Origin of the sequence: Pseudomonas sp. NPDC090201 (genome assembly GCF_044746825.1) — a bacterium.
Classification (GTDB): Bacteria; Pseudomonadota; Gammaproteobacteria; order Pseudomonadales; family Pseudomonadaceae; genus Aquipseudomonas; species Aquipseudomonas putida_AD.
Genome location: NZ_JBIVCX010000003.1, coordinates 1 through 57,671, shown reverse-complemented (window position 1 = coordinate 57,671; position 57,671 = coordinate 1). Strand labels below are relative to the sequence as shown.

At 63.2% G+C, this 57,671-nt stretch carries 48 protein-coding genes and 1 pseudogene (1 of these 49 running past the window's edge); 25 read left to right on the top strand and 24 right to left on the bottom strand.

Annotated features, from left to right (window positions below):
* The 4 genes from ACIPOO_RS10415 to ACIPOO_RS10400 all read right to left on the bottom strand — a co-directional run.
* A protein-coding gene (locus ACIPOO_RS10415) for an ABC transporter permease (protein WP_274133470.1) crosses the window boundary here: on the bottom strand, positions 1-8 show its 5' portion. Its footprint begins 772 nt before the window's first position; 8 of the gene's 780 nt are visible here — the first part of the coding sequence; its start codon is at positions 6-8; the stop codon falls past the left edge of the window.
* Between the two features lie 2 nt (positions 9-10).
* Entirely contained in the window at positions 11-886 is an 876-nt protein-coding gene (locus ACIPOO_RS10410) for an ABC transporter ATP-binding protein (protein ID WP_400606468.1), read from the bottom strand.
* Between the two features lie 274 nt (positions 887-1,160).
* Positions 1,161-2,207 (bottom strand): ABC transporter substrate-binding protein, encoded by a 1,047-nt coding sequence (locus ACIPOO_RS10405; protein ID WP_274133468.1) that lies wholly within the window; start codon positions 2,205-2,207, stop codon positions 1,161-1,163.
* Positions 2,208-2,255: 48 nt separating this feature from the next.
* Positions 2,256-3,278: an aldo/keto reductase gene (locus ACIPOO_RS10400; protein WP_400606464.1), complete on the bottom strand. Its 1,023-nt coding sequence runs from the start codon at positions 3,276-3,278 to the stop codon at positions 2,256-2,258.
* A 476-nt stretch (positions 3,279-3,754) separates the two neighbouring features.
* Between ACIPOO_RS10400 and ACIPOO_RS10395 the strand changes: the two genes are divergently transcribed.
* The 9 genes from ACIPOO_RS10395 to ACIPOO_RS10355 all read left to right on the top strand — a co-directional run bounded on the left by ACIPOO_RS10395 (position 3,755) and on the right by ACIPOO_RS10355 (position 15,424).
* Positions 3,755-4,894: an LLM class flavin-dependent oxidoreductase gene (locus tag ACIPOO_RS10395; protein WP_400606462.1), complete on the top strand. Its 1,140-nt coding sequence runs from the start codon at positions 3,755-3,757 to the stop codon at positions 4,892-4,894.
* Between the two features lie 24 nt (positions 4,895-4,918).
* On the top strand, positions 4,919-6,547 hold the full coding sequence (locus ACIPOO_RS10390) for an ABC transporter substrate-binding protein (RefSeq protein WP_400606459.1): 1,629 nt from the start codon (positions 4,919-4,921) through the stop codon (positions 6,545-6,547).
* Positions 6,540-7,523, top strand: a complete 984-nt coding sequence (locus ACIPOO_RS10385) for an ABC transporter permease (protein WP_400606456.1) — start codon at positions 6,540-6,542, stop codon at positions 7,521-7,523. Before ACIPOO_RS10390 ends, ACIPOO_RS10385 begins: the two co-directional genes overlap by 8 nt.
* Before the next feature lie 225 nt (positions 7,524-7,748).
* Positions 7,749-8,627 carry an ABC transporter permease gene (locus ACIPOO_RS10380; RefSeq protein ID WP_400606453.1) on the top strand — a complete coding sequence of 293 codons (879 nt, stop codon included), beginning with the start codon at positions 7,749-7,751 and terminating at the stop codon, positions 8,625-8,627.
* Complete coding sequence (locus ACIPOO_RS10375) at positions 8,624-10,327, top strand: dipeptide ABC transporter ATP-binding protein (protein WP_400606450.1); 1,704 nt, start codon at positions 8,624-8,626, stop codon at positions 10,325-10,327. The genes ACIPOO_RS10380 and ACIPOO_RS10375 overlap by 4 nt, the downstream gene beginning before the upstream one ends.
* 24 nt (positions 10,328-10,351) lie before the next feature.
* On the top strand, positions 10,352-11,725 hold the full coding sequence (locus ACIPOO_RS10370; RefSeq protein WP_400606448.1) for an LLM class flavin-dependent oxidoreductase: 1,374 nt from the start codon (positions 10,352-10,354) through the stop codon (positions 11,723-11,725).
* 24 nt (positions 11,726-11,749) lie between these two features.
* Entirely contained in the window at positions 11,750-12,982 is a 1,233-nt protein-coding gene (locus ACIPOO_RS10365) for an acyl-CoA dehydrogenase family protein (RefSeq protein WP_400606446.1), read from the top strand.
* Positions 12,983-13,342: 360 nt separating this feature from the next.
* Positions 13,343-14,329 (top strand): sensor histidine kinase, encoded by a 987-nt coding sequence (locus ACIPOO_RS10360; RefSeq protein WP_400606444.1) that lies wholly within the window; start codon positions 13,343-13,345, stop codon positions 14,327-14,329.
* Between the two features lie 120 nt (positions 14,330-14,449).
* The gene (locus tag ACIPOO_RS10355) at positions 14,450-15,424 is read left to right on the top strand and encodes a GlxA family transcriptional regulator (RefSeq protein WP_400606441.1); all 975 of its coding nucleotides are present in this window, start codon (positions 14,450-14,452) and stop codon (positions 15,422-15,424) included.
* A gap of 111 nt (positions 15,425-15,535) precedes the next feature.
* Here ACIPOO_RS10355 and ACIPOO_RS10350 read toward each other — a convergent pair whose 3' ends face one another.
* From ACIPOO_RS10350 to ACIPOO_RS10340, 3 genes and pseudogenes are all read right to left on the bottom strand, one after another.
* Positions 15,536-16,300, bottom strand: coding sequence for a methyl-accepting chemotaxis protein (locus tag ACIPOO_RS10350; protein WP_400607691.1), 765 nt, complete (start codon positions 16,298-16,300; stop codon positions 15,536-15,538).
* Positions 16,301-16,393: 93 nt separating this feature from the next.
* Positions 16,394-17,428: pseudogene (locus ACIPOO_RS10345) on the bottom strand (cache domain-containing protein); the annotation flags it as partial.
* Positions 17,429-17,784: 356 nt separating this feature from the next.
* The gene (locus tag ACIPOO_RS10340) at positions 17,785-18,225 is read right to left on the bottom strand and encodes a VOC family protein (RefSeq protein WP_400606438.1); all 441 of its coding nucleotides are present in this window, start codon (positions 18,223-18,225) and stop codon (positions 17,785-17,787) included.
* Between the two features lie 106 nt (positions 18,226-18,331).
* Here ACIPOO_RS10340 and ACIPOO_RS10335 point away from each other — a divergent pair, with 106 nt between their 5' ends.
* Positions 18,332-19,186, top strand: a complete 855-nt coding sequence (locus tag ACIPOO_RS10335; protein ID WP_400606437.1) for a LysR family transcriptional regulator — start codon at positions 18,332-18,334, stop codon at positions 19,184-19,186.
* 111 nt (positions 19,187-19,297) lie between these two features.
* On the opposite strand, the gene poxB is transcribed toward ACIPOO_RS10335, so the two are convergent.
* Both poxB and yegS read right to left on the bottom strand, forming a co-directional pair.
* Positions 19,298-21,019, bottom strand: coding sequence for a ubiquinone-dependent pyruvate dehydrogenase (gene poxB / locus ACIPOO_RS10330; RefSeq protein ID WP_400606436.1), 1,722 nt, complete (start codon positions 21,017-21,019; stop codon positions 19,298-19,300).
* A gap of 141 nt (positions 21,020-21,160) precedes the next feature.
* Positions 21,161-22,069 carry a lipid kinase YegS gene (yegS, locus tag ACIPOO_RS10325; protein WP_400606434.1) on the bottom strand — a complete coding sequence of 303 codons (909 nt, stop codon included), beginning with the start codon at positions 22,067-22,069 and terminating at the stop codon, positions 21,161-21,163.
* Between the two features lie 551 nt (positions 22,070-22,620).
* Between yegS and ACIPOO_RS10320 the strand changes: the two genes are divergently transcribed.
* The 3 genes from ACIPOO_RS10320 (at position 22,621) to ACIPOO_RS10310 (ending at position 26,782) form a co-directional block, all read left to right on the top strand.
* Positions 22,621-24,075, top strand: a complete 1,455-nt coding sequence (locus ACIPOO_RS10320) for a mannose-1-phosphate guanylyltransferase/mannose-6-phosphate isomerase (protein ID WP_400606432.1) — start codon at positions 22,621-22,623, stop codon at positions 24,073-24,075.
* 176 nt (positions 24,076-24,251) lie between these two features.
* Positions 24,252-25,565 carry a cellulase family glycosylhydrolase gene (locus ACIPOO_RS10315; protein ID WP_400606429.1) on the top strand — a complete coding sequence of 438 codons (1,314 nt, stop codon included), beginning with the start codon at positions 24,252-24,254 and terminating at the stop codon, positions 25,563-25,565.
* Between the two features lie 2 nt (positions 25,566-25,567).
* Positions 25,568-26,782, top strand: a complete 1,215-nt coding sequence (locus tag ACIPOO_RS10310; protein ID WP_400606427.1) for a glycosyltransferase family 4 protein — start codon at positions 25,568-25,570, stop codon at positions 26,780-26,782.
* Positions 26,783-26,803: 21 nt separating this feature from the next.
* Here ACIPOO_RS10310 and ACIPOO_RS10305 read toward each other — a convergent pair whose 3' ends face one another.
* The 8 genes from ACIPOO_RS10305 to moaB all read right to left on the bottom strand — a co-directional run bounded on the left by ACIPOO_RS10305 (position 26,804) and on the right by moaB (position 36,316).
* A complete protein-coding gene (locus ACIPOO_RS10305) occupies positions 26,804-27,730 on the bottom strand; it encodes a LysR family transcriptional regulator (RefSeq protein WP_274133449.1) in 927 nt (308 codons plus the stop codon).
* 188 nt (positions 27,731-27,918) lie between these two features.
* Complete coding sequence (locus tag ACIPOO_RS10300) at positions 27,919-29,109, bottom strand: CaiB/BaiF CoA transferase family protein (protein ID WP_400606425.1); 1,191 nt, start codon at positions 29,107-29,109, stop codon at positions 27,919-27,921.
* Between the two features lie 67 nt (positions 29,110-29,176).
* Positions 29,177-30,589 carry an efflux transporter outer membrane subunit gene (locus ACIPOO_RS10295; RefSeq protein ID WP_400607688.1) on the bottom strand — a complete coding sequence of 471 codons (1,413 nt, stop codon included), beginning with the start codon at positions 30,587-30,589 and terminating at the stop codon, positions 29,177-29,179.
* A 158-nt stretch (positions 30,590-30,747) separates the two neighbouring features.
* A complete protein-coding gene (locus ACIPOO_RS10290) occupies positions 30,748-31,800 on the bottom strand; it encodes an HlyD family secretion protein (RefSeq protein ID WP_400606423.1) in 1,053 nt (350 codons plus the stop codon).
* A 20-nt stretch (positions 31,801-31,820) separates the two neighbouring features.
* Positions 31,821-33,350: an MFS transporter gene (locus ACIPOO_RS10285; RefSeq protein WP_400606420.1), complete on the bottom strand. Its 1,530-nt coding sequence runs from the start codon at positions 33,348-33,350 to the stop codon at positions 31,821-31,823.
* Between the two features lie 182 nt (positions 33,351-33,532).
* Positions 33,533-34,465, bottom strand: a complete 933-nt coding sequence (locus tag ACIPOO_RS10280) for a glycosyltransferase family 2 protein (protein WP_400606418.1) — start codon at positions 34,463-34,465, stop codon at positions 33,533-33,535.
* 90 nt (positions 34,466-34,555) lie between these two features.
* On the bottom strand, positions 34,556-35,770 hold the full coding sequence (gene glp, locus ACIPOO_RS10275) for a gephyrin-like molybdotransferase Glp (RefSeq protein ID WP_400606416.1): 1,215 nt from the start codon (positions 35,768-35,770) through the stop codon (positions 34,556-34,558).
* A 6-nt stretch (positions 35,771-35,776) separates the two neighbouring features.
* On the bottom strand, positions 35,777-36,316 hold the full coding sequence (gene moaB / locus ACIPOO_RS10270) for a molybdenum cofactor biosynthesis protein B (RefSeq protein ID WP_274133443.1): 540 nt from the start codon (positions 36,314-36,316) through the stop codon (positions 35,777-35,779).
* Between the two features lie 91 nt (positions 36,317-36,407).
* Between moaB and mobA the strand changes: the two genes are divergently transcribed.
* Together mobA and ACIPOO_RS10260 are read left to right on the top strand one after the other, a co-directional pair.
* The gene (gene mobA / locus ACIPOO_RS10265; protein WP_400606413.1) at positions 36,408-37,001 is read left to right on the top strand and encodes a molybdenum cofactor guanylyltransferase MobA; all 594 of its coding nucleotides are present in this window, start codon (positions 36,408-36,410) and stop codon (positions 36,999-37,001) included.
* 88 nt (positions 37,002-37,089) lie between these two features.
* Complete coding sequence (locus ACIPOO_RS10260) at positions 37,090-37,314, top strand: YgdI/YgdR family lipoprotein (RefSeq protein ID WP_274133441.1); 225 nt, start codon at positions 37,090-37,092, stop codon at positions 37,312-37,314.
* Positions 37,315-37,571: 257 nt separating this feature from the next.
* On the opposite strand, the gene ACIPOO_RS10255 is transcribed toward ACIPOO_RS10260, so the two are convergent.
* From ACIPOO_RS10255 to ACIPOO_RS10245, 3 genes are read right to left on the bottom strand one after another with little or no spacing between them, the layout of a single operon-like run.
* Positions 37,572-38,864, bottom strand: a complete 1,293-nt coding sequence (locus ACIPOO_RS10255) for an NAD(P)/FAD-dependent oxidoreductase (RefSeq protein ID WP_400606411.1) — start codon at positions 38,862-38,864, stop codon at positions 37,572-37,574.
* A 9-nt stretch (positions 38,865-38,873) separates the two neighbouring features.
* Positions 38,874-39,968, bottom strand: a complete 1,095-nt coding sequence (locus tag ACIPOO_RS10250; RefSeq protein WP_400606409.1) for a polyamine ABC transporter substrate-binding protein — start codon at positions 39,966-39,968, stop codon at positions 38,874-38,876.
* Positions 39,969-40,003: 35 nt separating this feature from the next.
* The gene (locus ACIPOO_RS10245; protein ID WP_400606407.1) at positions 40,004-41,365 is read right to left on the bottom strand and encodes a glutamine synthetase family protein; all 1,362 of its coding nucleotides are present in this window, start codon (positions 41,363-41,365) and stop codon (positions 40,004-40,006) included.
* 226 nt (positions 41,366-41,591) lie between these two features.
* On the opposite strand from ACIPOO_RS10245, the gene ACIPOO_RS10240 reads away from it, so the two are divergent.
* From ACIPOO_RS10240 to ACIPOO_RS10225, 4 genes are all read left to right on the top strand, one after another.
* Positions 41,592-42,473, top strand: coding sequence for a helix-turn-helix domain-containing protein (locus tag ACIPOO_RS10240; RefSeq protein WP_400606405.1), 882 nt, complete (start codon positions 41,592-41,594; stop codon positions 42,471-42,473).
* Positions 42,474-42,858: 385 nt separating this feature from the next.
* Positions 42,859-43,503: a hydrolase gene (locus ACIPOO_RS10235; protein WP_400606403.1), complete on the top strand. Its 645-nt coding sequence runs from the start codon at positions 42,859-42,861 to the stop codon at positions 43,501-43,503.
* Between the two features lie 74 nt (positions 43,504-43,577).
* Positions 43,578-44,597: an alpha/beta hydrolase fold domain-containing protein gene (locus ACIPOO_RS10230; RefSeq protein WP_400606401.1), complete on the top strand. Its 1,020-nt coding sequence runs from the start codon at positions 43,578-43,580 to the stop codon at positions 44,595-44,597.
* Positions 44,598-44,829: 232 nt separating this feature from the next.
* Positions 44,830-45,531, top strand: coding sequence for a YoaK family protein (locus ACIPOO_RS10225; RefSeq protein ID WP_400606399.1), 702 nt, complete (start codon positions 44,830-44,832; stop codon positions 45,529-45,531).
* On the opposite strand, the gene ACIPOO_RS10220 is transcribed toward ACIPOO_RS10225, so the two are convergent.
* Both ACIPOO_RS10220 and ACIPOO_RS10215 read right to left on the bottom strand, forming a co-directional pair.
* Positions 45,520-47,241 (bottom strand): diguanylate cyclase domain-containing protein, encoded by a 1,722-nt coding sequence (locus ACIPOO_RS10220; protein WP_274133433.1) that lies wholly within the window; start codon positions 47,239-47,241, stop codon positions 45,520-45,522. The genes ACIPOO_RS10225 and ACIPOO_RS10220 overlap by 12 nt on opposite strands.
* The gene (locus ACIPOO_RS10215; RefSeq protein WP_400606396.1) at positions 47,238-48,278 is read right to left on the bottom strand and encodes a PotD/PotF family extracellular solute-binding protein; all 1,041 of its coding nucleotides are present in this window, start codon (positions 48,276-48,278) and stop codon (positions 47,238-47,240) included. The genes ACIPOO_RS10220 and ACIPOO_RS10215 overlap by 4 nt, the downstream gene beginning before the upstream one ends.
* Before the next feature lie 175 nt (positions 48,279-48,453).
* On the opposite strand from ACIPOO_RS10215, the gene ACIPOO_RS10210 reads away from it, so the two are divergent.
* Positions 48,454-48,819 (top strand): glyoxalase superfamily protein, encoded by a 366-nt coding sequence (locus ACIPOO_RS10210; RefSeq protein ID WP_400606394.1) that lies wholly within the window; start codon positions 48,454-48,456, stop codon positions 48,817-48,819.
* Positions 48,820-48,887: 68 nt separating this feature from the next.
* Here the strand turns inward: ACIPOO_RS10210 and mrdA are convergent, their stop codons facing one another.
* Positions 48,888-50,822, bottom strand: coding sequence for a penicillin-binding protein 2 (gene mrdA / locus ACIPOO_RS10205; RefSeq protein ID WP_400606391.1), 1,935 nt, complete (start codon positions 50,820-50,822; stop codon positions 48,888-48,890).
* 687 nt (positions 50,823-51,509) lie between these two features.
* On the opposite strand from mrdA, the gene ACIPOO_RS10200 reads away from it, so the two are divergent.
* The 4 genes from ACIPOO_RS10200 to ACIPOO_RS10185 all read left to right on the top strand — a co-directional run bounded on the left by ACIPOO_RS10200 (position 51,510) and on the right by ACIPOO_RS10185 (position 56,090).
* Complete coding sequence (locus tag ACIPOO_RS10200; RefSeq protein WP_274133429.1) at positions 51,510-52,256, top strand: gluconate 2-dehydrogenase subunit 3 family protein; 747 nt, start codon at positions 51,510-51,512, stop codon at positions 52,254-52,256.
* A gap of 6 nt (positions 52,257-52,262) precedes the next feature.
* Entirely contained in the window at positions 52,263-54,026 is a 1,764-nt protein-coding gene (locus ACIPOO_RS10195; protein ID WP_274133428.1) for a GMC family oxidoreductase, read from the top strand.
* Positions 54,023-55,249 (top strand): c-type cytochrome, encoded by a 1,227-nt coding sequence (locus ACIPOO_RS10190; RefSeq protein ID WP_400606388.1) that lies wholly within the window; start codon positions 54,023-54,025, stop codon positions 55,247-55,249. Before ACIPOO_RS10195 ends, ACIPOO_RS10190 begins: the two co-directional genes overlap by 4 nt.
* 232 nt (positions 55,250-55,481) lie before the next feature.
* On the top strand, positions 55,482-56,090 hold the full coding sequence (locus tag ACIPOO_RS10185; RefSeq protein ID WP_400606386.1) for an FMN-dependent NADH-azoreductase: 609 nt from the start codon (positions 55,482-55,484) through the stop codon (positions 56,088-56,090).
* On the opposite strand, the gene ACIPOO_RS10180 is transcribed toward ACIPOO_RS10185, so the two are convergent.
* Positions 56,057-56,443 (bottom strand): winged helix-turn-helix transcriptional regulator, encoded by a 387-nt coding sequence (locus ACIPOO_RS10180; RefSeq protein WP_400607685.1) that lies wholly within the window; start codon positions 56,441-56,443, stop codon positions 56,057-56,059. The genes ACIPOO_RS10185 and ACIPOO_RS10180 overlap by 34 nt on opposite strands.
* 160 nt (positions 56,444-56,603) lie before the next feature.
* Here ACIPOO_RS10180 and ACIPOO_RS10175 point away from each other — a divergent pair, with 160 nt between their 5' ends.
* Positions 56,604-57,461, top strand: coding sequence for an SDR family oxidoreductase (locus ACIPOO_RS10175; protein ID WP_400606384.1), 858 nt, complete (start codon positions 56,604-56,606; stop codon positions 57,459-57,461).
* The last annotated feature ends 210 nt before the right edge of the window (positions 57,462-57,671 follow it).

Sequence of the window (57,671 nt, the reverse complement as noted above, 5' to 3'; positions counted from 1 at the left end):
ATGCTCATGCCTACACTCCGATCCGGTAGCCGCTGCTCAAGGCGATCTGTTGCCAACTGAATTCGCGAGCTTTGCCGGGCAGTTCAAGATCGCTGGCTGGCGCACCGCCCATGGCTTCGCGCAATGACAGCCAGGCGCGCTGGCGCAGATGGACGAAATCGTGGCTGTTGCGCACCTCGGGCAAGCGTGGGCGCGGCAGGTCGATGTCGATGATTTCCCTGATCCGACCGGGGCGCGGGGTCATGACCGCCACCCGGTCGGACAGGAAAATCGCTTCGTCCAGGCTGTGGGTGATGAACACGATGGTCTTCTTGTGCAGGCTCCAGATGCGCAGCAGTTCGTCCTGCAGGGTTTCGCGGGTCTGGGCGTCCAGCGCGGCGAAGGGTTCGTCCATCAGCAGCACGTCGGGCTTGTAGACCAGCGAGCGGGCAATGGCCACGCGCTGGCGCATGCCGCCGGAGAGTTCATGGGGATAGCGCGAGGCGAAGCCGGTCAGGCCCACCAGGTCCAGGTATTCGCGCGCCTGCTCACGCCGTTCGGCCTTGCCGACGCCACGGATTTCCAAGCCCACGGCGATGTTGTCCAGCACTGTGCGCCAGGGCAGCAAGGCATAGCCCTGAAACACCACGCCCTGATTGCGGTTGATGCCTTGCAGCGGTTTGCCGTCGATATTCAGCGTGCCGCCGCTCTTGCGCGCAAGGCCGGCGAGGATGTTCAGGTAAGTGGACTTGCCACAGCCCGACGGGCCGAGGATCGACAGGAACTCGCCTTCGCGCACATCGAGGTCGAAATCCTTGAGCACCTCGACCCGCTCGCTGTTGCCCGCCTCGTCCTGCGCCTGATATTCCATGTGCAGGCCGGATGTTGAAATTTTATGCACTGCCATTGCGTATCCAGATTAATCATTGATTGTATTACGCCCCATCGGCGTTCCACCCGTCCCGTAGCAGCACGGCTTGCTGGCGGGTGCGGTGGGTCAGGTGCAGATAAGTCATCTGACGCACCGCTCCCGCGGGCAAGCCCGGCTGCTACGGAGGTTGAGTGTTGCCACCGTTCGCGTTCCACCCCCGAACCCGTAGCAGCACGGCTTGCCGGCGGGCGTGGTGGGTCAGGTAAAGATGACGCGCCTGACACACCGCTCCCGCCGGCAAGCCGCGCTGCTACGAGGACTGAGTGTTGCCTGCCTTGGCCAACACATTGAACTGGTTGGTGTACACATCCTTCACTGCCACCGCGCCGGGCTTGATCTTTTTCTCGTTCTGCAGGATGTCGATGTAGTACTGAATCGGTGGCTCGGTGACGACCAGGTCGTCGATGTAGGCGTAGCGTTCCACCAGTTCCAGCGGTGTGCCGATGCGCTGGGACACGATCTTGCGCGCCTCGTCGGGGTTGGCGTTGACCCAGTTCGCGGCCTTGGCGATGGCGCTGACGAAATCCTCGGTGGCTTCGGGGTTTTCGCGGATGAACTTGCCGTAGCCGCTGTACGGCGCCATGCCGCCCAGGCCCTTGTCCAGGTCGTAGTCACTCCACAGCTTGCGCAGTTCGGGGTTGTGTTCGGCGCCACCGGATGCCGGCGGATGGATGATCGCGATGTCGATGTTGCGCGTGACCAGCGTCTGCTCGCCCTGGTTGTCTGGCACCACCACCCAGTTGATCTTGTCGACGTCCACCTGATGCTCGCGCAGGTACTTCTTGGTCACGAACTCGGCGCAGGCGCCGAAGCTGTTGAAACCCACGGTTTTGCCTTCCATGTCCTTGGGCGTGAAGATCCCCGAATCGGCGCGCACGAAGTACTTCATATGCGGTGCTTCCTGCAGGGTCTTGCCGCCTGCGGCGACCACCTTGAGGTCCAGGCCGCTGGCAATCGCCGAAATCACCAAAGGCACCATGCGCGACCCGAAATCGATCTCGCCGGTACCCACCAACGGGATGATCTGCGGCGCGGCAATCTTGCCGATGTAGTTGGGACGGGTGCGGGTGCCTTCGAAGTAACCCAGCGAGTCGGCCAGGTACACCAGGTCGAACGAGGGGTTGTCCGGGTATTTGAAGCTGACCACCTGATCGGAGCGCTTCTTGATGATGGCCGGCGCAGCGCTCGCGGTCTTCTCGGACTTGTCGCAGCCCGGCAGCAGCAACCCTGCCGCCCCCGCCGCGCCCAGCAGCGCGACCTGCTTGATGAACGTCCTGCGGCTGTTGTGTTCTTGCATGTTGAAGCTTCCTGAATGAGTGGCAGCCGGAGAACGTCCGGGCGCAGGTCAGACCCGCGACTGGCGGCCGAAGAATGGGTGGCTCGGATCGTTGTAGCCGGGCGTCGAGGAATGCCCGGTGACCACCAGATCATCGATGAAGGCTTCATCCTCGGCGGTGAAGCGGTATTCCAGCGCGGGCAGGTAGTCATCCCATTGCGCCTCGGTGCGCGGGCCGGCAATGGCGGAAGTGATCAGCCGGTTGTTCAGCACCCAGGCCAAGGCGAACTGGCCGCTGCTGATGCCACGCTGCTGGGCATGATCCTTGATGCGCTGCGCAAGGTTGAGCGACTCCGGGCGCCATTCAGTCTGTTGCAGGCGCGGATCGTTGCGCCCGGCGCGGGTGTCCTGTGGCGCAGGCTGGTCGGGCACGTACTTGCCGGTCAATACGCCTCGCGCCAACGGGCTGTAGGAGACCACGCCGATGCCGTAGTAATCGGCGGCAGGCAGGTGCTCGACTTCGATCTGCCGGTTGGCCAGGTTGTACAACGGCTGGCTGGCCGCCGGACGCTCCACGCCCAGCAGGTCGGCGGCGCGGCTGAACTCGGCGAGCTTCCAGCCCCGGTGATTGGACAGGCCATAGCTGCGGATCTTGCCGGCGCGAATCAGGTCGGACAGCGCACGCACGGTTTCCTCGACCGGGGTCTGGGGGTCTTCGCGGTGCAGGTAGAACAGGTCGATATAGTCGGTGTTCAGGCGCTTGAGGCTGGCGTCCACCGACTGAATCACGTTGTTGCGCGAAGCCCCGCGGTTGTTCGGCCCGGCACCACTCGGGTCCGGGTTGACGAACTTGGTCGCCAGCACCCACTGCTGGCGGCGCTGGGCGATGAGATGGCCGACCACTTCTTCGGACGCACCGGCGTTGTAGCCGTTGGCGGTGTCGATGAAGTTGACGCCCTGTTCGAAGGCCTTGTCGGTGATGCGCCGCGCGACGTTCTCGTCGGTCTGGCCACCGAACATCATGGTGCCCAATGTCAACGGCGACACTTTTATTCCGTGACGGCCCAATGAACGGTACTCGATAGCACTCATGGCAACTCCCGCAATTAATTTCAAGGCAACAGAAACAAGAATGGCCGACGCTTGAAGTACGGCCGACTAAAATGTGCGCCGACAATAAAGAGCGGCAGAGGGAGTCGTCAAATAACAAGCTATAACGTTTTAAACTAAAGTTATTCCCGGTTTCAAAATGGTGTCCATCCTCCAGACCGCTCCCGCCGGCAAGCCGTGCTGCTACGGACATCAGCACCCTTGAGAGCGCGCAAGGTATGCGATCCCGTAGCAGCACGGCTTGCCGGCGGGGGCGATCTTGAATACCCCGCCCTCTAACTGTTGCTCCAGCAACACGTGATAAACACAACTTCCCAAACTTGCGCAGCCAAAACACGGCAAACTTTCCGCCCTGGCCGCACGCCCTCGCTTATTTTCAACACACCCCAACTAAAACCAACTAACGGCACACCCCTTGCAATAACACTTCCACGACATTCAACGCCGGAGTGTTTCTCTTGTCCTTATTGCCTTCGCCTCTCGATTATCCCGACAGTCCGTTATCCCGCGCGTTCGCTCAACCTTTGATGCTGGGTTTGTTCCTGCCTGTGCAGTCGGGTGGCTGGAGTCCTTCGGCGTTGCCACGGGGCACGGACTGGACCTTCGACTACAACAAGCAACTGACTCTGCGCGCCGAGGCCCTGGGCTTCGATCTGGTGTTCGCGCTGGCCGAGTGGCTGGGCAAAGGCGGTTATGGCGGCGAGATCGGCTATCACGACAAGTCACTGGACGCCTTCATCACCCAGGCGGCGCTGGCGTCGGTCACCGAGCGCATCCTGCTGATCTCGACCCTCCACGTGCTGTACGGCCCCTGGCACCCGCTGCACCTGGCCAAGTTCGGCGCCACCCTGGACCACATCAGCAACGGCCGCTGGGGCCTTAACCTGGTGACCGGTCACCGTCATCGCGAACACCGGCGCTTTGGCCAAGAACCCATCGAGCACGATCAACGCTACCAGCAGGCGGATGAATTCATTCGCGTGGTCCAGCAGCTGTGGGCCAGCAACGAGAACGTCGATTTCAACGGCGACTATTACCGCCTTCAGGAAGCCTACAGCAGCGTCAAACCCCGCTTCGGCCGCCCGGTGCTGGTCAACGCCACAGGCTCCAGCGCCGGTATCGACTTTGCCGCCCGGCACTCGGACATCGTCTTCACCACCAGCCCCGGCAGCGCCGAAATCGAAGACGCACTGAGCAAGCTGCCCGAGCACCTGCAACGCATCAAGGGCGCCGCCGCAAGCCATGGCCGGCAGATCCGCACCCTGATCAACCCTTTGGTGATCTGCCGCGACAGCGACGCAGAAGCCTGGGAGCACCATGCCGCGATCACTGCTGCGGGCGATCCCGGCGCCCTTGAAGGGCATGTACGCGAAGCCAGCGATGCCCACGCCTGGCGCGGGCACAAGGCCGATCAGCGCTACGTTGGCGGCAACATCCAGCTGGTGGGCAGCCCGGAAACCGTGGTGCGCGACATCCTGCGCCTCAAGCAGGCCGGCATCGACGGCATTCAACTGAGCTTCTTCGACTTCGTTCCGGACCTTGAGCAGTTTGGCGAGCGCGTCTTGCCGCTGCTGCACCAGGCCGGCCTGCGCCTCTGACACCCTTATCAGGATATCCCGTCAATGCCCTTTTCCCGTCGTCAGTTCATCAAAGGCCTGTCCGCCCTGCCCCTGCTGGGCGCCAGCGTGCCGTTTCTGCCCACTGCCCTGGCTGCGGCCACCGAGCAGGCGATCACCGGGCGGCGCATCTTCAACCTGTTGGTCAACCCGGAACCGCCGTCCCTCAGTTCATTCAACACCACTGCGGGCACCACGATCACCGCCAGCAGCAAGGTGCTCGAAGGCCTGCTGGGGTATGACGAAAACCTCGCGCCGCAACCTGCGCTGGCCACTGCGTGGGAAGCGGCGGCGGACGGCCTCAGTTATCGCTTTACCCTGCGCCAGGGCGTGAAATGGCACGACGGCCAGCCGTTCACTTCCGAGGACGTGGCGTTCTCCCTGGACCTTATCAAGCGCTTCCACCCACGGGGCGGCGGCACCTTTGCCAACCTGGCCAGCGTCGAGACACCGGACGCCCACACCGCCATCGTGCGCCTGAGCAAACCTGCGCCGTATCTGATCCGTGCCTTTGCCGCCGGGGAAACGCCGATCCTGCCCAAGCACCTCTATGCCAGCGGCGACCCGCTGAGCAATCCGCACAACAACGCGCCGGTCGGCACCGGGCCGTACCGGTTCAAGCAATGGCAGCGCGGCAGTTTCATCGAGTACGAACGCAACCCCGATTACTGGAACGCCGGCTACCCGGGGGTCGATACCCTGTTCCTCAAGGTGATCCCCGATTCGGCAGCGCGCCTGGCAGCGTTCGAGAACGGCAGCCTCGACGCCGGTGGCCAGAGCCCTGTGCCGCTGAGCGACCTGGCGCGAATCACGGCCAACGGCAAGCTCAAGTTCACCACCCGCGGCTACGCCTACAGCATCACGCCGACCATGCTGGAGTTCAATCTGGACAACCCGCTGCTGGCCCGCCACGAGGTGCGCCAGGCGATTGCCCACGCCATCGACCGCGAAGTGATCAGGAAGGTGGTGTACTACGGCTACGCCGATGTCAGCGTCTCGCCCATCCCGAAGAGCTTTGCCCAGTATCACTACGATGGGCCCGATCCCTATCCTTTCGACATCGCCAAGGCCAATGCCCTGCTCGATCAGGCCGGGCTGCCCAAGAAAGGCACCTCGCGCTTCAGCCTCACCCTCGACCCGCTGCCCTACGGCGACAGCTACGCCCGCACCGCGACCTACATCCGCTCGGCGCTGGCCAGGGTTGGCATCGACGTGCAACTGCGCGCCCAGGATTTCCCGACCTACATCAAGCGCATCTACACCGACCGTGATTTCGACTTCGCCGTGGTCGGCATGGGCACCACCTTTGACCCCACTGTGGGTGTGCAGCGCCTGTTCTGGTCGAAGAACTTTCGCAAGGGCGTGCCGTTTACCAATGGCACCCATTACAACAACCCGGAAGTCGACCGCCTGCTGGAAAGCGCTGCCGTGGAAACGGATGAAACGAGGCGCGGCGAGCTGTTCAAAGCGTTCCAGAAGATTGTCATCGAGGAGTTGCCGAGCATCACCCTGGTCATGCAGCAACAGGTGACCGTGTTCAATGCGCGGGTGTCGGGGTTCGAGGCGGACGGCAACGGGCTGGACGGTAGCCTGGCGGCCGTCAGTATCACCGGCGAGGCGGTTGCCCATGGCTGACCGCCGCCTGCTTCGCCTGACCCGGCGCACCTTGTGGCAGGCGCTGCCGACCGTGCTGGGCATCGTGCTGCTGAACTTCCTGTTGCTGCGGCTGATTCCAGGCGACGCGGTGGATGTGCTGGCCAGTGAGTCCGGCGGCGCAACCGTCGCGACCCTGGCGCAGTGGCGCAGCCATTTCGGTCTGGACCTGAGCCTGGGCGAGCAGTTGCTGGCTTACCTCAGCCATCTGGCGCATTTCGACCTGGGCCTGTCGCCGCGCTTCAACGTGCCGGTCATCCAGCTGATTCTTGACCGCCTACCCAACACCCTGCTGCTGATGGTCAGTTCGCTGGTGCTGGCGTTGGTGGTCGGGATCGCTGCGGGCGCCGTCATGGCCAGCAAGGTCGGGCGCTGGCCTGACCGGGCACTGTCGCTGGCGGTGCTGGTGCTGTATTCGACGCCCGGTTTCTGGATCGGCCTGATGGCGGTGGTGCTGTTTTCGGTGACCCTGGGCTGGCTGCCCAGCGACGGCATCGCCACCCTCGGACTGGACCTTTCCGGAGCGGACTGGTTGCTGGATCGCGTAAAGCACGTGGTCCTGCCGGTGCTGACCCTGTCGTCGTTCTACATCGCACTCTACGCCCGGCTGACCCGCGCCTCGATGCTGGAAGTGCAGCGGCTGGACTTCGTGCGCACGGCGAAGGCCAAGGGGCTGCACCCTGCGCGGGTGGCGATCCGGCACGTGCTGCGCAACGCCCTGCTGCCCGTCACCACCCTGGCGGGCCTGCATTTCGCGGCGCTGCTGGGCGGTGCGGCGGTCACCGAAACCCTGTTCGGCTGGCCCGGCCTTGGCCGCCTGACCCTCGATGCGGTGCTGTCCCGGGATTACAACCTGCTGCTGGGGATCCTGTTGCTGTCTTCGATGCTGGTGGTCGTGGTCAACGTGAGCATGGACCTGCTGCAAGCCTGGCTCGATCCAAGGATTCGGGTGGATTGAATCGGATGCGATGCATTTGCCGAGCGTTTGATTCTGCCGAAGGCGTGGGAGCTGGCTTGCCTGCGATCTGGCGCGCAGCGGCAGTAAAACCTGCGGGCCGGATTAGTCAGGCACACCGCATGCGCAGGGTTTGCTGCCGGTTCCCGGCAGATCGCAGGCAAGCCAGCTCCCACGCCCTCCGGGCAGAAGCGGCGCTTAGCCATTTAGTTGAAAAGTGAGGATTCGATGTCGACGATTGCTTTCCCTGTTCAACGCGCAGGCCGCAGCGAATCGCTGTGGGGTGCGCTGCGGCGTAATCCGGCGGCCCTCAGCGGCGCTGCGATTCTGCTGCTGACCCTGTTCATGGCCCTCACCGCCGGGTATTTCTTTCCCGGCGACCCGCTGGACATGGTCGCCGCTCCACTGCTCTGGCCCGGCAGTGATCCGGCCTATCTCTTGGGTACCGACTCACTGGGCCGCGATGTCGCCGCCGGGATCGCCCACGGAGCGCGGGCATCCCTGCTGATCGCCCTGTACGGCACACTCATCAGCGTGCTGATCGGCGTCACCGTCGGTGCGCTGGCCGGCTATCACGGCGGGCGCCTGGACGACATCCTCACCCGCCTCAGCGAAGTGTTCCAGACCGTGCCCTCGTTCCTGCTGGTGATCGTCATCGTCGCCATCGGCACGCCTACGGTAAACATCATCGCCCTGGCAATTGGCGTGTCTTCCTGGCCGACCATCGCCCGGCTGATCCGCGCCGAATTCCGCACCCTGCGCGAGGCGGATTTCGTCACCGCCGCCCGCAGCCAGGGCTTCAGCAGCCGGACCGTGATCCTCGAAGAAATCCTGCCCAACGCCCTGGCACCGCTGGTGGTCACGGCCTCGATCCTGGTGGCCTCGGCGATCCTGATCGAGGCTGGCCTGGCGTTCCTGGGCATGAGCGATCCCAACACCGCCAGCTGGGGCGGGATGATCGGCAGCGGTCGCGAACAAATCGCCAGCGCCTGGTACCTGACGGCATTGCCCGGCATTGCAATCATCGCCGTAGTGCTGGCGTTCAATTTGCTGGGCGACGGCCTCAACGACGCCTTGAATCCACGCCTGCGACGGTACCTGCCATGAGCCTGCTCGACGTACGCGACCTACGCGTGAATTACCAGGGCATCGAGGCGGTAAAGGGGCTGGATTTCACTCTGGAGTCAGGGGAAACCCTGGCGCTGGTGGGCGAGTCCGGCTGCGGCAAATCCACCACCGCGCTGGCGCTGCTGCGGCTGTTGCCCGAGCACGCGCGCACCAGCGGGCAAGTGCTGTTCGAGGGCCGCGACCTGTTGCAGTTGACGCCACGGCAGATGCGCCAGGTGCAAGGCAGCGGCCTGGGCATGGTGTTTCAGGAGCCGCTGTCGAGCCTGAACCCGGTGCTGACTCTGGGCGAGCAGCTCACAGAAACGCTGCTGACCCACACCGATTTCACCCGCCGCCAGGCGCTCAAGCGCGCCGAAGAACTGTTCGGCCTGGTGCAATTGCCACGTCCGGCGGCGCACCTTGGCGAATACCCGCAGCACCTGTCCGGCGGCCAGCGCCAGCGGGTGATGATCGCCATGGCCATCGCCTGCGAGCCCCGACTGTTGATCGCCGACGAGCCAACTACCGCGCTGGACGTCTGCGTGCAATCGCAGATCCTCGAACTGCTCGACTCCCTGCGCAAGGAATTGCGCATGGGCCTGCTGCTGATTACTCACGATCTGGGCGTGGTGCGCCAACAGGCCGACCGGGTCATCATCATGCACGACGGCCTGGCCCTTGAGCACCGGCCCAACGCCGAACTCTTTACCCGCCCCACCCATCCCTACACCCGGGGCCTGCTCAACGCCTCCCTTGGCCGGGACCACGACCAGCATTACCTGCACAATCGCCTGCCGGAGATCCAGGTCACGCGCCACGGCGGCCAACCCAACCAGTACAAGGTCAGCAGCACGCACTACGGCCCCGGCCATGCGCCGCGTCCCGGCAGCCATGACGGCGCTCCCCTGCTGCAGGTACAGGACCTGAGCCTGGGATACGGCGAGCGGGAAGTCTTGAGCGGGCTGTCGTTCGAGATTCACCCGAGGGAAACCGTGGGCCTGGTGGGCGAATCCGGCTGCGGCAAATCGACCCTGAGCAAGGCGCTGTTGGGCCTGATCGAACCTCGCCGTGGGCAGATCGATTTCGCCGGGCGCGACATCGCCACACTCGACCCTGCCCAGCGTCTGGCGTGGCGCGGCCAGTTGCAGATGGTGTTTCAGGACCCTTATGCCGCGCTCAACCCAAGGCACAGCGTCGAAACCATCCTGGACCGCGTGCAACGCCTGCACGGCCAGGACGATGCGAATCTCAGGCGCCGCGCCCGCGAGCAGATGCTCGATGCCGTGGGCCTGGCGCGCAACAGCCTGGAGCGTTTGCCGCATCAGTTTTCCGGTGGGCAACGCCAGCGCATCGGCATCGCACGGGCGCTGATCGTCAAACCCAAGCTGGTGATCTGCGACGAGCCGGTGTCGGCATTGGATGTATCGACCCAGGCGCAGATTCTCAACCTGCTGGTGGAGCTGCGCGAAGCCTTCGACCTGAGCTACCTGTTCATCTCCCATGACCTGTCGGTGGTGCGCTATTTCTCCGACCGCGTGCTGGTGATGCATGACGCGCGCATCGTCGAGCAAGCCACGCCCCACACGCTCTGGCAGAACCCCCAACACAGCTACACCCAGCGCTTGCTGGCGGCCATTCCCGGCAGCCGCGAGGCCTTTATTCCCCTGAGCCGCAGCCTGTCGTTCGCGGTCGCCTGCTGATGATCGAATACAAGGAGCAACCCTATGAGCAAACGTGCTGACACCCTGAAACTCGGCCTGTTCCTGCGCGCCACCGGACACCACATTGCCGCCTGGCGCGACAGCGGTTCCCAGGCCGACGCCGGCATTCGCCTGAATCACTTCGTGGACCTTGCGCGCAAGGCCGAAGACGCAGGCTTCGACACCCTGTTCCTGGCCGACAGCGTTTCGGTGCGCGGCATCGACGCGCCGACCTTCGACCGGGTGATCGCTCCCAGCCTCAGCTTCGAACCCCTGACCCTGCTCTCGGCGCTGGCCGCCGTGACCTCGCGCATCGGCCTGGTCGCCACTGCCAGCACCAGCTACAGCGAGCCGTTCAATCTGGCGCGGCAGTTCGCTTCGCTGGACCAGATCAGCGGCGGGCGTGTCGGCTGGAACCTGGTCACCAGCAGCGACCCGGACGCGGCGAAGAACTTCGGCACCGCCACCGAAGGCAATCAGGCCGCCCACGCCGACCGCTACAGCCGTGCGCGGGAATTTCATCAGGTGGTCGACAAGCTGTGGGACAGTTGGGAAGACGACACCCTGCTGCTGGATAAAGAAAAAGGCATCTTCCTGGACCGCAGCAAACTGCACCTGACCGATCACCAAGGCGAACACTTCAACGTGCGCGGCCCGCTGAACGTACTGCGCTCGCCACAGGGCAAGCCGGTGCTGGTCCAGGCCGGCGCCTCGGAAGACGGTCGGGCATTGGCCGCGGCCACCGCCGAAGCGATCTTCGCCGCACACCAGAGCCTGGCCGATGCCCAGGCGTTCTACAGCGACATCAAATCCCGCGCCGCAGTGCTGGGCCGCAAGCCCGAACACATCAAGATCCTGCCGGGCGTGACCATTTTCACCGCACCAACTTCCGCCGAGGCCCACGCCAAGCATCAGCGCCTGCAGAACCTGGTGCATCCACAGGTGGGCCTGAGCTTGCTGTCGGGGCTGCTGGGTGGCGTCGATCTATCCCATCTGCCGCTGGACGGTCCCCTGCCCCAGGACCTGCCCGCCACCAATGCCTCCAAGAGCCGCCAGCAGCTGATTCTGCAACTGGCCGCCGAAGGCTTGAGCATCCGCGAGCTGTACCTGCGCCTAGCCGGCGCTCGCGGCCACTGGACGCTGGTCGGCTCGCCCGAAGAGGTGGTGGATCAGTTGCAGGCCTGGTTCGAAGGCTACGGCGCCGATGGCTTCAACATCCTGCCGCCGACCTACCCCGAAGGCCTGGACGATTTCATCGGGCTGATCCTGCCGGAACTCAAGCGTCGCGGCTTGGTGCCCGAGCACGGCCCGACCGGCAACACCCTGCGCGAGCGCCTGGGGCTGCCTTATCCGGCGCACCCGGCGACGCTGCGTCGCACCGACACCGTGGCTATCTGAATTGACCGTAAACCGAAGCAAGGAATGTTTTGCATGACTCATCAAATCGACGCCGCCTGGGGCGCTGGCCCTTCGGCCCGCTATGAAGAACTGGCCGAGCGCTTTCGCCCGCTTTTTGCCACCCTGCGCGAAGGCGCCATCGCCCGCGAACTGGAACGCCGCCTGCCCTTCGAAGAGATTCAACTGCTCAAGGCTTCGGGCTTCACCGCGTTGCGCGTGCCCCAGGAATACGGCGGCGCCGGGGTGACCATCCCCGAGCTGACCAACCTGCTGATCGAACTGGGTGAAGCCGACTCCAATCTGGTGCAGTCGCTACGCGGCCACCTGGGCTTTACCGAAAGCATCCTCAACAGCCCCAACGAAGCCCGCCGTGCGCTGTGGCTGGAGCGCCTTGGCCGGGGAGAAATCGTCGGCCCGGCCATCGGCGAGATCGGCCAGACCACCCAGGCGCAATTGACCTCGCGCCTTTATCTGGACGGCGAACAATGGCGCATCGACGGCAGCAAGTTCTACACCACCGGCAGCCTGTACAGTGACTGGGTTGACGTGGCAGTGAGCGACCACGACGGCGAGCGGGTATTCGTCACCGTGCGCCGCGATGCCGAAGGCGTCGAGGTGGTGGACGACTGGAACGGCTTCGGCCAGACCCTGACCGCCAGCGGCACTGCGCACTTTCACAAGGTGGCGGTGGATCCTCGCCACATCAACAGCGAGGAACGCTTCAGCTACTCGCCAGCGTTTTTCCAGATCATCCATCTGGCGAACCTGGCGGGCATCGGCCGCGCATTGACCGGCGAAGTGGCGGCGGCAGTGGGCAAACGCACCCGCAGCTTCAGCAACGGCAATGCCCCGCGGGTGGCGCAGGATCCGCAGGTGCTGCAAGTGGTCGGCAGCCTGCGCGCGGCCGCCTACGCTGCTGGCGCCATCGTGCTGAAAAACGCCGAAGCCATCGAGCGCGCCTACCAGGCCCGACTGTCGAGTGACAGTGAGGTTCGCCAGCAGGCGGTGGACATTGCCGAGCTTGAAATTGCCCAGTCCCAGACCATCGTCAGCGACCTCATCATCGACGCCAGCTCGCGCCTGTTCGACGCCGTCAGCGCCTCGGCCACCTTGCGTCCGCAAGGCCTGGACCGCTTCTGGCGCAACGCCCGCACCCTGGCTTCGCACAACCCACGCATCTACAAGGACCGCATCGTCGGCGACTTCGCAGTCAACGGCACCCCGCCGCCGGCACAATGGAAAATCGGCATCGCCTGATCATCCGTAGCAGCACGGCTTGCCGGCGATGGCGATTCTGAAGACGCCCCCGCCGGCAAGCCGTGCTGCTACGGACGGATGCGCGACACAAATCTCCAACACACCCCACACCCCGTAGCAGCCGGGCTTGCCCGCGGGAGCGATCTTCCGGGCGCCGACGCCGGCAAGCCGGACTGTTACGGGGCGTGTTCGCATCCAGGCGGTGAAAGGTTTCAGCTATTGGAAGCGATGCTTCATAGGGGAATGTAACGGCCATCAGGGTGCCCGATTCTGCCAATCGCCCCTCAGGCGGTTTTGCCCTCCGGATCACTGCGTATACTCGGTCACGACGACACGAGGCGCTTAGGATACGGGGGCTCGATGCCAGAAAAACTTCTACCTCAGGCCTTTTCGGACACCGACAATCCGGCGGCCCCGGCATGGCTGGACAGCTACGACATGTCCACGCCAGACACGGTGTCCACACCCGCACCCGACGTCCTGCCGATCAGCACGCCTGCACCGGCCTCCACCAAGAAGCAGCGCCTGGCTCGGCTGGAAGTGTGGTCAACACCTGCATTCGGCCACTTTCCCCGTTTACTCAGGCAATTCCCGGCAGCCCCATCTGCCGACACCCAGACCGAAACCAGCACCTCTGCTGCCGAATCAGCCCGCAGCGCCCACCTCAAAGTCATGGGTGAACTGACCGTCTCCATCGCCCACGAAATCAGCCAGCCACTGCTGGCCATCGCCTCCAACACCGCCGCCTGCATACGCTGGCTGCAACGCGACACGCCCAGGCTGGAAGAAGCCATCTGCGGGCTGAACGACATCCGCTCCGAATGCGAACGCGCCGCCAGCATCGTCACCTCCTTGCGCGCCCTTGCCAAACAGACCCCGGCCAAACCCCGGGCGATCAAGATCAACGAGATCATCAAGGAAGTGATTCGCCTCAAGGCCGCCGTGCTGACCTGGCAAGGCGTGACGGTGGAAACCGTGCTGCGCGCCGACAAGACCGTGATCGCCGACCCGGTGCAGATCCAGCAACTGGTGTTCAACCTGATGACCAACGCCCTGGAAGCCATGAGCACCAACACAGGCTCGGCCGGCATCCTGCGCGTGTCATCCTGCGCCCTGCGCGACGGCATTCAGGTGTCCATCGAAGACAATGGCCCCGGCATTCCCGTGCAGGAGCGCAAGAAGATCTTCGGCGCGTTCTACACCACCCGCACCAGCGGCCTGGGGATGGGCCTGACGATTTGCCGGTCGGTGGTGGAAGCCCACGACGGCGCGCTCTACGTCGAAGCCTCGGACCTGGGCGGCGCCTGCTTTCGCTTCAATCTGCCATCAGGCTGCAAGAACCACTGATCCCTCAATTGGATACGCAACTGTACCGAAAATACCCTCAATTGGCCTAAACTGCCGCCTTGGTCAGGTCGTGCGCCCGGCGCCGTTCCAGGTGCGGGCCAGAATGAAGGCGGTTGGTGTATGCAGGTTGCGAGTGCTCAAAAAACGGTGGTGATGGTGCTGTTCAACGACGTGCTGATGCTCGACGTGACAGGCCCCATGGACGTCTTTTCGATCTCGAACCGCTTGCTGCCCAGGGAAAAGCACTACCAGTTGCTGACCGTGGCCGATTGTCAGGGACTGATCCGCAGTTCTTGCGGGCTGAAAGTCCATGCCGACATGACCCTGGAAAACTGCCCGGCCGGCGTCGACCTGTTGCTGGTGCCCGGCGGCCCCGGCGCCTATGGGGTAACCCACCCGGCCCTGAGCGCCTGGCTGCCGGAGGCGGCGCGCAGTGCCAAGCGTTTCGGCGCTATCTGTACGGGGGTGTTTCTGCTGGGCGAAGCGGGATTGATCGACGGTTACCGCTGCACCACTCACTGGAATTATGTCGATCGCCTGGCCCAACGGCATCCCGAAACCCGGGTCGAGACCGAGCAGATTTACGTGGTGGATCGCAACCTGATTACCTCGGGCGGGATCACCGCAGGCATCGACATGGCGCTGGCGGTGGTGGCGGAAGATCACGGCAAGGAGCTGGCGCTTGAGGTGGCGAAGGTGCTGCTGGTGGTGATGAAACGCCAGGGCGGCCAGACGCCCTACAGCCCGCTGCTGGCCGCGGTACAGCGTGACGGTACGGTGATTGCCAGGGTACAGGCCTATGTGGTCGATCACATCGAGGAGCCGTACACCATCCAGCGCATGGCGGAGATTGCTGCCATGAGCCCGCGCAACTTCGCCCGGGCGTTTCAGCGTGAAGTGAATCTGACGCCGATGCAGTACGTCCAGAATGCGCGGATCGACCATGCGCGCAAGTTGCTGGAGGGGTGCGAGTTGCCGCTCAAGGTTGTGGCTGCGCGCTGCGGTTTCGGCAGTGCGCGGCATATGCGCAAGTTGTTCAGCGAGCGGATCGGGTTGTCGCCGAATCAGTATCGGCGGCAATTTGGCGGGGAGTGATATTACGTACCGCAGTATCGCAATTGTTACGTACCAATACCTGTAGGAGCGCGCTTGCCCGCGACGGCGACCTGATGATCGCCGCCGCAGGCAAAGGGTGCTCCGCAGAGGTCAGATCCGGAACGTACCCACCAGATGCTGCAACCGTGCGGTCTGGTGTTCCAGGTGGCTGCAGGCGTCGAGGGTCGATTTGAGGTTGTCGACGCCTTCCTGATTGAGGGTGTTGATCTCGGTGATGTCAACGTTGATCGACTCCACCACGGCGGTCTGTTCTTCGGTCGCGGTGGCCACGGACTGGTTCATGCCGTCGATTTCGCCGATGCGGCGGGTCACGCTGTTCAGGCGTTCGCCGGCCTGGTTGGCGATGGTCACGCTGCTTTCGCTCTGGCGCTGACTTTCGGTCATGTTCGCCACGGCATCACGGGCGCCGACCTGCAGCTCCTCGATCATGCCCTGCACCTGCTGGGCCGAATCCTGGGTGCGGTGGGCCAGGTTGCGCACTTCATCGGCCACCACGGCGAACCCGCGACCGGCTTCCCCTGCGCGGGCGGCTTCGATGGCGGCGTTCAGCGCCAGCAGGTTGGTCTGCTGGGAAATGCCGCTGATGACTTCCAGGATCTGCCCGATGTTGGCGGTCTTGGCGTTCAGCGTTTCGATGTTTACGCACGACTCGCTGATCTTGTCCGACAGCTGATTCATGGCCTTGATGGTCTGGGTCACCACGCCCTGCCCTTCGCTGGCCAGTTGCGAGGCTTCGCTGGAATGCTGCGAGGCCAGTGCGGCGTTCTGGGCGATCTCCTGAGCGGCGGCGCCCAGTTGGTTGATCGCGGCCGCCACACTGCTGGTGCGGCTGGACTGCTGGTCCGAGTTGCCCATGGACGAGTTGGACGCCCCGACTACTCGCGCGGCGACTTCACCCAGTTGGCCTGCGGTGGACGCAACTTCACGGATCGACCCATGGATACGCTCCACGAAGCGGTTGAAGGACACCGCCAGTGCGCCGAATTCGTCTTTGGAGACCACCGACAGTCGCTTGGTCAGGTCGCCCTCGCCGTCGGCGATGTCCTGCATGGCGCGGCCCATCTGGTGCAGTGGCTGCATCAGCACACGAATCAGCAGGCCGAGCAACACGATGATGATCGCGACCACGATCACCATGGCGGTGATGGCCGAGGAGCGGAATTCGCTGAGCATCGAGTAGGCAGCGTCGCGATCCAGTACCAGCGCGACGTACCAGTTGGCCGAAGAAAGCCCCTCAACCTTGGTGAAGGAAATGAACTGCGCCTTGCCACCGGACTCGATCTCGGTCACGCCCGGCGCAATTTTCGGCGCACCATTGGGGTAGGCCTCGCTGACATTCTTGAGCAGCAGCTTGCTGTCCGGGTGGATCAGGATCTTGCCGTCAGCGCTGACAATGTACGCGTAACCGTGGCCGCCGAAGTTCAGCGAGTTGATGGTTTTGGTAATCAGATCCAGCGACATGTCGGCACCGGCTACGCCGATCATCTGGCCCTGCTGGCGTACGGGCGTGGCCAGGGTCACCACCAGCTTGCCCGATGACGCGGCGATGTAAGGCTCGGTAACGATGGTGCCCTGGGCCGCATCCGCCGCCTTGTACCAGCCACGGGCGCGTGGGTCATAGTCGGCTGCGCGGTTACCGGCAGGCACCGAGAACATCAGGCCGTCCTTGCCGCCGAAGTAACTGAGCTGGAAATTGTCCGCATACACCGGCAGGCTCACGGCGCGTTGCAGGTTGGCAGGCGCCGGGCCGTCGGCCGCGATCTGCTGGGCCATGGAATAAAGCAGCTGGGTGCGGCTGTCCAGCCAGGTCTGGATGTTCTGCGTGGTCAGACTTCCGAGCTGTTGCAGTTCGGCGTCGACGTTGTTTTTCAATGTTTCGCGCTGACGATAATCGTTCACCAGAATGAAACAGGTAAACGCAACTACAACTATCAGTGCAGCGGCCAGCAGGATCTTTCTGCTGAAACCCAGACTTTTGATCATACGATTGTGTCCATAACCAAGAATGACAGCGACGGGATGGCGTGCCGATCAGGCGCGCGCTGCGCTTTTTACGGGGTCGCCCGAAGAAAGGGAAGACGCGGCTCGAAATATAGTTCGGCAGCGTGGATGGGGAGTTGAGCGCCGGTCGTCGTTCTTTTTAGTTGGACGGTTTTTTGAATGGATAAAGGCAGTTTTGCGGGGTTTACTTGTGCAGTTATTACAAATCAGGATCCAATTAGTTAGTTAACCCGTAGCAGCACGGCTTCCCGGCGGGAGCGGTACGTCTGACACAGATGAGTCGCCTGACACACCGCTCCTGCCGGCAAGCCGTGCTGCTACGGAATGCGTGTCTCCATCTACTTGGCAAACAACTGCCCGATATCCTTGAACGCCTTGAACTCCAGCGCGTTGCCGCACGGGTCGAACAGGAACATCGTGGCCTGCTCGCCGACCTGGCCCTTGAAACGCACATAGGGTTCGATCACGAACTTCACGCCCTGGCTCTGCAGACGGTCCGCCAGGGCTTCCCACTCCTCCCAGCCCAATACCACGCCGAAATGTGGCACCGGCACGTCATGGCCGTCCACCGCATTGGTGCCGGCGTGGGCCTGGGAGTCGGTTTTGGGGTGCTCGTGGATCACCAATTGGTGGCCGAAGAAATCGAAATCCACCCAATGATCGCTGGAACGTCCTTTCGGCAGGTTGAACACATTGGCGTAGAAATGCCGGGCGGCGGCCAGATCGAATACGGGGATGGCCAGGTGAAACGGCGAGAGCTTCTGGGTGGTGGCGGTCACGGACATTTCCTCTTGATGGGATGCGATCATCTTTGCCCATTGAATCTTTGATTGAAAGATCATAATTTTTGCGTCGAGCCACAATTATTTCGATCAGTGAGTTGCCGTGATTCGTGAACTGAAAACCTTTCTCAGCGTGGAACGGCTGGGCACCTTTGTCGCCGCAGGCAATCAGGTGGGGCTGACGCAATCGGCGGTCAGCGCGCAGATCCGCACCCTGGAAAAAGCCCTGGGCACGCCGCTGTTCGACCGCAGTGGCCGCAGCGCCACGCTCAACGCTGCCGGCCAGCGGGCGCTGCCCATGGCCCGGGAAATCGTCGAACTGTTCGAACGCATGGCAGCGCCCCATGCCGACAGCGGCTATTACGGCGAACTGCTGATCGGGGCCATCGCCACCGTCCAGACCGGACTGCTGCCCGCCGCGCTGGTGGAACTCAACCGCCAGGCGCCGACCGTCGAAGCCAAGGTCGTACCCGGGGTGTCGCAGGTGCTGCTCAACAGTGTGGACGCGGGCGAAATCGATCTGGCCATCCTGATCCGCCCGCCGTTCGCGCTGCCCAAGGAGTTGCACCTGGAGGTGATCGAACGCGAACCGTTCGTGCTGATCTCGCCCAGCCATGTAGAAGGAGAGGATGCGCTGGCGCTGCTGCGCGAACAGCGCTTTGTGCGTTATGACCGGCATTCGTTCGGCGGGCGGCAGGTGACGCGGTTTTTGCGGGAACAGAAAATCGAGACCGTGGCCGGCCTCGAGCTGGATGAAGTGGACGCCATCGTGCGCATGGTCGAGGCCGGCCTTGGGGTGTCGCTGGTGCCGCGCGCGGGCCTGTGGCTTGAGCGGGCGCCCAGTATCCGCATCATCGAACTGGGCGCCCTCACCTTCTACCGCGAACTGGCACTGGTGATGCGCCATGCCAACCGGCAGTTGCCGTTGCAGCGCCTCTTCAGAAGCTGCCTTGGTTAGCCCTCGTAGCAGCACGGCTTGCCGGCGGGGCGGTGTATCTGACACGATGATGTCGATTGACACACCGCTCCCGCCGGCAAGCCGTGCTGCTACGAGTGAACCGCGGTTCAACTATCGGAAATTGGTCTTGGCCAACTCCAGCACCTGATCGGCCTTGCCGTTCATCACCGCTTTCAACATGAACAGGCTGAAGCCTTTGGCTTGGGCCAGCTTGATCTTGGGCGGCAGGCCCAGTTCCTGTTTGGCGGTGACCACATCGATCAGCACTGGCCCCGGATGCTCGAAGGCCTTTTTCAGCGCGTTGGGCAGGTCGGCGCTGTCCTCCACGCGAATCCCCAGGATGCCCGCGCCAATGGCGATATTGGCGAAATTGGTGCTGTGCAGATCAGTGTCGTGGGGCACATAGCCGCTGGCCTGCATCTCCATGGCAACAAAGCCCAGCGAGCTGTTGTTGAACACCACCATCTTGATCGGCAGGTTAAGCTGACGAATGCTCAGCAGATCACCCATCAGCATCGAAATCCCGCCGTCACCGCACAGCGCCACCACCTGACGCTGTGGAAACGCCGCCTTGGCCCCCAAAGCCTGGGGCATGGCGTTGGCCATGGAGCCATGGTTGAACGAGCCGATCAGCGAGCGCTGGCCGTTCATGGTGAGGTAGCGCGCAGCCCATAGCGTCGGCGTGCCGACGTCCACGGTGAAGATCGCATCAGGGTCTGCGTAGGCATCCACCATGCGCGTCAGGTACTGCGGGTGAATCGGCTCACCATGGGCCGACGGCGTGGCCAGTTCGTCCAGCTCTTCGCGGGACTTGGCGTAGTGCGCCAGTGCCTTGTCGAGGAACTTGCGGTCGGTGTGGGCCTTGAGCCGTGGCAGCAGCGCAACAATGGTTTCGGCAATGCCACCGGTCAGCCCCAGGGTCAGCGGCACACGGCGCCCGAGGGCGGCCGGGTCGATGTCGATCTGGATGACCTTGGCTTTCTCGGGATAGAAATTGCGGTAAGGAAAGCTGCTGCCCAGGATCACCAGCGTGTCGCAGTTGAGCATCGCATGATAACCGGAGCTGAAGCCGATAAGCCCGGTCATGCCAACGTCGAAAGGGTTGGCGTACTCGATATACTGCTTGCCGCGCAGGGCGTGCACCACGGGGGCCGAGAGCTTTTCCGCCAGCGCCACCACTTGATCGTGAGCATCGGCGCACCCGGCACCGCACAGCAGCGTCACGGCTTTGGATTTGTCGAGAATTTCCACCAGCTTCAGCAGGTCGGACTCGGCCGGAATTACCCGCGCCGCAGCCGGCTCTACCCAGGCTGGCTTGGCGTCAGGGCCGGGGCTGAGCGCAACATCCCCCGGAATCACGATCACCGCCACACCGCGCTGGCTGATGGCCGCGCGCATGGCCCGCTCCAGTACCCGGGGAAACTGCTCGGCGCTGTTCACCGCTTCGACGAAGTGGCTGCATTCCTTGAACAGGTCCGTGGGGTGGGTTTCCTGAAAGTAATTCAGGCCGATTTCAGAGGATGGAATCTGCGCCGCGATTGCCAGCACCGGAACCCGGCTGCGATGGCAGTCGTACAAGCCATTGATCAAATGCAGGTTGCCCGGCCCGCAACTGCCGGCACACACCGCAAGCTTGCCGGTGGACGCCGCCTCGGCACCTGCGGCGAAGGCTGCGACTTCCTCGTGACGGGTGTGCATCCATTTGATCTTGCCCAGGCGTTCGAGGCTGTCGGTCAGGCCGTTCAGGCTGTCGCCACTCACCCCCCAGATCTTCGAAACGCCTGCGGCGGCGAGGGTTTGGGCGAGGTAATCGGCGAGGGTCGTGCTGGACATGGGGCGGGTTCCTTGTCGAGTCGAAAAATGCGCGCAAGGCAAACGGCTGCAATGCGCGTCGTTTCAAATCGACCTGTAGGGTCCGGCACAGTTCAGTGGTTGTGAAGATGTAAACCGCCCGACCCTCACCGAACTCCCACATCAACCAATGCGCTTGCCCTGCCCCAGCAACGGCGAGTGCGCCGGCAGGTGAATACGCAACGCCCCAGACTTCGCTTCGAATCGCAATTGCTCTCCTCGCAGCGGCTCGCCATCCAGATTGATGTCCAGCCCCTCGGCGGACTTGAGTTCGACCCACGGCAAACGCGCCCGCACGAACATACTGTCCAGCCCCAGCCCGCCCTCCAGCAACCGCTTGAGCGTACCCACCACCTCTTGCGGCGCAGGCAGAATGCTCACGTCCAGCAGCCCGTCATCAGCCAGGGCATTGGGGCACAACGGATGCCCACCGCCCGCCTGGCGACCATTGCCGATCCCCAGCGCCAGCAACTCCCCCTGCCAGTGGAAATCCGGGCCGTTCAACTCCCCATAGGCTGATTTCAACTCGCTGAAACGCGACAACCCGGTAAACAGATACGCCGCGCCCCCCAGCACCTTTTTCAGATCCTCCGAGGTCTTGGCCGTCACCTGGCTGCCAAAACCACCGGTGGCCATATTCAGGAACATATGCCCGTCGACAGTGCCCATATCGACCGTGCGTGCCGGGATATCAAGCAAGTCGAGCGCCGGACCGATCTCCAGCGGAACACCCGCCGAGCGGGCAAAATCATTGGCCGTCCCCAACGGCAGAATCGCCAGGCTTGCTTCGGAGCCTGCCTGGGCCAATGCCTCGGCGATGTCACGCAAGGAGCCATCACCGCCACCGGCGATGATCTGCGTATGCCCTGCTGCCAGTGCCTCCTTGACCAGGCGCTGGGCGTCGCCGCCTTCCCAGGTCAAGCGCACGTCAAGCTCCCAACCGTGTTTGCGCTTGCGCTCCACGGCAGCCCGGACGTCTTCGTTGAGCGCCTGTTTGCCATGAAGAATCAGTAAAGCCCTGCGCTGCGCCATAGTCCCTTCCTCTGTTGGTGCGATTCATTGCGTCAGATGTTGACCTTCGCCTGAGAGGAAAAAGCCCTGCCGTCGGCATTTTTTTTTGCCAGCAGCCTGCAAGGCCAGTGCAATTTCGTCGCGAAGCCCTGCCCCTGCCATGACACGGGCTGTTTCATGAGCTTTACTGCCCGATACCCTCATTCGAGGGTTTGCCGGCCGGCATCAGCACGTCATCCCGTAAAATTTCTGAGAAAAACAGTTTTTTTTCTTACCAGCGGGATTGAAATAAGGGCGCGGAGAGCGCTTAATCGACAAATAATTGGCTAAAACAGGAAACACCCGCAGAAAAGTCATTAAATTGACTTTTACTGAGAAAGCGCTGAGCAAATTGGCCAATCATGGATTCATGGATCGAAGATGTGAGGACGTTTCATGCCACTGCAGCCGGTCGACAGTCTATCGCTGACGCACACAAGCCTTGAGTACATCGAAAACGGTTCCCGCAGATTCGATCTCTACACTCTCCTGCGCACTGTTTCTGCAGTGCCGTTCTCTCGCGAGGCTTACTGATGGGCACCCTGATTCCCTGCATTATCGCCGGCGGTGCCGGCACCCGGCTGTGGCCAGTCTCCCGTGAAGCCATGCCCAAACCGTTCATGCGCCTGCCGGATGGCGAAAGCCTGCTGCAGAAGACCTTCAACCGAGCCAGCAGTCTGGTCGGGGTTGAAAGCGTCCTGACCGTGACCAACCGCGAAGTGTATTTCCGCACCGTGGATGACTACCGGCTGCTGAACAAGCACAAGGTCCATCTGGATTTCATTCTCGAACCCTTCGGACGCAACACTGCACCGGCCATCGCCGCCGCCGCGCTGCATGTGCAGGCTCTGCATGGTGACGATGCGCAGTTGCTGATCCTGCCGGCTGACCATCTGATTCACGACGTCGAGGCGTTCGCCGCTGCGGTCCAGGATGCGCAGAAGCTGGCCGACGAAGGCTGGATGGTGACCTTCGGGCTGATCCCGACCCGCGCTGAAACCGGCTTCGGGTATATCGAAAAGGGTCAGGCACTGAGCGGCAAGGCCTACCAGGTGGCGCGCTTCGTCGAGAAGCCCGATGCCGCCACGGCAGGGGAATACCTCAAGGGCGGCCTGCACCTGTGGAACGCCGGCATGTTCTGCATGCGGGTGGATGTGGTGCTGCGCGAGCTTGAGTTCCATGCCCCGGACGTGCTCACAGCCGTGCGCCATTGCCTGTCCCAGTGCAACAGCAAACAGGGCAGCAACGAGCTGCAGATGGAGCTGGACGCGGCGACCTTCGCGCTGGCACCGGACATTTCCATCGACTACGCCCTCATGGAACGCTCGCAGAAAGTGGCGGTGGTGCCTTGCGAACTGGGCTGGAGCGACATCGGCTCCTGGCAGGCGATCCGCGAACTGGCGCCGGCCGACGAAAACGGCAACCAGTTCAACGGCCAGGTGGTGCTGCACGACGTCACCAACTGCTACATCGACTCCAAGACACGTCTGGTCGGCGGCGTCGGCCTGGACAACCTGGTCATCATCGACACGCCGGATGCGCTGCTGATCGCCGATGCGGCGCGCACCCAGGAGGTGAAAGTCCTGGCTCAGGAACTCAAGCGCCAGGGTCACCCGGCGTACCTGCTGCACAACACCGTGACCCGGCCATGGGGCACGTACACGGTGCTTGAAGAAGGCAAGCGCTTCAAGATCAAGCGCATCGTGGTCAAGCCCCAGGGTTCGCTGTCTCTGCAGATGCACCACCACCGCAGTGAGCACTGGATCGTGGTCAGCGGCATGGCCAGGGTGACCAATGGCGAGCGCGAATTCATGCTCGACACCAACGAGTCGACGTTCATCAAGCCCGGCCACACCCACCGCCTGGTGAACCCTGGCGTGATCGACCTGGTGATGATCGAGGTGCAGAGCGGCGAATACCTCGGAGAAGATGACATCGTGCGGTTCACCGACATCTACGGCCGGGTGCCGGACGCGCCGAAAGTCTGACCCGCATGCGCCAACCGGCAGCCGCGTCCCCTCGCGGCTGCCTCTGTTTTCAGCCACACGAGGCACCACTGCCCTACACCGCTTGACCCGCGCCATATTGGACTTGGCAGTGCAGCCGACATGATTGTCTTACCCGCAAGGGAGTCGTATTCATGCATGACAGGAGTTCCGGACCAATGAAACACGCACGCTCGACCTGCGTGAACGCACTTGGCCTCTGTCTGCTGGTTCTGGCAAGTGCCACGGCACAGGCCGAAACCCTTCTCAAAGCCCAACGTTCGATCACCTGGAAGGATTTCCTGGGGGTCAACGTGCAGTTTCATGAATTCCCCCAGGACATCTATCAGAAGCAGATGACTCGTCTGGATGACCTCGGGCTGAACTGGGTTCGCTGGGGTCTGCGCTGGCCCATGCTCGAACCCGTGCAGGGCCAGTACAACCTGGCGGAACTGGATGCCGCCATGGCCGCAGCCCTGCCGCACCACCTCAATACCGTGGCGTATCTGGCAGGGTCCGCGCCCTTCGACAGCACCGCGCCCCAGGGCGCGAGCAACACCGACCAGTACCCGCCGCGCGACAACAGCCTGTTCGCCGAACGCATGACGGCCCTGGCCCAGCACTACCCGCAGGTCAGCCATTGGCAGGTGTGGAACGAGCCGAACATTGCCTGGTTGCCCCAGGCTGATCCTGCCGCCTACTACGAACTCCTGACCACCACCGCAAAAGCGATCCGCAGCGCCTTGCCGGGCAAACCCGTGGTCACCGCCGGTGTCGCCTATTACGGGCAGATACGCGGCTCCACCAGCTACATGCTGCAGTCGATGGTGGATCAGGGCCTGGCGGACCAGAACATCATTGCCGCCTACCATCCCTATTCCGACTACCCCGAAGGCGACTCGCCCGGCGACCGGGACTTCCTCAAGCGTGCCAAAGGGCTGAACAGAACCCTGCACGAAGCCGGTATCAAAGAGGTATGGGCCACCGAATGGGGCTGGTCGAGTTACACCGGGCCCTCGGAGTTGCAGCCGGTGATAGGCCCCGAGGGTCAGGCCGACTACAGCCTGCGCAGGCTGGCGCTGATGAGCACCCAGGACTACCAGCGCATCTTCCTGTTCAACCTCAGTGACCTGGACCAACGCGCCAGTGCGCGGGAACGCAGCTACGGGCTGCTGGACCTGAACGCCGAACCCAAGCCGGTGTACAACGCCTTGAAAAACTTCCTTCAAGTCACCGGCCCCACCCTCGCACCTGCCGACCTGCCGCCTCCACTGGCCGTGCCGGAAGACCTCTACGCCATCGCCTGGAATCGTCCGGACGGCTCGCACCTGTTGATGGCCTGGAGCGCGAGCAGCGCCCACATGGTCTTTCCGGGCATCAAGAAAGCCGACCTCTACGACCCGCTGAGCGGCAATCACACCCCGTTGGCCGACGCCCGGGGAATCGACGTGGCGTTGAGCCCTTCCCTGCAAATCCTCGCCTGGAGCCGCTAGTCATGCGCATCCTGTGGACGCTGCCCTACCTGCCCTGGCCCACCACCAGCGGCAGCAAGACCCGGCAGTTTCATCTGTTGCGCAGCCTGGCGGCGCGAGGGCACCGCATTACCTTGCTGGTGCATTCGAACACCGAGCTGGACGACGCGACCGATGCAGCCCTTGCGCCCTGGCTTGAGCGCCTGATCGTGATCCCACGGCGACCGCTGCGCAGCCTGCGTTCGCTGTTGACCATGGCCTTCGCCGCGCCGCCTCTGCTGGCCAGCGCCAACGGTTACTCCGACTCACTGGAGCAGCAATTCGAAGCCCTGCTGCAAGAGCCGTGGGACGTGATTCAGGTCGAGCACAGCTACAGCTTCCAGCCCTTCGAGGCACCGCTGCGGCGCTCGGGCAAGCCGTTCATCATGACCGAGCACAACATCGAGTCAGGCATGGGCGCCGCTGGCTATCGCCTGTTCCCGGACTGGGCAGGCCCTTTTACCCGCTTCGACCAATGGCGCTACCGACAGTGGGAAAAACGCGTATTCGCCCAGACCCAGGCGCTGATCGCAGTGACCGAGGACGACGCCAAGAGCCTGACCCGCCTGACGGCCCGCGCCACCAGCGTGGTGGTCAACGGCGTGGACTGCAGTTACTTCGCCAGGGTCAGCCCGGATCGCTACAGCCGCCGCCTGCTGTTCATCGGCGACTATGACTACAGTCCCAACCTGGATGCCGTGCAATGGGCGCTGGATCACATCATGCCCCGCGTCTGGGCGCTGGACCCCATGGTGCGCCTGACCATCGGCGGCCACGGGCTGCCGGAGGAATGGCCCGAGCGCTGGCCTGATCCGCGAATCGACTGGCCAGGCTTCGTGCCTGACCTGCGCTCGGTGCAGAAGGAGGCGGCGCTGTTTTTCGCTCCGCTGCGCGATGTCGGCGGCTCCAGCGTCAAACTGCTCGAGGCGATGGCCGCCGGACTTGCCGTGGTGACCACCGCGCAGGGGTGTTCAGGGCTGAAAGTCGAGAACGGCGTCCATTACCTGAGCTGCGAGGATGCCCATGGCCTGGCCCGGTTACTGGTGGACGCCGTCGAGCAACCGGCGCGGCTGGCGAAGATCGGCGAGGCCGGGCGTGCCTATGTGCGCCAGCACCACGACTGGTCGGTGTCTGCCGCGCAACTGGAAGCTATCTATGCGCGGGTTCATCAAAAGGAGGATGCCCCCGTCCTGGCGTAGCAACGGACGCCGCGCCGACGCCTACAATCCTTTGCCCCCGTACCGCGCCTCGTGGGTGTCACACGCCTGCTTCAACGTCTGTCGCAGCCAGCGGTGAGCCGGGTCCTTGTCGAAGCGCGGGTGCCAGGCCTGGATCACACTCACAGGTTCAAGCTCCAGCGGGATCACCAGGGGCAGCATCCGCAAGCCCAACTGGCGCATGCCCCAGAGCACGGGCTCCGGCAGGGCCAGGATCATGTCCGAGCCTGCGGTGGAGAAGATCGCCGAGTGGAAATTCGGCGTGATGAAAGAGACCCGCCGCGACAACCCCAAGATTTCGAGCGCATCGTCGATCGGCCCTCGCGCGCGCCCCCGGCGGGACACGCTGACGTGGTCGAAAGCGGCAAAGCGTTCCGGGGTCAGCGGCCCGTCGAAGATCGGATGTCCCTCGCGGACAAGGCCGACGAACCCGGTGGTGAACAGGTGCTGCATCTTGATTTCGGGGCCGAAATTTCTGCGCGACGTGACGTGCAGGTCGATCCGGCCTTCACGCAATGCATCGTCGTCGCCCTCGCCCTCCGGCACGAAACGCACCGTGGCCAGCGGTGCCTGCTGACGGGTACTTTCCACCAGCCGCCCGCCGAAACCGCCGAAGAACACGTCGTTGGAGCGCACGTTGAACAGACGCTGGGAGGTGCTCATGTCCACTTCGTCACGGGCCTGGAACAGCTCGGTGGCCTGATTGACCAGGCCGCGTACCTGCGCCTGCATCGCCAGCGCCCGGGGCGTGGGCACCAATCCCCTTCCCGCCCGCACCAGCACCGGATCGCCCAGGGCCTCGCGCACCCGCGCCAGCGTGCGGCTCATCGCCGCCGGGCTCAAGTGCATGCGCCGGGCGGCGCCGACCACGCTGCCCTCCTCGAGCAAGGCATCGAGGGCGATCAACAGGTTCATGTCGGGCATGGGCATTGAAGGTATTCCAGTGTCAGAGCAAGCAAAGTGTAAACCCGTAGCAGCACGGCTTGCCGGCGGGGGCGATTTCAAGGACGCCATCGCGGGCAAGCGCGCTCCTACAAACCTCATCCCGTAGCAGCATGGCTTGCCGGCGGGGCGATTTCAAAGGCGCCGTCGCGGGCGAGCGCGCTCCTGCAAGGGCATCAGATCAACCCGCGTGCGCGCCACTCGGCTCGCTGCTGCGCGTCGATGCCCAGCCCTTCGAGCACCTCGTCGGTGTGCTGGCCCAGGGTCGGGGCCGGGCGGATGACGCCGCCGGGCGTGGTGCCGAGCTTGGGCACGATGCCAGGCAAGGTGACCGGCGTGCCGTCGTCCAACTGGCTGTCAAGCAACATGTCCCGAGCCTTGTAATGGGGGTCGCTGGCAATGTCCGCGGCATCGTAGATCTTGCCGGCCGGAATCCTCGCCGCAGTCAGTTTGGCAAGCACATCATCCAGATCAAGACTGGCCGCCCAGGCGCCGATAGCGGCATCGATCAACTCGACCTGCCTGACCCGCCCATCGTTGTGAGCCAGCGCCGGATCGGCAGCCAGGTCAGGACGTTCGATCAGGGTCATCAGGCGCTGATAGATGCTGTCGCCATTGCCCGCGATCAGCGCGTAGCGGCCATCCCGGCAGCGGTAGGCGTTGGACGGTGCGATACCTGGCAGGCTGCTGCCCGCAGGCTCGCGCACCGCGCCGAACACCGAGTATTCCGGGATCAGGCTTTCCATCATGTTGAACACCGACTCGTACAGCGCGACGTCGATCTCCTGGCCCTCGCCGCCGTTCTGATCGCGATGACGCAAGGCCAGGAGCACGCCGATCACCCCATGCAGCGCCGACAGCGAATCGCCGATGGACACCCCGACCCGCACCGGCGTGCGCCCCGGCTCACCGGACAGATGACGCAGCCCGCCCATGGCCTCGCCCACTACACCGAACCCAGGACGATCACGGTATGGCCCGGTCTGGCCGTAACCCGACACATGCAGCACCACCAGTCTGGGATTCAGGGCATGCAGTTCGTTCCAGCCCAGCCCCCAGCCTTCAAGGGTGCCAGGGCGGAAGTTCTCCACCAGCACATCGGCCTCGGCCAGCAGCTTGCGCACCACGTCCTGGCCTTCCGGCTCGCGCAGATCCAGAGTCACCGAACGCTTGTTGCGCGACGACACCGCCCACCAGACGGAGGTGCCCTCGTGCAGCAGGCGCCACTTGCGCAACGGGTCGCCGGTGCCCGGCGGTTCGACCTTGATCACATCGGCGCCGAACTCACCGAGAATCTTGGCTGCGAAAGGCCCGGCAATCAGTTGCCCCAGCTCGATAACCCGAATCCCTTGCAAAGGCTTTTGCATGACATGCCCTTTGTTCTGCGTGAAAAGTGAGGGCAATTGTCTGCTTTGAAAGGCGTTGTGAAAACGGCTAATTTCGCGCGACGGTCTTCAACGGCTCAAACCCGCCGCCCAGTGACTTGTACAACCCCACCAGCGCCAGAGCCTGGGCAGTGCCGCTGTCCACCCGTTGCTCCTGGCTGCTGAGCAAGGCGCGCTGCACGGTCAGCACGTTGAGAAAATCCACGGCGCCAGCCTTGTACTGCTCGCGGGCAGTCTGCAAGGCGATGCGGTTCTGTTCCACGGCATCGTTCAACCGCGACTGCTGCACCTGGCTTGCGTTGTACAGGCTCATGCTGTCGTCGATTTCCTGCCAGGCGCGCAGCACGGTCTTCTGATAATTCAGCGCCGCTTCCTGCTCCTGGGCCTCGCGCAGATGCAGCATGCCGCGCAGGCGCCCGCCTTCGAAGATCGGTACGCTCAATTGCGGACCGATACCGAATTGCCGCGAGCCCCAACTGCCGAAATCCGACAGTTGCATGGCCTGAAAACCGATATTGCCCGACAGCACGATCTGCGGATAGAAGTCGCCCTCCGCCACTCCGACACTGGCAGCGGCCACATGCATGCGCGCTTCGGCCTGACGGATATCGGGGCGGCGCTGCGCCAGCTCCGAAGGCAGGCCGACAGGAATCACCTCAGGCAACGGCGCCCTGTCCACAGGCCGAATCAGCTCCTCTTGCAGGGTGCGGGGTGTCTGCGCCAGGACCAGGCTCAAGGCATTTATCAGTTGCGCCTGACGCTGTTCAAGCACCGGGATGCGCGCCGCGACGGTCGCCACCTGAGCCGAAGCCTGGGCCACATCCAGATGCGTCGCGACCCCGCTGGCCAGCCGCACGTTGGACAGCTCCAGACTGTTGCGCGCCAGCCCGAGGTTTTCCCGGGTCACGGCCAGGGTCTCCTGCACGCCGCGCAGTTGCAGGTAGTCCTGCGCGGTTTCAGCCTGCACCGCCAGCAGCACCCCTCGGCGATCGCTGTCGGCGACTGCGACGGTTGCATCAGCCGCCTCCACCTCGCGCTTTACCCGGCCCCACAGATCCACTTCCCAGGAGGCGTCCAGGCCGCCATCCCACAGGCTGAAAGCCGTCTTGCCGCTCTTGCCCGAAGGATCGCTCAAGCCCTCGGCGCTGTTACGGGCGCGCTGATAACCCAGGCCACCCGACACGCTGGGCAGTTGTTCACCGGCCACCACCTGCCGCGCGGCGCGGCTCTGCTCCAGTCGGGCACCGGCGATTTTCAGATCAAGGTTGGTTCGAGTCGCCCGGTCGATCAACGAAGCCAACAGCGGATCGTTGAAAACCTCCCACCAGCGCTCCCTGATCTGAACTGGCTGGGGTTTGCTTGCAGCCTGCTCGCCCTGGATCGGCAGCCAGTCCACCTGCACATCGGCCTTGGGTTGCAGGAAGTCATGACCGACCTGACAGGCCGACAGGCTCAGTACCATGGCCACCAGCCCCAGCCACCGACGACCTTGGGTGTAGTCCGTTGTGGGAGCGAGCTTGCTCGCGAAGAGGCCGGTACATCCGGCCCAGATCTGTTGCCTGTCGCCCAGCATTCGCGAGCAAGCTCGCTCCCACAGGTTCGAAGTTGGCTGTCTGTTGCTCATCGGGCGCCCACCTCTTGTGCGCCCGTGCTGCGGGTATCGACAGTGGCGTCCACCGACATCCCCACCCGCAGCCGCGCCAGCAGCGGTTGACCCGGATCGAGCACGATCTTGACCGGCAGGCGCTGCACGACCTTGGTGAAATTGCCGGTGGCGTTGTCCGGCTTGATCGCCGCGAAGGTCACGCCGGTGGCGGGGGCGATGCTTTCCACATGCCCTTTGAGTGCCTCACCGGAGAAGGTATCGACCCGCACATCAGCCGCCTGCCCCGGCGTCACCTGGGTGAGTTGGGTTTCCTGAAAGTTCGCCACCACGTAGACCTGATCCAGCGGCACCACCGACAGCAACCGTGCGCCGGGTGTCACGTAGTTGCCGATCCGCACGGCACGCTCGCCGACCATGCCGTCAACCGGTGCGACGATGCGCGTATAGGACAACTGCAACCGCGCCTGGTCGCGGGCGGCCTGGGCGCGCTTGAGCCCGGCTTCGGCAGCGTGTTGCTGCGCGGTGAAAACGTCCACCTGCTTGCGGTCTGCGGCCAGGGACGCGATGGCGCTGTTCTGCCGCGCGCGGGCAGTGTCGATGCGGTTGCGCGCCTGCTGTGCATTCTGCACCGTGCCTGCGCCCATGCCCGCCAGATGGGCATAACGGTCCTGCTCCTGTTCGGCAAAGGTCACCTCGGCCTTGCTCACCTCGACCGTCGCCTGGGACTGGGCGATCACCGAGGCCTGGCGCTGCACCACGGCGCTGGCCTGCTCGTACTGCGCCTGGGCGGCCAGCACTTCGGCTTCTGAGGCGGCGAGCGCGGTCTGCAAATCCCGGTCATCGATCACCGCCAGCAACTGCCCGGCCTTGACCTGCTGGTTGTCCTCCACCAGCACCTGGCTGATGAACCCCGCCACCTTGGGCGCGACGTTGGAGTAGTCGGCGCTGACGTAGGCGTCATTGGTGCTCTGCTGCCCGCGCTCGCCGGTAAAGCCGTAGATGCCCAGCGCCGCCACAACGAGCACGGCGCCACACAAGGCCAGGGTCTGTTTCGAAGTCATGTTCATGAAGGTGCTCTCAAAAAAAATCAGGCGGCGGCGCGCGGCGGGTAGACGCGGCTCGGCATCAGCGGGATCAGCAGGATCAGCGCGGCGGCGACCCAGCCCATGCAGAAATAGAGGTCGATACTGGTCAAGGTGACAACCTGCTCATGGATGCGGTGGGCCAGTGAAGCCGCCGAGTCCTGGCCGGCCAGCTCCGGCGAATTGCCCAGGCGGTCCACCAGCATGCTGGAATGGAAGTGCTGCCGGGACCGGGTCAGGGCATCCAGCACGCCGGTGGCCAGGACCGACGCCAGGCCGCGAACGGTGTTGAACCACGCCGAGGCAAAGGGGCCGTCCGGTGGCGCGATGCCGCCCGTGGCCTGCATCAGCAGCGGCAGCACTGCCATAGGCTGCCCCAGCACTTGCAGCAGTTGCAGGCTGTAGAAGTTGTCGCGAATCCACTCCGGGCTCATCTGCGTCGCGGCAAAGCAATACAGCGACAGCAGCACCAGTCCTGTGGTCAGCACCCAGCGGCAGTCGATCCAGCGGATATTGCACAGCGCGGCCACCAGCGGCAGCACCAAGAGTTGCGGAATGGCCACCAACAGCATCATCGGCGCGGTTTGCAGCGCCCGATAGCCATGGACTTGCGCCAGGTACGACGCAGGAATGGAACCGGTGGCCGTCAGCACCACCAGCACCCCGCCCAAGGTGATCAGCGCGTGGGACAGGTTGAGGTTGGAGAGCATCTGCAACTTGAAGAACGGCACCGGGGTGAACCATTCGTTGACCATGAACAGCACCAGCAGCACCAGCCCGCCGATTAGCAGAAAGGTGATCAGCCCGGATTCGAACCAGTCCAGGCGGTTGCCTTGCAACAGCCCCGTCACCAGCATGCAGATGGCCGGAGCGCCCAGCAGCACGCCGCGCCAGTTGAAACCTTTGAAGCGTTCCAGGCGAGCCGGGTCCTGGGAGATGCCGTGGGAAATAGCGATCATTGCCACCAGACACGGCGTGATGACCTGCCAGAATGTCCACTGCCAGTTGAAGTATTCGGTCCATAACGCTGCCAGCGGCGTGCCCAGGCTTGGCGCGAAAGTGGCTGTCAGCGCGTAGCCCGCCAGGCCATAGAGCTTGATGTCCGGCGGCAGGAAACGCAGGGCCACCGTCATCAGCATCGGCGGCAGGCAGCCTGCGGCCAGGCCTTGCAGTGCGCGCAACAGCAGCAGGCTCTGGTAGTCGGGGGCCAGCGGACAGAGCAGCGCCAGCACCACGAAGGCGGCGATGGCGCCCAATGTGAAACGGCGCAGTGACAAGGTGACCGCAAACCAGGGCGCGAAGGCCGTGGCCGTGAGCGACGTGGCGGAATACAGGGAGGTGATCCAGCTGCCTTCATCGAAGCCGATGAACATCGCACCGCGGATGTCGGAGAGCGCAACGCGAGTGACACCTTCGTTGATGCCTGCGACCAGCACCGCAATCAGCACGCCTACCAGCCCGATGATGGTCTGCACACCGAATGCAGCGGGCGCAACCGCGGCCTTGAACGGTGCAATGGGGGCAGCGGCCGTCACGACAAGGCCCGCTGGCAGGCGTCCGACACGCGAAAGGATGAGTCAGCGAGCATGTAGAAACTCCGGGAACAGGTTCATTCCCGGTAGTTTAAAAAGCCCTGGCATGAAGAAAAATTTACATTTGGGCAGTGTATGAGTGCGTCAGACGCACGAATCGATCCCGACTGTTGTGCAAAGGGGCATCACCGACGAAGCTGCTCACTGTCCCAGAACCGCTTGTACAGCCCCAGCCGACGCTTCAATGGTCGGGACAGGCGCGCCTCTTCCTTGCCTAGCTTGAACGCCAGCATCTTCAGGCTATTGCGCAGCAACGACGCGGGCCACAGATAGAAACGACGCAGGCCGAGAAAGCCCAGCTCGGATTTCATGTAGCGCAGCGCCTCGACACCTGCACCGCCAAATCTTGCCTGAATCCACGACTCGCGCGCCTGGAACACGCCCATGTCGAAGTAGCGACGAAATTCTTCACGCACGCTGAGGTTGCGGGAATGGCGGCAGACCGCCGTGCCCTGATAAGCCACCTTCCAGTGGGAGAGCAGCATTTTTGCCGCCACGTACATGCCCTCGGACAGGATCACGTGCCTGGGGAATCCGCCCACGGCGCGCAAGGCATTGCACCGGTATGCGCCGAAGGCGTTGGACATGAACGGCACCCTGGCGCCCAGTTCGGCTACATCGGCCAGGCTCTTGGTGCGGGAAACAGGTGGGTAGTTGAACCAGCGTGCGTGCTGCGACAGCACAGTGGCGTCCTGATGCGGCAATTGCCGCCCGCAGACTGCACCCACCAGTTGATCCTCGAAGGGTTCCAGCAGCAGCTCGACGGCCCGCGGGTCATCCAGCCAGGTGGTCTGCGCCAGATAGACCAGCACATCGTATTGAGGGTATTTCTCGGCCATCATCTGCCGGGTGGCGCCGTGGTTGAAATCGCCGGGGGCGATCTCGACCACCTGGCTGCAGCGCGAGCGCGCCAGCTCCAGCGTTCCATCGGTGGAGCCGGAATCGACGATCAGCGTGTCGAATTCGGCGGTCTGGGCCCACAGGGACGTGAGCAATCGCTCAAGTTCCCTGCGCCCGTTGCAGGTCGGAATGACGCAGGCCACACGCAAAGACTGCATAACAATACTCCGGGGCTGTCCGTGATGCCCACTTGTCATGACACTCTTTTGAGGGTAGTTCACGATCCGTATTTTGGATCCAACCGCTCGTCAGCCCATCACTTCACTCAAAGGGATGAAATTGAGCAAGTCGCCTTCGGCTACGGTAGTGCCCTCGATGACCTCGATCAGGCCGTCGGCCCAGGCCGCACTGCGCAGCACCCCGGAGCTCTGATTGCGATAGGCGACCAGACGCCCCTGCTCCAGGCGCCCGCGCAGGTACTCACGGCGATTGCCGGGTTTGCCCCAGACGAAACCGGCAGGCACCTTGAATTGCAGCGGCGTGACCTGTTGCACCCCCAGCCGGCGCAGCAGATAGGGCCGGGCCAGCAGCGCGAAGGTCACCAGCGTCGACGCCGGATTGCCCGGTAGGCCGATCACCGGCACGCCGCGAAAATGACCGAAGGTCAGGGGTTTACCCGGTTTGATCGCGAGCTTCCACAGGGCTATCTCGCCCTCTTCGCGCAGGGCGTGGCCGAGAAAGTCCGCCTCGCCTACCGAAACGCCGCCAGTGGACAGGATCAGGTCAACATCCCCCAGGGCGCCCAGTGCCGCGCGGGTCTTCTCAAGGTCATCCGGGAGAATACCAGCGTCCACCACTTCGCAGCCCAGGCGCTTGAGCCAGCTGCACAGCAGCACGCGGTTGCTGTTGTAGATCTGCCCTGGCCCCAGCGCCTGGCCAGGCTCGATGAGTTCATCACCGGTGGACAGCACGGCGACGCGGGCGCGACGCTTGACCTGCAAGTGGCCCAGCCCCAGCGTTGCGGCCAGGCCCAGTTCCACCGGGGTCATGACGGTGCCGGCGTCCAGCACCTTGTCGCCGACCGTGGTCTCCTGGCCCTTGGGCCGGATGTTCAGGTCCAGGCTCAGGGTTTCGAGGAAGCGCACCCGATCATCGGGCTGCACTTCGGCGTTCTCCTGCATCTCGACGCAGTCGGCGCCCTCGGGGACCGGCGCGCCGGTGAAGATTCGCGCACAGGTGCCCGGCTGCAAGGGCAACGGCGCCTGACCTGCGAAGATCCGCTGGCTGACCGGCAGCGGCTCGCCGGTCCAGTCGGCCACGCGCAGGGCGTAGCCGTCCATGGCGCTGTTGGGCCAGGGCGGCAGGTCCAGGGTGGAGACCAGGTCATCGGCCAACACCCGACCCTGGGCATCGGCCAGGGCCACGGTTTCCCGTTCGTTGATCGGCGCCGCTTCGGCGAGGCTCATCAGGCGCGCCATGGCTTCTTCTACCGGTATCAGGCCACGCATTTCAGGCTTGCTCATTGGTCTTCATCCACGGGTCGCGCAGGGTTCGGCCTTTTTCAGGTGCGGCACGAAGTTGCACGGGCGGAAACTGTTGTTCAGCTGATCGGCCAGAATGCCGTCCCAACCAGTGCGTACCGCGTTGGTCGAACCCGGCAGGCAGCACACCAGCGTACCGTTGGCCAGCCCCGCCAGCGCCCGGGATTGAATGGTGGAAGTGCCAATGTCGGCCACGGAAATCTGCCGGAACAACTCGCCAAAGCCTTCGACCTGCTTGTCCAGCAGGCAGGCCACGGCCTCCGGCGTGCTGTCGCGGCCAGTGAAGCCGGTGCCGCCGGTGATCAGCACCACCTGCACTTGATCGTCGGCAATCCAGGTGGCGACCTGGGCGCGGATCTTGTACAGGTCGTCCTTGAGCAGCACGCGTTCGATCAGCCCATGACCGGCGGCGGTCAGGCGGTCGACGAACATCTGCCCGGAGGTATCGTTTTCAAAGGTGCGGGTGTCGCTGACGGTGAGAACGGCAATGTTGAGCGGCACGAAAGGGGTGTCAGCCTTGGCTTTCATCGAGCAGGTCCGGTTGTAGAGGAAACAGAGCGGTGTTATATCACAGCACCCCTTTTTTCTCTGCCCGACCGCGCCGTTTCAGGAGCCCGCCATGACCGCCAGCACTGCCCTGCCCCCTTGCTCGATCCTGCTGCTGGCCGGTGGTCAGGGCCGGCGCATGGGCGGCCGGGACAAGGGCCTGCTGACCTGGCGCGGCGAGCCGTTGATTGCCCATCTGCAGCGTTTGGCCAGGCCGTTGACCGACGACCTGATCATTTCCTGCAACCGCAATCACGAGCAGTACGCAGCCTTCGCCGATCGCCTGGTGCAGGACGACGAAGAAGGTTTTCCCGGCCCCTATGCCGGCATTCGCTCAGGGCTGGCGGTGGCCCGGCATGGGTTCCTGCTGGTAATGCCATGCGACACGCCGATGCTGGATCTGCAGTTGCTGCAAGGCCTGCGCGCCACCGCTGCGGCGCATCCTGGCAAGCCGGTGATGATTCGCCAGGGCGAACAGTGGGAGCCGCTGCTGTGCTGCATCCCTACCGCCCACGCCGAGGTGTTCGAACGCCACTGGCAGGAAGGCCAGCGCAGCCCGCGCCGCACCATGGCCGAGCTGGGTGCGGTGGCGCTGCAATGCGCCGCCGATGACCCGCGGCTGGCCAACCTGAACACGCCCGAGCTATTGACCGAGATCAAGCCTTGAACGAGCGTGCCATCTTTCATGGAACTTTGCCGTTAACCTCTGCGTCAGAAACCTTACTACACAAAGAATTACCCTCGGAGACACAGCAATGAAACAACGGACTATCCCCGCAGCCTTCCTGCTCGCACTTGGCCTGGCTTCCCTGGCCGGCTGCTCCTCGCCGACCGTGATCACGCTGAACGACGGCCGTGAAATCCAGGCCACGGACTCGCCAAAGTACGACGAAGAGTCCGGTTTCTATGAATTCAAACAACTCGACGGCAAGGAAACCCGGATCAACAAGGATCAGGTTCGTACCGTCAAAGAGCTGTGATGAACGTTTGAGTAAAAAAAGACCCGCCTGATGGCGGGTTTTTTTTGCGCGCCCCATCCGCGACCACAAAACCGGGGGCTGCACCGATAGCCTGTGGGAGCGGGCTTGCCCGCGAATGCGTCAGGCCTGACGCCCCGATGGTGCTCGATCCCCCGCTTTCGCGGGCAAGCCCGCTCCCACAGATCCGCGCCGGGCGAAGATGGCCGATACACCGCAGCCCCGTAGCAGCACGGCTTGCCGGCGGGGGCGGCGTCAGGTCAGAGCAATTCCTTGAGCCGATACCACATCATCCCCAGCGCCAGCAGCGGCGAGCGCAGCAGTTCGCCGCCGGGGAAAGTGCGGTGCGGCACGCGGGCGAACAGGTCGACTGCGCGGCTGTCGTTGTCGGCAATCGCCTGGGCCAGCACCCGGGCGGCGAAATGGGTGACGTTGAGCCCGTGACCCGAATAGCCCTGGGCGTAATACACGTTCGGTTTATTGGCCACCGAGCCGATCTGCGGGAAACGATTGGCGCTGATGCCGATCATCCCGCCCCATTGAAAATCGATCCCCACGCCCTTGAGCTGCGGGAACACCCGCTCCATCTTCGGCCGCATGTAGTCGGCAATGTTCTTCGGATCACGCCCCGAGTAATTGCAGGCGCCGCCGAACAACAAGCGGTTGTCCGCTGACAGCCGGTAGTAATCCAGCGCGACACGCTGGTCACACAGGGCCATGTTCTGCGGAATCAGCGAGCGCGCCCGATCCTCACCCAGCGGTTCGGTGGCGATCACGTAGCTTCCGGCCGGCAGCAGCTTGCCAGTCAGCGCCGGTTCCAGTTTGTTGAGAAACGCGTCGCACGCCAGCACGATCCGGTTGGCAGTGACCTGGCCATGGTCGGTGAACACCTGAATCTGCGGTCCATGGAGGATACGCTGCACGGGGCTGGCCTCATGAATCACCGCGCCCATCTCTTCTGCCAGCCGCGCCTCGGCCAGGATCAGCTTGAGCGGGTGCAGGTGCCCCGAGCCCATGTCGATCAGGCCGCCCTGGTACACCGACGAACCGACCACCTGGGACAACGCCTCTTTCTCTACCAGCCGCACCTCATGGGGGTAGCCCTGAGCCGCCAGCGTCTGCTGTTCTTCCTGCAAGCCCTTGAAGTGCGCCGGGGTGTTGGCCAGGTCGCAATAGCCCCAGCGCATGTCGCAATCGATGCCGTACTTCTGCACCCGCTGGCGCACGATGTCGACCGACTCGAAACCGGCCTGCTCCAGGTAGTGCACGCCCTCCTTGCCCACCCAGCGTTCGACGCCACTGACGTCGTGCCCCAGGCCGCGAATCAACTGCCCGCCGTTGCGCCCGCTGGCGCCCCAGCCGATGCGCTGGGCCTCCAGCAGCACCACCGACACACCCCGTTCAGCCAGTTCCAGCGCGGTGTTCACCCCGGTAAAACCGCCACCGATCACGCACACGTCGGCGCTGATGGCGCCCGTCAGCGGTGAGCGTTCAGGCGGCGTCCCTACAGAAGCTGCGTAGTAGGAAGCGATGTGTGGCAGTGCAACGGACATGGGTTTTCCTTAACGGTTGGATTTGATGTCGGACCATTTGCGCGTCATCAGGCGCAGGGTCGCGGGGCTCAATTCCGAAGAGATGTAAAAGCGGCTCATGACTTCCGGCGATGGGTAGATCGACGGGTTCTCGGTGATCTCGGTGCCCATCAGGGCATTGGACGCAGGGCTGGGGTTAGCATACCCGACTGTCTCGCTGACTTTGGCGATCACCTGCGGATCGAGCAGGTAATTGATGAACGCCAGCGCTTCTTTTGGATGCTCGGCGTCCTTGGGGATCGCCAGCATGTCGAACCAGACGTTGGCGCCTTCCTTGGGAATCGAATAGGCGACCTTCACGCCGTTGTTGGCCTCGATGGCGCGGTTCTTCGCCTGCAACACGTCGCCTGAGTACCCGAAGGCCACGCAGATGTCGCCGTTGGCCAGGTCCGACACCCATTTGGAGGAATGGAAATAAGTCACGTAGGGGCGCACGGCCTTGAGCTTCGCCGCAGCGCGCTCGTAGTCCTTGGCCGACTCGCTGCGCGGGTCCATGCCCATGTAGTTGAGTACCGCGGGAAAGACTTCGTCGGGGGAATCCATGAACGACACGCCGCATTTCTGCAGTTTCTTCATGTTCTCGGGCTCGAACAGCACCGCCCAGGAATCGATGGTGTCGACACCCAGTGCCGCCTTGACCTTGTCGACGTTGTAGCCGATGCCGTTGGTGCCCCACAGGTACGGCACGGCGTACTGGTTGCCGGGGTCGTTGGCCTCCAGTTGCTTCATCAGTTGCGGGTCCAGGTTCTTGCGATTGGGGAGCTGGCTCAGGTCCAGTTTCTGGAAGGCCCCGGCCTTGATCTGCCGCCCCAGGAAATGGTTGGAAGGCACCACCACGTCGTAGCCCGAACGGCCCGTGAGCATCTTGCCCTCAAGGGTTTCGTTGGAGTCGAATACGTCGTAGGTCGGCTGGATACCGGTGGCCTGCTGGAAGTCCGCCAGGGTGGTCGGGCCGATGTAGTCGGACCAGTTGTAAATCTTCACGGTGTTGCCTTCAGCGTGTGCCGTTGCGACCGCGCCAGCCAGAACGGCCGGCACGAACAGCGTGGAAACGATCAACTTCATGGTGCCCCCAACGTCAATGAACAAGACGGTTGCGCTTACACACTCATCATCAGGAACTGGCGTTCCCAGGAGCTTATGACGCGCTTGTAGTTTTCATGTTCGGCGCGTTTGACCGCGACGTAGCCCTGCACGAACTTGTCCCCCAGCACGCGGCGCAGCGCGGCGCTGCCTTCCATGCGCTCCAGTGCATCCTCGATGGTCAGCGGCAGGCGCAGGCTGCGCCGCTCGTAGCCACGGCCCTGCACCGGCGCGCTCGGGTCGCAACCTTCGATCATGCCCATGTAGCCGCACAACAGGCTCGCGGCGATGGCCAGGTACGGGTTGGCGTCGGCGCCTGGCAGGCGGTTCTCGACGCGCCGCGCCTGGGGATCGGACCCCGGTACGCGCAGGCCGACGGTGCGGTTCTCCTCGCCCCACTCCACGTTGACTGGCGCCGAAGTGTCCGGCAGGAAGCGCCGGAACGAGTTGGCGTTGGGCGCGAACAGCGGCAGCACTTCCGGGATGTAGCGTTGCAGGCCACCGATGTGTTGCAGGAACAGCTTGCTGGCCTCGCCCTCCTCGGTGCTGAACACGCTGCGCCCGGTGTGAATGTCGACCACGCTCTGGTGGATGTGCATGGCGCTGCCCGGCTCGTCGGTGATCGGCTTGGCCATGAAGGTCGCCGCCACGTTGTGCTTGAGCGCCGCCTCACGCATGGTGCGTTTGAATACGGTGATCTGGTCCGCCAGGTCCAGCGCGTCGCCATGGCGGAAGTTGATTTCCATCTGCGCCGGGCCGTCTTCGTGGATCAGCGTATCGAGGTCCAGGCCCTGGGCCTCGCACCAGTCGTAGACGTCTTCGAACAGCGGATCGAACTCGTTGGCCGCCTCGATGGAGAACGACTGACGACCGCTTTCAGGCCGACCCGAGCGCCCGGTCGGCACTTGCAGCGGCAGGTCGGGGTCTTCGCAGCGCTGGGTCAGGTAGAACTCCATTTCCGGCGCCACCACCGGCCGCCAGCCCTGCTCGGCGTAGAGTTGCAGCACTTTTTTCAGCACGTTGCGCGGCGACAGTTCGATGGGGTTGCCGTAGCGGTCGAAGGTGTCGTGGATGACCATCGCCGTGGGCTCCAGCGCCCAGGGCAAAACGTACACCGCCTGCGGATCGGGGCGGCAACTCATGTCGATGTCGGCAGGGTCCAGCAGGCTGTAGTAGATATCGTCGTCGACGTAATCGCCGGTCACGGTCTGCAACAACACGCTCTCGGGCAGGCGCATCCCGTGCTCGTTGAGAAACTTGTTGGTGGGCAGGATCTTGCCCCGGGCAATGCCGGTCAGGTCGCTGACCACGCATTCGACTTCGGTGATGCCGTAACTTCTCAACCACTCGGCGAGTGGATCTTTCACGCTGCTGTCCATGGGGCCTCTGACTGTCGGGACGGGTCGTGGCGCTGCGCACTGGAGTCGCAACGTCGTGGTGGCGCCCATGCTGAAGGGGACGCTGTCCGTTCGTCTATCCACTTTCGCTCGCCATGCACGCCTCATTTTGGTGCGCAGCCTGGTTCACCCATGGTGTATTGCCCGGCCTCGAACCATGCTGCTAAGGTGCTCGCACTCATAACAACACTGCCAGAGCAGGTCTTTCATGTCGGTCAGGGTATTTGAAACCGTCGCCGCCGATCAGCAAGGTATCTCCAACGCGGGCTGGAGCCTGCACTACGCACAAATGTCTTCGGGGCAGTTCAAGGGTCGTCTGGTGGAGGCGGAACTGGGCGGCGTGCAAGTCTACGAAGAACACATGAATACCCGCATCGAGCAGTATTACAAGGCACCCAGCGATGCCCTGGTGTTCAGCTTCGACATGAGCGAACGGGCGCTGTACCTGCTCGACGCCAGCACCCAGAACCTGTGGATCACACCCGAGAACTACCGCGAAATCGCCGTGGTGATCCGCCAGGATTGCCTGGGCTCGCGCCACCTGCACGAGACCTTCGAAGAGCTGTTGCTGACCCCGCTCACCTCCCCTCATGCCGCGCTGTTCAGTGGCTGGCTGAGCACGATGCTGACCCGCCTTTCCCAGCAGAGCGATGCCGAACAGGCGCGGCTTCTGGGCGAACAACTGATCGAGGATTGTCTGTTCGTGCTGGAACAATCGGACCCCGCACGCATGGGTGACACCTGCCTGCGCCTGGCCGGGCAACGACGGATCGTGCAACGGGTGTTCGAGCAGGTAAGCGCCTACCCCACCGAAAACTTCAGCGTGGTGCAACTGGCCGACAGCGCCGGCACCTCCTTCCAGCAACTGCGCAAAGCGTTCAACGCCTGCGTCGGCATGGCCCCCACCGCCTGGCTGCGCAGCCGACGGCTGAATCTGGCCCGTCAGGATCTACTGACCTCACACGCAAACGAAACCAGCGTGGCGGACGTCGCCATGCGCTATTCGTTCTGGCACCTAGGGCGTTTTGCCGAGGCGTACCGCGAGTTGTTCCTGGAGTATCCGAGCCAGACGCTCAATCGCCAACGCTGAGTTCCCCCGCTTGCCGCATGAACCCGCCCGCCGCAACTCCGCTCCCCGCACGAACGCGCTCGCTGCATCTCCGCTTGCTGTAGGAGCGCGCTTGCCCGCGATCTGCTGCACAGCAGCAGCAAAACCACGCTCAGTGGGGGTGTCAGGCACACCACGAACTCAGGTCCTACTGCCGCTTCGCGCCAGATCGCGGGCAAGCGCGCTCCTACAAACACAATGCGCATTGCGACAATGTCCCCATATTAGAATCAATGAGTCTCAATTTTGGGTAATTGTTCCCCATTCGTTTAGTCCGTAGATTTACTCCCAAGCCAGCAAGCAAACAGCCAGCGAGCTGAAGCGGCGAACCATACAGACCATTTTCGAATTCAAGGGAATACACATCATGTCCATCCGCGAACTGCTCAACCCAACCAACTCCGCCCTGATCCTGATCGACCACCAGCCACAGATGGCCTTCGGCGTGCAGTCGATCGATCGCCAGACCCTGAAGAACAACACCGTGGGCCTGGCCAAGGCGGCGAAGATCTTCAACGTGCCGACCATCTTCACCTCGGTGGAAACCAAGAGTTTCAGCGGCTACATCTGGCCAGAACTGCTGGCGGTGCACCCGGATCAACAGCCCATCGAGCGCACCTCGATGAACTCCTGGGAAGACAAGAAGCTGGTGGATGCGGTCAAGGCGACCGGGCGCAAGAAGCTGATCATCGCCGCGCTGTGGACCGAAGTCTGCCTGAACTTCCCGGCCCTGGACGCGCTGGCTGAAGGCTACGAGGTGTACATCGTCACCGACGCCTCCGGCGGCACCACCAAGGAAGCCCATGACATGTCGGTGCAACGCATGATTCAGGCCGGTGCCGTGCCTGTGACCTGGCAGCAGGTGCTGCTCGAATTCCAGCGCGACTGGGCTCACAAGGAAACCTACGAAGCGGTCATGCAACTGGTGCTGGAACACAGCGGCGCGTACGGCATGGGTGTCGACTACGCCTACACCATGGTCCACGGCGCACCACAGCGCAAAGCCGGCTGAACCCTTTGATCCGGGCCTCGATACGGGGCCCCTTTTTCACCACCACCCCATTCCGATTTATAAGTGAGCCCATCATGAACACTGTTAAAAAAGCCCTGACCGCAACCCTGCTGGCCCTCTCCATCGGCAGCGCCTTCGCCGCCGAAAACACAGTGCCTGAACACCAGACCCAGGCCTTCCTCAACGCCCTGGCTGCCGGTGGTGGCCGGCCGCTGGAGCAACTGAGCCCCAAGGACGCACGTGCGGTGCTGACCGGCGCGCAGAGTTCGGTGAAGGTCGATATGTCGGGGATTCAGGTCAGTGAAAAGACCATCCAGGCCGACGGCCAGAACATCAAACTGACCATCGTGCGTCCGGCCGGGGTCAAGGGTGAGTTGCCGGTGTTCATGTACTTCCACGGCGGTGGCTGGGTGCTGGGCGACTACCCGACCCACGCTCGCCTGATCCGTGATCTGGTGGTCGGCTCGGGGGCGGTGGCGGTCTACGTGGATTACACGCCATCGCCGGAAGCGCACTACCCGACCGCGATCAATCAGGCCTATGCCGCAACCCGCTGGGTGGCCGAGCATGGCAAGCAGATCAATGTCGACAGCTCGCGTCTGGCGGTGGCCGGTAACAGCGTGGGCGGCAACATGGCGGCGGTCGTCGCGCTGAAGGCCAAGGAACAGGGCACACCGAAACTGCGCTTCCAGTTACTGCTGTGGCCGGTGACCGATGCCAGCTTCGATACCGCCTCCTACGACCAGTACGCCGAGGGGCACTTCCTGACCCGCAACATGATGAAGTGGTTCTGGGACAGCTACACCACCGACGCCGCCCAGCGCGCCGACATTCATGCCTCGCCGCTGCGTGCCAGTACCGAGCAATTGAAAGGGCTGCCACCGGCACTGGTGCAGACTGCGGGCCTGGACGTGTTGCGTGACGAAGGCGAGGCCTATGCCCGCAAGCTCGATGCCGCCGGTGTGGATGTCACCGCCGTGCGCTACAACGGCATGATCCACGACTATGGTTTGCTCAACCCGCTGAGCAACATTCCAGAGGTCAAGGCGGCGATGCGTCAGGCAGCCGGTGAGCTCAAGGCGCATTTGAACTGACAGGCGACTCTCTCCCCCGTAGCAGCACGGCCGGGCGGCGATCCGCTTGCCGGCGGGAGCGATCTCACGGACGCCATCGCGGGCAAGCGCGCTCCTACAAGATCAGGGTCACACATAACCGTAGCAGCACGGCTTGCCGGCGGGAGCGATCTTGAGGACGTCCCCGCCGGCAAGCCGTGCTGCTACGGGGCATAGTCACCTTCGAAAATTCATTGGTTACACGGAGTTCATCATGTCATCCATCCACCGCACCACCGCCCCGGCCCTGAGCTTCAACGGCGGTTTCGTCGACACCATCGGTTTCCTCGCGTTGCAAGGCCTGTTCACCGCCCACGTCACCGGCAACTTCGTGACCCTGGGCGTGAGCATCGTGCACGGCACCTCCGGCGCGCTGGCCAAGCTGCTGGCCTTGCCGATGTTCGCCCTGGTGGTCGGCCTGACGCACCTGGCCGCCGTGGCGATCAACCGTCGCGGCCTGGTGCCCCTGCGGCCGCTGCTGATTCTGCACACCCTGCTGCTGGCGCTGTTCGCCGCCTTCACCCTGTGGTTGGGCCCATTCAATGACGGCGACAGCGGCGCTGCCCTGCTCACCGGCATGACCGGCGTGGCAGCCATGGCGGTGCTCAACGCGATTTCCCGTCAGCACCTCAAGGGCGCCCCGCCCACCACCCTGATGACCGGCAACGTCACGCAACTGTCCATCGACCTGTTCGCCCTGATCGGCCTGCGCGATGTCGAGCAACGGGCCGTCATCAAAAAGCGGCTCAAGCCCATCGGACTAAATCTTCTGGGCTTCACGGTCGGCTGTGTCGGTGCCGCACTGTTGTACCTGGCCATCGGCCTCTGGTGTCTGTTGGTGCCTGTGCTGGTGTCGATCTGGACCTGCATCAACACTTTCGGCACCACCGACGGCATCGCAGATTCAGTCGCTTGAGTGCATCTCGAACAGGTAGCGGTTCCGGCCTGCGCTCTTGGCCTTGTACATCGCATGGTCGGCATGCTGGACCAGCGTGCCGATGTCGTCCCCGTCGCGGGGGAACAGGCTGACGCCCATGCTGGCGTGGATCTGCACCTTGCGCCCGTCGATGAACAGCGGCAACTGGAAGCATTGGTGGAGTTTTTCCAGCAACGCTGCGATCTTCTGCGGGTCCTTCACATCGCAGAACGAGATGACGAATTCATCACCGCCCAGCCGCGCCACACAATCGGCGCCATCACTGGCGGTGGTCAGCAGCTTGGCCACCGCCTGCAAGACCTGATCGCCGAAACGGTGACCATACTGATCGTTCATTTCCTTGAAGTGGTCCAGGTCGACGAACAGCAAGGCCATCTTCTTCCCGCCCTCCCGCGCCTCGATCAGCGCCTGCTCCAGACGCTCGAAGCACATCCGCCGGTTGGGCAATTCGGTCAGCGGGTCATGCCGGGCCAGGTGCTCGAAGGCGGCGCGGCTGGACGTCAGATCGTCCAGCTGGCCGAGGATTTCCTGTTTCATCGCATGGAAACGATGGGCCAGGACCCCCAACTCGTCGTCCCTGGGTGCCAGCTCGCTGATCTTGCGCTCCCGGGAGAACAGCTCCACCGCGTCAGTCATGCTGCGCAGCGGCCGGATCAGCGCACGGGAGGCGATGAACGCCGCCAACAGCGCCAGCACGCTGAATAACAGCGCGATCTGCACGATGCTGTTGCCCACGCGGGACACCTTGGCCAAAACATGGCTTTGCGGCTGGCCCAGGCCCAGCACCACGAAGGGTTCGGCATCGCCGTTGTGAGACAGGCGCACGAACGCCGCCACCAACCGGTCCTTCTGGCCTTGCTCGACACTGCGACTGATCAGGCTGCCCGGCGCCTTGTCGGACAACAGCCCGGCGACTTCCGGGAATTCATCCTGCAAGAACAACCGCCGGCCCTGATCGAAACCGAAGGTGCGGCGATGGTCCGGATGCACCAGCAAATCGCCCCAGCGGTTGCTCAGGTAGACCTGGTACTCCTTGGGCAGATCGCTTTGCAGTTGGTTGAACAGCTGATCGAGGTCAACGTTGATGACCAGCAGCGCAAACACCTTGCCTGTCGCATCCGCCACGGGCGTGGAGACATGCAGCGTCGGTTTGCCCAGCCCCGAGTGCGCGCCCTGCTCGTGGTTGATCACGATCGGCGAGATACGCACCTCCCCTGGCGCCAGGCGCAGGGTTTCGAAGACGTAGGCGTAATGGGCCTTCTCCTGCAGATCGGCGCCCTCGACCCTGACGATATCGGCCCCGTCGCGGTCCTGGCGCACCAGTTCCAGACCATGGTCGGTCGCGCTGATCAGACGGATCTGCATGTAATCGGGATGGGCCAGCAACATGGCCCGGAATGACTCGGCGAGGTTGTCACTGACGGTCTTGCGGGTCGCAGGATTGGTCAGCTCGCCCAGTTCGTGCACCTGGGCCCCGTTGGTCAACACCGTGGCATCCAGGGAAATGTTGCGCAGGCTGCCGTGCAGGTTGCGGCCCAGCACCTGGACCGACGTCAGCAAGTCACGCTCGGCGGCCTGCAGCAGCATTTCCCGGCTGCTGTTGTAGATGTAGTAACCGGCGAGCCCCGTGGGCACCATGCCGAACAGGGCCATCAGGCAACCGAGCTTGAACGCGATACCGAACCTCATCGCGCCTCCACCAGCGGCGGACGCTCGCCGGACACGATCCGCTGCCACAACTCGGCGCGGCGCTGATCGTCCTCGACCGGGCGTAGCCAGATCATGCGATTGGAGGGGCTGGCATCCAGCGGTTCCTGCACCGTGTTGGACAGGTCCTGGCGTTCGCTCAGGGCGCGGCTGACATCCGGTTCGAGCATGTAATTGATCCATTCATTGGCCAGTCGCAGGTCATGGGCGCCCTTGCTGATCGCCCAGCAATCGAGCCAGGCCAGCGCGCCCTCCCGGGGTACCACGTAGCCGACGTCCACGCCTGCATCGCGCAGTTGCTTAAGTTGCTGACGGCCATAGTTGGCGAAAATCAGCGCCACCGAATGGCTGCGGAACAGCTCGGCCGCCTCCTCCGGCAGGGAATAGAAGGTCAACACATTGCGCCGCAACGCGATGAGCTTTTCGGTCACCCGGGGAAAGTCCGCTGCGCCGATGTGAAACGGATCGCCGCCGAGGGCCAGGCTTGCCAGGGAGAAATTGTGGTTGCTGGTGTTGAACGCCAGCACGCGGCCCTGGAACCTTGGGTCCCACATGCTCTGAATCGAGTCGGGCGGCTGGCTGAACTGCTTGCGATCGTAGATCAGGCCCATATCCGACCACGCATAGGGCACGGCATAGACATGCCCGTCGACGACAATGTCCGGGATTCTGGAATAATCGCGAAAACGCGGGAGCTGACGCGCCGTATTGGCGATGCGCTCGGGATGCAAAGGCTGCAACAGGCCCTGGTTCACATAGTGGTGAATTTCGGCAGTGTTGGCCGCGATCACGTCAAAATCGCCACCCTGATTTTCAGACAGTTTGGCCCGCAGCACTTCATCGCTGCCCACCAGCGTGACTTCGACCTTGACCTTGAAACGCTTCTCGAAAACGCCCACCAGGTCAGTGTCGGCGTAACCGGGCCAGGCCAGCACACGCAGCGTCTGCTCGGCAGCGCCCGCCGGCAGCGACGCGAGAAGGCCGCACATCAATAACCCCAACGGGCGCAGGTATTTCATGGACGATGCCCAGACCGGGGAATGTCGCCACTATACCTATGGCGATGTGCCGTTGCTCGCCAACCTGTTTGCGCAAATCGCGCCTTCGGTCGGAAACGCTGCCTGAATCCATTCACCCTTGGTTTGGGCACGCATTGGGTTAGACTCGGCGTTTTTGCACCAAGGAGTGAGGCGCATGCAGATTTCAGGGGCGATTCCGGTACTTCGCATGTTCAGCGAAGAAAAGGCCCGGGAGTTTTATGTGGATTTTCTGGGGTTCTCGGTGGACTGGGAGCACCGCTTCGAAGCGGACTTGCCGCTGTACATGCAGATTCGCCGCAGGGATCTGGTCATTCATCTCACCGGCCACCACGGCGACGCCACCCCGGGCTCGACCATTTTCGTACCAATGCAGGAAATCGAGCCGTTCTGCCAAGCGCTCAATGCCAAAGGCTACGGTTTTTCGCGGCCGGGGATCGTCGAACAGGGCTGGGGCAAAGTCATGGAAATCGCCGACCCGTCCGGTAACAGGATCCGCTTCTGTGAACTCTCGCAGGATTGACCCGTAGCAGCACAGCTTGCCGGCGGCAGCGATCTTGTGGACGCCGCCGCAGGCGGCCGTGCTTCAGGTCATACCGGTGGCTGGACCACCGGTTTGTTCGGCGCTGCGATCTGCACTTTCGGGTTGACCGGCGCTGCATTGGGCGTCGCGTATTGCTGTTTCAGATGACCGTCCTGATCCAGCAACCAGGCATCGAGGATCTGCCGCACCACCGGCCCTGCCACCCGACCACCCGCCTCGCCGTTCTCGATCATCACCGAGACCACGATTTTCGGGTTGGCCGCCGGGGCGAAGCCGACGAACAAGGCGTTGTCACGATGCCGCTCTAGGGTCTTGTCACGGTTGTAACGCTCGCCCTGCTTGATAGCCACCACCTGCGCCGTACCGCTCTTGCCGGCGATACGGTATTGCGCGCCTTGCGCCGCCGCACGGGCGATGCCGCGCGGGTCGTGCATCACCGACTGCATGCCATTGTTGACCTGATCCCACTCACGGGGATCACGCAGGACGATGTTGGGCATCGGGTGCTCGTCCACCGGCGCCACGCCGCCGATCTCCTTGGCCAGGTGCGGGCGGTTCCACACGCCCTTGTTGGCGATCAGCGCGGTAGCCTGGGCCAGTTGCAAAGGCGTGACCTGCATGTAGCCCTGGCCGATACCGAGAATCACGGTCTCACCCGGGAACCAGGCTTGACGCCGGGTAATGCGTTTCCACTCTTTGGACGGCATCAGGCCCGCAGACTCCTCGAACATGTCCAGCGAGACCTTCTGGCCGATGCCGAACATGGTCAGGTAGTCATGCAGCCGGTCGATGCCCAACTTGTGCGCAAGATCATAGAAGTAGGTGTCGTTTGAACGCATGATCGCCGCATTCAGGTCCACCCAGCCGTCGCCGCTGTGGTTCCAGTTGCGGTATTTGTGATCGAAGTCCGGCAACTGGAAATAGCCAGGGTCGAACACCCGGGTCGACGGGGTGATGATGCCGCTGTCGAGCCCCGCGATCGCCACTTCCGGCTTGATCGTCGAGCCTGGGGCATACAGGCCACGCAGCACGCGGTTGAACAGCGGCCGGTCGACCGAGTCCCGCAGCGCCGAGTATTCCTTGAAGCTGATGCCGGTGACGAACAGGTTCGGGTCGAAACTCGGCTTGCTGACCATCGCCAGCACCTCGCCAGTGGCCGGGTCGATGGCCACCACCGAACCACGGCGGTCGCCCAGTGCCTCTTCGGCGGCTTCCTGCAACTTGATGTCCAGGCTCAGCGTGATGCTCTTTCCGGCCACCGGATCGGTGTGCTTGAGGACGCGCAGTACGCGGCCCTGAGCGTTGGTTTCCACTTCTTCGTAACCGACGTGGCCGTGCAGCTCGGGCTCATAGAAGCGTTCGATGCCGGTCTTGCCGATGGACTGGGTGCCACGGTATTCCACCTGGTCCAGTTGCGAGGCTTCCTTCTCGTTGATCCGCCCGACGTAACCGATGGAGTGCGCAAAATGCGCCCCCAGCGGGTAATGGCGAACGAACTGCGCCTCCACATCCAGCCCCGGCAGGCGGAACTGGTTCACCGCCAGCAGGGCGATCTGTTCTTCGGTCAGTTCATAGAGCAGCGTCACCGGCACGAAACGGTGCGGCGAGTTCTTCATGGCCTTGTCGAAGATGATGCGGTCTTCGTCCGGCAGGTTGAGGATCTGCATCAGGGTGTCGATCACCGCGTGCCAGTCCCCTGCCCGTTCGCGGGTCATGGTCAGGTTGAAGCTGGGCCGGTTATCGGCGAGGATCACGCCATTTCGGTCATAGATTAGCCCTCGTTCGGGCGGAATCGGCAAGACGTGAACGCGGTTGTTTTCGGAAATGGTGGAGTGATAGGCGAATTCGATGACCTGCAGGATGTACAGGCGGCAGACCAGCGCGATGCTCAATGCGACCACGAACACGGCGCAGGCGATCAGGCGTCGATTGACCAGCCGCGTCTCTTTCTCGTGGTCTTTTAACGGTATGGGATCAGGCATTTCTACAGCTACTCGGTGACGACAGGAACGGTACAGACAGCGTCCTCTGAACCAGGCCAGGACGCAAATGGCGTGCACGATACCAAGAAGCACCTGCACTCATCGGGCGAACTTCATGAAAATCCTGTCATGTTGACGAAAGGTGCCGGGGATCTGGAACGTTGAGGGCCGCCCTGACGGTCACCAACCTGTTAAAAAGTGAGACGGGTTTGTTGCATAGGTGCAATAAATCTCGTCGTACGACAGGAATCAGATCGCGCCACTAAAATTGGCTCAGATGAAGCCTCGACCGCGCGACTGATTTCTGGAAAAACGACAACCGCACTGGAACGTGCCTTGCGGACCTACCCGGCTCCATCACGGACTTGCACCGCAAAAATCGCCGAAAGCCGTACTGTTACATTTATTGCAACAGTCATTTACCGATTTAACAGGATGCAACAGTCAGTAACACATCTATCATTGCGCTTCGCGTGGAAAAGATGGCTAGCGGCCTAGCTTCCCCCCGCCTAGCGTGCGCCATCTGCCCGCAGGTTTGCCAGAGACCCAATGTCACACCCGCCGCTGCACCCTGCGCCCGACACCTCGCGCTGTCGGACCCAACCGTGAGAAACACTTACAACGCCACCCGTTACGGACCATGCCCCGGCATGGCCCTTTGTACAGGTGCGTTTGCAGGAGCCCTGAATGACAGAGAAATCCAAAGGCCTCACCCGCCGCCAGTTGCTGAAATCCTCAGCCACGACCCTGGCCGTCGGTGCGGCCGCAACGGCCAAGGCGGCCACCGTGGTCGGTGTTCCGCAATGGATCCCCTTCGACCATAACGGCCCGATGCATTACGACACGCCCGGCTGGCAGTTCTTCACCCAAGCCGAAGCCAGCGCCGTGGAAGCCATCGTTGCGCGCCTGATTCCCGCCGATGAGCTGAGCGTCAGCGGCAAGGACGCCGGTTGCGCGGTGTTCATCGACCGTCAACTGGCGGGGGAATACGGCACTTTCAGCCGCCTGTACATGCAGGGCCCCTTCCAGAAAGGCACGCCGATGCAGGGCGACCAGTCGGAACTGGTGCCGCGCGAGCGTTACCGTCTGGGCCTGGCCGGGCTTGAGGCCTACTGCCAGAAAGCCTTCCAGAAAAACTTCGAAACCCTCGCTCCCGAGCAGCAGGACCAGGTGCTGACCGGCCTTGAGAAAGGCGAGATCACCCTCGAAGGCATCGACGCCAAATTGTTCTTCCAGCAGGTGCTGGGCAACACCATGGAAGGCTTCTTCGCGGACCCTGTGTATGGCGGCAACCGCGACATGGTGTCGTGGAAAATGATCGGCTTCCCCGGTGCGCGCTACGACTACCGCGAGTACGTCGGCCTGCACAACCAGAAGCTGAACCTGATCCCGCTTTCCATTTCCGGAAGCGCAGCCTGGACCAAGAAGGGTTAATTCGACATGGCCAAAAAACTACCTGCCACGGACGTCGTGGTTGTCGGACTCGGCTGGGCCGGATCCATCATCGCCAATGAACTGGCCGACGAAGGCCTGAACGTCATCGGCTACGAACGTGGGCCGTGGCGCGACACCGCAGCCGACTTCAACGTCGCCTCCGCCGCCGATGAACTGCGCTACAACCGCCGCCAGGACCTGATGGTGAGGACGCGGCAAAACACCACGACTATTCGCAATAGCGTCAACGAGACAGCGCTACCTATGCGCAGTTGGGGCTCGTTCCACCCCGGCAACGGCACCGGCGGCGCCGGTAACCACTGGGCCGGCATCACCTTTCGTTTCCAGCCCCATGAATTTCGCCTGCACAGCCACCTGACCGAACGTTACGGCAAGGAACTGTCGCCGGAACTCACCCTGCAGGACTGGGGCACCGACTGGGAAGAAATGGAGCCGTTCTACGCCAAGTTCGACCGCCTGGCAGGCATCTCGGGCAAGGCCGGCAACATCAAGGGCGTGATCCAGGAAGGCGGCAACCCGTTCGAGGGCGCGCGCTCCGAGGAATACCCCAACCCGCCGACGCAACAGACCTACGCCCCGACGCTGTTCGCCGAGGCCGCCCGCAACCTGGGCTACAAGCCTTTCCCGGTGCCGTCTGCGCTGGTGTCCCAGCCCTACGTCAACTCCCTTGGCGTGGCGATGGGCCCCTGCACCTACTGCGGTTTCTGCACCAACTACGGCTGCGCCAACTACTCCAAGGCCAGCGCCATCACCACCGTTCTGCCGGCGTTGATCCGCAAGCCGAACTTCACCGCCATGACCAATTGCGAAGTGCTGCGAGTGACCATGGACAGCAGCGGCAAGAAGGCTACCGGCATCGTCTACATGGACGCCAACGGCCAGGAATGGGAACAGCCAGCGGAGCTGGTGGTGGTCAGCGCGTTCATCTTCGAAAATGTGCGGCTGATGCTGCTTTCCGGCATCGGCAAGCCGTACGATCCGGTGACCAACACCGGCACCACCGGCCGCAACTACGCCTACCAGACCGCCAACAGCGTGCGGATGTTCTTCGATGACAAGAACTTCAACCCGTTCATCGGCGGCGGCGCCATCGGCATGGGCATCGACGAGTTCAACAACGACAACTTCGACCACTCGGGCCTCGGCTTCGTCGGCGGCGGCAGCACCCGCGTCACGCCGATTGGCGCGGCGCCCATCGACTCGCGCCCACTGCCACCCGGCACCCCGACCTGGGGTTCGGAATGGAAGAAAGCCACGGTCAAGAACTACGCCAGCACCATGTCTATCGGTTGCGAAGCGAGCAGTTACGCGACGCGCACCAACTACCTGTCGCTGGACCCGACCTACAAGGATCCGCTGGGCCGACCGCTGTTGCGCATCACCTTCGACTTCCCGGAGAACGACCGCAAGATGGCGGCCTATGTCACCGGCAAAGTGGGTGAAATCGCCAAGAGCATGAACCCGCGGCAGATGGTCCCTAGCTCCCAGCAAGGGCACTGGAACAGCGCGCCGTACCAGTCTTCGCACATCGTCGGCGGTTTCATCATGGGCGCCGACCCGAAGAACAGCTCGGTCAACAAACACCTGCAAGTCTGGGGCGTGCCGAACCTGTTCGTGGTCGGCTCTTCGGCCTTCCCGCAGAACCCTGGCTACAACCCGACCGGCACCGTGGCGGCGCTGGCGTTCAAAGCGGCGGATGCCATTCGTACCCGCTACCTCAAGCGTCCAGGGGAGATGATCAGCGTATGAAGACCCTTCTGACTGTATGCGCAGGCGTCATCGGACTGTCCCTGAACATGGCTCACGCCGCGACGGGTGCTGATTCGTACAATCTGGTGGAAAAAGGCCGTTACCTGACCACCCTCGGTGACTGCACCGCGTGCCACACAATGCCGGGCAAACCACTGTTCTCCGGTGGCGTGATTCTCGATACGCCGTTCGGCAAACTGGCCGGCGCCAACATCACGCCCGACCCGGTCAACGGTATCGGCCGCTGGAGCTTCGAGGACTTCCAGAACGCCATGTCCAAGGGCCACGGCCTGGACGGCAAACGCCTGTACGGCGCGATGCCGTTCACCGCCTACACCAAGGTCACCCGCGAGGATAACCAGGCGATCTGGGCCTACTTGCGCACCGTCGATGCGTCGGACAACCACGTCGAAACCAACCAGTTGCCGTTCCCGTTCAATGTGCGCACCAGCCTGATCGGCTGGAACCTGATCAACTTCAAGGAAGGCGAATTCAAGCCCAACCCGCAGAAGTCCGAACAGTGGAACCGTGGCGCCTACCTGGTCGAAGGCCTGGGCCACTGCGGCACCTGCCACACCCCGAAAAACCTCATCGGCGGCGACAAGAACGAGCAGTTCCTCACCGGCGCCAACCTGCAGAACTGGGTTGCGCCGAACATCACTTCCACCGGCCATGACGGTATCGGGGCGTGGAGTGAGGCAGACATCGTCAAGTACCTGAAGACCGGCGCCAACCGCTTCGACATCGCGTCGGGACCGATGGCCGAGGAAGTCGAGCACTCGTCCCAGAACTGGACCGACCAGGACCTGATGGCGGTAGCGGCGTACCTCAAGGACGGCGCCAAGCCTGTGGAAGCCGCCAAACCGGTGGCCGCCACGGACCCGGCCATGGTGGCCGGCAAGGCCATCTATGCCGACCGCTGCTCGGCGTGCCACACGCCGAACGGTGAAGGCGCAGCCAACCTGTTCCCGAAACTGGCCATGGCGCCGCTGGTCAACAGCAACGATCCGTCGTCGCTGATCCGCGTGGTCCTGGCAGGCAGCCGCGCAGGCTCAACCGACGCCGCCCCCACCGCCCCGGCGATGCCGGCATTCGGCTGGAACCTGTCGGATGAAAACGTCGCGGACGTGCTGACCTACGTACGCAACACCTGGGGCAACGCCGCACCTGCGGTGTCCAGTGCCAGCGTGAAGGACGTGCGTGAGGCGTTGACGCCGAAGTAAGGCGTTGCGTGGTTGAATGACGAAAAATGCCTGACCGCTTGTTTGGGGTCGGGCATTTTTGTGTGCGCGCCAATGATCCCGTAGCAGCACGGCTTGCCGGCGGGAGCGGCGTGTCAGTCGACGGATTCGTTGCTGACCCACCGCTCCCGCCGGCAAGCCGTGCTGCTACGGGGAGACAGTGAAAATCTGCTATGACTGATGGTTCGACTCACAGCATGCAGGGGCCCGCGCCATGCCACATCTTCTGTACATCGAAAGCTCGCCACGCAAACAGCGCTCGGCGACCATCGAAGTCGCCAACGCCTTCATCACGGCCTGGCAGGCCCAGCACGCCATCGCCACGGTGGATACGCTGGACGTCTGGAACACTGTGCTGCCGGAATTCGACGGCGCGGCGCTGGACGCCAAGTACGCAGGCATCCAGGGCATCGAACGCACGCCGGACCAGAAACAGGCCTGGGCGCAGATCAGCGAACTGGCCCAGCGTTTCATTCAGGCCGACATCATCCTGTTTGGCGTGCCGATGTGGAATTTCGGCATTCCTTACAAGCTCAAGCACCTGATTGACGTGGTCAGCCAGAAAGATTTGCTGTTTACCTTCGACGAGCGCGGGCTCAACGGTCTGCTCGATGGCCGCAAGGTAGTGGTGATCGCGGCGCGCGGCGCGCCGCTAGACCGGGCCGAGCATCAGGTCGCGTACCTGACCACCTGGAGCGAGATGGTCGGGATCGACGAGCAATACAACATCGTGATCGAGAAGACCCTGATGGGACCGGACATCGACGCCGAGTCGCGCCGAGCCTCGATTCAGACCGCGCTTGAACTCGCAGCAGAGCTTTGACGCGGCTCTGCCTCGCGCAGCTCGCGGGCCTGGAGGATGCGCGGCAGGTTCTGTTCGATCCACGTCGTCAGGCCGTCAACCTGCAACGCCACCTCCTTGCCCATGGACGTGAGGTTGTATTCGACGTGGGGCGGCACCACGGGCAGCGCCTTGCGGTCGACGAAACCGTCCTGTTCGAGGCTCTGCAAGGTTTGCGAGAGCATCTTCTCGCTGACCCCGCCGATCTTGCGCCGCAGTTCGCTGAAACGGTGCATGCCGTCAAGCAACACCACCAGCACCAGCACGCCCCAACGGCTGCACACGTGATTGAGGATCTCGCGGGACGGACAATCACGCGCCAGCACTTCGCCCATGCGAATGCGTTCGAGCAGGGATGCGTTTTCGGGGCTGGGGCTGATGTAGGGGTGCAACGTGGAAATATCGTTCATGGCACTAACCTTTTTGTGCGTACTTACGAAAGGTTAGCACAGCCTCTATGCTGGTCGCACATTCAACGTCACCAAGGAAATCATCATGATTGTCATCACCGGTGCTTCAGGCCAGTTGGGCCGTCTGGTCATCGAGCAACTGCTGCAGAAGATCCCCGCCTCACAGATCGTCGCCGCCGTGCGCAGTCCGGAAAAAGCCAGTGACCTGGCCGCCAAGGGCGTACAGGTGCACAAGGCCGATTACGCGCAACCTGCCACACTGGAAAGTGCGTTTGCGGGAGCCGAGAAGGTTTTGCTGATTTCCTCCAGTGAAGTCGGCAAGCGGGTCGCGCAGCACAAGGCAGTAATCGCCGCCGCGCAAAAGGCCGGGGTCAAGTTGCTGGGCTATACCAGCGTGCTGCACGCCGCCACGTCACTGCTGGGCCTGGCCGAAGAACATCGCCAGACCGAAAGCGCCCTGGCGCAATCCGGCGTGCCCCATGTTGTGCTGCGCAACGGCTGGTACCACGAGAACTACACCGCCGCGATTCCCGGCGACCTGGCCCATAGCGCGCATTTCGGTTGCGCCGGTGAAGGCCGCATCAGCTCGGCAGCACGGGCTGATTACGCGGCGGCCGCAGTGGCGGTGCTGACGGCCAGTGAAGATCAGGCGGGCAAGGTGTATGAGCTGGCAGGCGATGATGCCTACACCCTGAGCGAGTTTGCGGCCGAGGTAACGCGCCAGTCGGGTACGGCGGTGAGCTATACCGATTTGCCGGAAGCGGGCTTCAAATCGGCCTTGCTGGGCGCAGGTCTGCCGGAGTTCGTCGCCGAGCTTCTGGCCAACTCCGATGCCGCAGCGGCCAGGGGCGCGCTGTTTGACGATGGCAAGCAGTTGAGCCGATTGATCGGGCGAGCGACCACGCCGCTGGCGGTCAGTGTGGCCCATGCGCTCCCCCGCTAACACCAGCGGACTGCTACGGGCTGATGTGGTACGCACGGCTGACCGATTCCTGTGGGAGCGGGCTCGCCCGCGAAAGCGGTGGGTCATTTCGCATCGAGGCGTCTGGCCTGACGCTTTCGCTGGCAAGCCAGCTTGTATGGTAGGACTCGAAGGGGTGGGTGGGACCAAAAGCCAGCTTCTGACTGTTAGCCGCAGTACAGACCGTGGGAG

Coding starts and splice junctions, on each gene's coding strand:
- ACIPOO_RS10375 (WP_400606450.1), top strand. CDS start 8,624: ATGAGCCTGCTCGACGTACGCGACCTACGCGTGAATTACCAGGGCATC.
- ACIPOO_RS10305 (WP_274133449.1), bottom strand. CDS start 27,730: ATGCCCATGCCCGACATGAACCTGTTGATCGCCCTCGATGCCTTGCTC.
- ACIPOO_RS10300 (WP_400606425.1), bottom strand. CDS start 29,109: ATGCAAAAGCCTTTGCAAGGGATTCGGGTTATCGAGCTGGGGCAACTG.
- ACIPOO_RS10290 (WP_400606423.1), bottom strand. CDS start 31,800: ATGAACATGACTTCGAAACAGACCCTGGCCTTGTGTGGCGCCGTGCTC.
- ACIPOO_RS10245 (WP_400606407.1), bottom strand. CDS start 41,365: ATGGACAGCAGCGTGAAAGATCCACTCGCCGAGTGGTTGAGAAGTTAC.
- ACIPOO_RS10185 (WP_400606386.1), top strand. CDS start 55,482: ATGCCACATCTTCTGTACATCGAAAGCTCGCCACGCAAACAGCGCTCG.
- ACIPOO_RS10225 (WP_400606399.1), top strand. CDS start 44,830: ATGTCATCCATCCACCGCACCACCGCCCCGGCCCTGAGCTTCAACGGC.
- poxB (WP_400606436.1), bottom strand. CDS start 21,019: ATGTCCAGCACGACCCTCGCCGATTACCTCGCCCAAACCCTCGCCGCC.
- ACIPOO_RS10230 (WP_400606401.1), top strand. CDS start 43,578: ATGAACACTGTTAAAAAAGCCCTGACCGCAACCCTGCTGGCCCTCTCC.
- ACIPOO_RS10405 (WP_274133468.1), bottom strand. CDS start 2,207: ATGCAAGAACACAACAGCCGCAGGACGTTCATCAAGCAGGTCGCGCTG.
- yegS (WP_400606434.1), bottom strand. CDS start 22,069: ATGGCGCAGCGCAGGGCTTTACTGATTCTTCATGGCAAACAGGCGCTC.
- ACIPOO_RS10370 (WP_400606448.1), top strand. CDS start 10,352: ATGAGCAAACGTGCTGACACCCTGAAACTCGGCCTGTTCCTGCGCGCC.
- ACIPOO_RS10280 (WP_400606418.1), bottom strand. CDS start 34,465: ATGCAGTCTTTGCGTGTGGCCTGCGTCATTCCGACCTGCAACGGGCGC.
- ACIPOO_RS10180 (WP_400607685.1), bottom strand. CDS start 56,443: ATGGGCGAAGTGCTGGCGCGTGATTGTCCGTCCCGCGAGATCCTCAAT.
- ACIPOO_RS10315 (WP_400606429.1), top strand. CDS start 24,252: ATGAAACACGCACGCTCGACCTGCGTGAACGCACTTGGCCTCTGTCTG.
- ACIPOO_RS10240 (WP_400606405.1), top strand. CDS start 41,592: ATGTCGGTCAGGGTATTTGAAACCGTCGCCGCCGATCAGCAAGGTATC.
- moaB (WP_274133443.1), bottom strand. CDS start 36,316: ATGAAAGCCAAGGCTGACACCCCTTTCGTGCCGCTCAACATTGCCGTT.
- mrdA (WP_400606391.1), bottom strand. CDS start 50,822: ATGCCTGATCCCATACCGTTAAAAGACCACGAGAAAGAGACGCGGCTG.
- ACIPOO_RS10400 (WP_400606464.1), bottom strand. CDS start 3,278: ATGAGTGCTATCGAGTACCGTTCATTGGGCCGTCACGGAATAAAAGTG.
- mobA (WP_400606413.1), top strand. CDS start 36,408: ATGACCGCCAGCACTGCCCTGCCCCCTTGCTCGATCCTGCTGCTGGCC.
- ACIPOO_RS10320 (WP_400606432.1), top strand. CDS start 22,621: ATGGGCACCCTGATTCCCTGCATTATCGCCGGCGGTGCCGGCACCCGG.
- ACIPOO_RS10390 (WP_400606459.1), top strand. CDS start 4,919: ATGCCCTTTTCCCGTCGTCAGTTCATCAAAGGCCTGTCCGCCCTGCCC.
- ACIPOO_RS10250 (WP_400606409.1), bottom strand. CDS start 39,968: ATGAAGTTGATCGTTTCCACGCTGTTCGTGCCGGCCGTTCTGGCTGGC.
- ACIPOO_RS10220 (WP_274133433.1), bottom strand. CDS start 47,241: ATGAGGTTCGGTATCGCGTTCAAGCTCGGTTGCCTGATGGCCCTGTTC.
- ACIPOO_RS10255 (WP_400606411.1), bottom strand. CDS start 38,864: ATGTCCGTTGCACTGCCACACATCGCTTCCTACTACGCAGCTTCTGTA.
- ACIPOO_RS10350 (WP_400607691.1), bottom strand. CDS start 16,300: ATGGGCAACTCGGACCAGCAGTCCAGCCGCACCAGCAGTGTGGCGGCC.
- ACIPOO_RS10365 (WP_400606446.1), top strand. CDS start 11,750: ATGTTTTGCATGACTCATCAAATCGACGCCGCCTGGGGCGCTGGCCCT.
- ACIPOO_RS10175 (WP_400606384.1), top strand. CDS start 56,604: ATGATTGTCATCACCGGTGCTTCAGGCCAGTTGGGCCGTCTGGTCATC.
- ACIPOO_RS10355 (WP_400606441.1), top strand. CDS start 14,450: ATGCAGGTTGCGAGTGCTCAAAAAACGGTGGTGATGGTGCTGTTCAAC.
- ACIPOO_RS10295 (WP_400607688.1), bottom strand. CDS start 30,589: ATGGTACTGAGCCTGTCGGCCTGTCAGGTCGGTCATGACTTCCTGCAA.
- ACIPOO_RS10385 (WP_400606456.1), top strand. CDS start 6,540: ATGGCTGACCGCCGCCTGCTTCGCCTGACCCGGCGCACCTTGTGGCAG.
- glp (WP_400606416.1), bottom strand. CDS start 35,770: ATGAGCAAGCCTGAAATGCGTGGCCTGATACCGGTAGAAGAAGCCATG.
- ACIPOO_RS10190 (WP_400606388.1), top strand. CDS start 54,023: ATGAAGACCCTTCTGACTGTATGCGCAGGCGTCATCGGACTGTCCCTG.
- ACIPOO_RS10215 (WP_400606396.1), bottom strand. CDS start 48,278: ATGAAATACCTGCGCCCGTTGGGGTTATTGATGTGCGGCCTTCTCGCG.
- ACIPOO_RS10235 (WP_400606403.1), top strand. CDS start 42,859: ATGTCCATCCGCGAACTGCTCAACCCAACCAACTCCGCCCTGATCCTG.
- ACIPOO_RS10195 (WP_274133428.1), top strand. CDS start 52,263: ATGGCCAAAAAACTACCTGCCACGGACGTCGTGGTTGTCGGACTCGGC.
- ACIPOO_RS10200 (WP_274133429.1), top strand. CDS start 51,510: ATGACAGAGAAATCCAAAGGCCTCACCCGCCGCCAGTTGCTGAAATCC.
- ACIPOO_RS10360 (WP_400606444.1), top strand. CDS start 13,343: ATGCCAGAAAAACTTCTACCTCAGGCCTTTTCGGACACCGACAATCCG.
- ACIPOO_RS10210 (WP_400606394.1), top strand. CDS start 48,454: ATGCAGATTTCAGGGGCGATTCCGGTACTTCGCATGTTCAGCGAAGAA.
- ACIPOO_RS10260 (WP_274133441.1), top strand. CDS start 37,090: ATGAAACAACGGACTATCCCCGCAGCCTTCCTGCTCGCACTTGGCCTG.
- ACIPOO_RS10410 (WP_400606468.1), bottom strand. CDS start 886: ATGGCAGTGCATAAAATTTCAACATCCGGCCTGCACATGGAATATCAG.
- ACIPOO_RS10380 (WP_400606453.1), top strand. CDS start 7,749: ATGTCGACGATTGCTTTCCCTGTTCAACGCGCAGGCCGCAGCGAATCG.
- ACIPOO_RS10310 (WP_400606427.1), top strand. CDS start 25,568: ATGCGCATCCTGTGGACGCTGCCCTACCTGCCCTGGCCCACCACCAGC.